At 61.5% G+C, this 57550-nt stretch carries 54 protein-coding genes and 1 pseudogene (2 of these 55 only partly in view); 20 read left to right on the top strand and 35 right to left on the bottom strand.

All coding sequences use genetic code 11. The features are described from left to right. The 5 genes and pseudogenes from QEZ49_RS08550 to QEZ49_RS08530 form a co-directional block, all read right to left on the bottom strand. On the bottom strand, positions 1-26 hold the 5' end (the start) of the coding sequence (locus QEZ49_RS08550) for a hypothetical protein (protein WP_280385982.1). Its footprint begins 355 nt before the window's first position; only the first 26 of its 381 coding nucleotides appear in the window; its start codon is at positions 24-26; its stop codon lies off the left edge, out of view. Beyond that, a complete protein-coding gene (locus QEZ49_RS08545) occupies positions 23-430 on the bottom strand; it encodes a hypothetical protein (protein WP_280385980.1) in 408 nt (135 codons plus the stop codon). Before QEZ49_RS08545 ends, QEZ49_RS08550 begins: the two co-directional genes overlap by 4 nt. Before the next feature lie 343 nt (positions 431-773). After that, positions 774-1172: pseudogene (locus tag QEZ49_RS08540) on the bottom strand (GGDEF domain-containing protein). Then, positions 1172-1366: a hypothetical protein gene (locus QEZ49_RS08535; RefSeq protein WP_280385979.1), complete on the bottom strand. Its 195-nt coding sequence runs from the start codon at positions 1364-1366 to the stop codon at positions 1172-1174. The pseudogene QEZ49_RS08540 and the gene QEZ49_RS08535 overlap by 1 nt, the downstream one beginning before the upstream one ends. A 7-nt stretch (positions 1367-1373) precedes the next feature. Next, entirely contained in the window at positions 1374-2591 is a 1218-nt protein-coding gene (locus QEZ49_RS08530; RefSeq protein WP_280385977.1) for a PAS domain-containing protein, read from the bottom strand. A gap of 50 nt (positions 2592-2641) precedes the next feature. Here QEZ49_RS08530 and QEZ49_RS08525 point away from each other — a divergent pair, with 50 nt between their 5' ends. Continuing rightward, complete coding sequence (locus QEZ49_RS08525) at positions 2642-2794, top strand: hypothetical protein (protein ID WP_280385975.1); 153 nt, start codon at positions 2642-2644, stop codon at positions 2792-2794. Between the two features lie 264 nt (positions 2795-3058). Here the strand turns inward: QEZ49_RS08525 and QEZ49_RS08520 are convergent, their stop codons facing one another. Beyond that, the gene (locus QEZ49_RS08520; protein ID WP_280385974.1) at positions 3059-3598 is read right to left on the bottom strand and encodes a single-stranded DNA-binding protein; all 540 of its coding nucleotides are present in this window, start codon (positions 3596-3598) and stop codon (positions 3059-3061) included. Positions 3599-4001: 403 nt separating this feature from the next. Next, a complete protein-coding gene (locus QEZ49_RS08515) occupies positions 4002-6023 on the bottom strand; it encodes a pentapeptide repeat-containing protein (protein WP_280385972.1) in 2022 nt (673 codons plus the stop codon). 326 nt (positions 6024-6349) lie between these two features. Here QEZ49_RS08515 and QEZ49_RS08510 point away from each other — a divergent pair, with 326 nt between their 5' ends. After that, the gene (locus QEZ49_RS08510; RefSeq protein WP_083509569.1) at positions 6350-6808 is read left to right on the top strand and encodes a YkgJ family cysteine cluster protein; all 459 of its coding nucleotides are present in this window, start codon (positions 6350-6352) and stop codon (positions 6806-6808) included. Positions 6809-6908: 100 nt separating this feature from the next. On the opposite strand, the gene QEZ49_RS08505 is transcribed toward QEZ49_RS08510, so the two are convergent. Further along, positions 6909-8198 (bottom strand): FAD-dependent oxidoreductase, encoded by a 1290-nt coding sequence (locus tag QEZ49_RS08505; protein WP_280385968.1) that lies wholly within the window; start codon positions 8196-8198, stop codon positions 6909-6911. Between the two features lie 153 nt (positions 8199-8351). Between QEZ49_RS08505 and QEZ49_RS08500 the strand changes: the two genes are divergently transcribed. After that, positions 8352-9002: a pyridoxamine 5'-phosphate oxidase family protein gene (locus tag QEZ49_RS08500; protein WP_280385966.1), complete on the top strand. Its 651-nt coding sequence runs from the start codon at positions 8352-8354 to the stop codon at positions 9000-9002. 78 nt (positions 9003-9080) lie between these two features. On the opposite strand, the gene QEZ49_RS08495 is transcribed toward QEZ49_RS08500, so the two are convergent. Continuing rightward, the gene (locus tag QEZ49_RS08495) at positions 9081-9599 is read right to left on the bottom strand and encodes a DUF6790 family protein (protein ID WP_280385964.1); all 519 of its coding nucleotides are present in this window, start codon (positions 9597-9599) and stop codon (positions 9081-9083) included. A gap of 178 nt (positions 9600-9777) precedes the next feature. Between QEZ49_RS08495 and QEZ49_RS08490 the strand changes: the two genes are divergently transcribed. From QEZ49_RS08490 to QEZ49_RS08470, 5 genes are all read left to right on the top strand, one after another. Beyond that, positions 9778-10086: a DUF1289 domain-containing protein gene (locus QEZ49_RS08490; protein WP_280385962.1), complete on the top strand. Its 309-nt coding sequence runs from the start codon at positions 9778-9780 to the stop codon at positions 10084-10086. Between the two features lie 171 nt (positions 10087-10257). Beyond that, positions 10258-13302, top strand: coding sequence for an excinuclease ABC subunit UvrA (gene uvrA / locus QEZ49_RS08485; RefSeq protein ID WP_280385959.1), 3045 nt, complete (start codon positions 10258-10260; stop codon positions 13300-13302). Between the two features lie 419 nt (positions 13303-13721). Continuing rightward, a complete protein-coding gene (locus QEZ49_RS08480; RefSeq protein ID WP_280385957.1) occupies positions 13722-14237 on the top strand; it encodes a hypothetical protein in 516 nt (171 codons plus the stop codon). 211 nt (positions 14238-14448) lie between these two features. After that, entirely contained in the window at positions 14449-15000 is a 552-nt protein-coding gene (locus tag QEZ49_RS08475) for a TIGR00645 family protein (RefSeq protein WP_280385955.1), read from the top strand. A 246-nt stretch (positions 15001-15246) separates the two neighbouring features. After that, positions 15247-15375, top strand: a complete 129-nt coding sequence (locus QEZ49_RS08470) for a hypothetical protein (protein ID WP_276510020.1) — start codon at positions 15247-15249, stop codon at positions 15373-15375. A gap of 187 nt (positions 15376-15562) precedes the next feature. Here QEZ49_RS08470 and QEZ49_RS08465 read toward each other — a convergent pair whose 3' ends face one another. Continuing rightward, positions 15563-15988 (bottom strand): hypothetical protein, encoded by a 426-nt coding sequence (locus QEZ49_RS08465; protein ID WP_280385951.1) that lies wholly within the window; start codon positions 15986-15988, stop codon positions 15563-15565. Between the two features lie 221 nt (positions 15989-16209). On the opposite strand from QEZ49_RS08465, the gene QEZ49_RS08460 reads away from it, so the two are divergent. Next, positions 16210-17334, top strand: coding sequence for a hypothetical protein (locus QEZ49_RS08460; RefSeq protein ID WP_280385950.1), 1125 nt, complete (start codon positions 16210-16212; stop codon positions 17332-17334). Positions 17335-17485: 151 nt separating this feature from the next. Here QEZ49_RS08460 and QEZ49_RS08455 read toward each other — a convergent pair whose 3' ends face one another. The 4 genes from QEZ49_RS08455 to QEZ49_RS08440 form a co-directional block, all read right to left on the bottom strand. Beyond that, positions 17486-17803 carry a L,D-transpeptidase gene (locus QEZ49_RS08455; RefSeq protein WP_280385948.1) on the bottom strand — a complete coding sequence of 106 codons (318 nt, stop codon included), beginning with the start codon at positions 17801-17803 and terminating at the stop codon, positions 17486-17488. Continuing rightward, positions 17800-18192, bottom strand: coding sequence for a hypothetical protein (locus QEZ49_RS08450; protein ID WP_280385946.1), 393 nt, complete (start codon positions 18190-18192; stop codon positions 17800-17802). The genes QEZ49_RS08455 and QEZ49_RS08450 overlap by 4 nt, the downstream gene beginning before the upstream one ends. A 207-nt stretch (positions 18193-18399) precedes the next feature. Then, positions 18400-18927 carry a MaoC family dehydratase gene (locus tag QEZ49_RS08445; protein WP_348534799.1) on the bottom strand — a complete coding sequence of 176 codons (528 nt, stop codon included), beginning with the start codon at positions 18925-18927 and terminating at the stop codon, positions 18400-18402. A gap of 54 nt (positions 18928-18981) precedes the next feature. Further along, entirely contained in the window at positions 18982-19515 is a 534-nt protein-coding gene (locus tag QEZ49_RS08440) for a hypothetical protein (protein WP_280385944.1), read from the bottom strand. A gap of 61 nt (positions 19516-19576) precedes the next feature. Between QEZ49_RS08440 and QEZ49_RS08435 the strand changes: the two genes are divergently transcribed. The 5 genes from QEZ49_RS08435 (at position 19577) to QEZ49_RS08415 (ending at position 24944) form a co-directional block, all read left to right on the top strand. Beyond that, positions 19577-20842, top strand: a complete 1266-nt coding sequence (locus QEZ49_RS08435; protein ID WP_280385942.1) for a tlde1 domain-containing protein — start codon at positions 19577-19579, stop codon at positions 20840-20842. A gap of 305 nt (positions 20843-21147) precedes the next feature. Beyond that, positions 21148-21384: a hypothetical protein gene (locus QEZ49_RS08430; RefSeq protein ID WP_280385940.1), complete on the top strand. Its 237-nt coding sequence runs from the start codon at positions 21148-21150 to the stop codon at positions 21382-21384. Positions 21385-21762: 378 nt separating this feature from the next. After that, the gene (locus tag QEZ49_RS08425) at positions 21763-22437 is read left to right on the top strand and encodes an outer membrane beta-barrel protein (RefSeq protein ID WP_280385938.1); all 675 of its coding nucleotides are present in this window, start codon (positions 21763-21765) and stop codon (positions 22435-22437) included. Positions 22438-22709: 272 nt separating this feature from the next. Next, positions 22710-23015, top strand: coding sequence for a hypothetical protein (locus QEZ49_RS08420; protein WP_068461070.1), 306 nt, complete (start codon positions 22710-22712; stop codon positions 23013-23015). A gap of 297 nt (positions 23016-23312) precedes the next feature. Continuing rightward, on the top strand, positions 23313-24944 hold the full coding sequence (locus QEZ49_RS08415; RefSeq protein WP_280385936.1) for a peptide chain release factor 3: 1632 nt from the start codon (positions 23313-23315) through the stop codon (positions 24942-24944). A gap of 55 nt (positions 24945-24999) precedes the next feature. Here the strand turns inward: QEZ49_RS08415 and QEZ49_RS08410 are convergent, their stop codons facing one another. Then, the gene (locus QEZ49_RS08410; protein ID WP_280385934.1) at positions 25000-25833 is read right to left on the bottom strand and encodes an LssY C-terminal domain-containing protein; all 834 of its coding nucleotides are present in this window, start codon (positions 25831-25833) and stop codon (positions 25000-25002) included. 232 nt (positions 25834-26065) lie between these two features. Here QEZ49_RS08410 and QEZ49_RS08405 point away from each other — a divergent pair, with 232 nt between their 5' ends. Together QEZ49_RS08405 and QEZ49_RS08400 are read left to right on the top strand one after the other, a co-directional pair. Then, positions 26066-26842: a DUF72 domain-containing protein gene (locus QEZ49_RS08405; RefSeq protein WP_280385932.1), complete on the top strand. Its 777-nt coding sequence runs from the start codon at positions 26066-26068 to the stop codon at positions 26840-26842. A 57-nt stretch (positions 26843-26899) separates the two neighbouring features. Then, on the top strand, positions 26900-27712 hold the full coding sequence (locus QEZ49_RS08400; RefSeq protein WP_280385930.1) for a DUF72 domain-containing protein: 813 nt from the start codon (positions 26900-26902) through the stop codon (positions 27710-27712). 65 nt (positions 27713-27777) lie between these two features. Here the strand turns inward: QEZ49_RS08400 and QEZ49_RS08395 are convergent, their stop codons facing one another. Beyond that, complete coding sequence (locus QEZ49_RS08395; protein WP_280385928.1) at positions 27778-27921, bottom strand: hypothetical protein; 144 nt, start codon at positions 27919-27921, stop codon at positions 27778-27780. Between the two features lie 4 nt (positions 27922-27925). Here QEZ49_RS08395 and QEZ49_RS08390 point away from each other — a divergent pair, with 4 nt between their 5' ends. Continuing rightward, positions 27926-28234 (top strand): DUF3175 domain-containing protein, encoded by a 309-nt coding sequence (locus tag QEZ49_RS08390; protein WP_280386016.1) that lies wholly within the window; start codon positions 27926-27928, stop codon positions 28232-28234. Positions 28235-28341: 107 nt separating this feature from the next. Here QEZ49_RS08390 and QEZ49_RS08385 read toward each other — a convergent pair whose 3' ends face one another. From QEZ49_RS08385 to QEZ49_RS08325, 13 genes are all read right to left on the bottom strand, one after another. Further along, entirely contained in the window at positions 28342-29919 is a 1578-nt protein-coding gene (locus QEZ49_RS08385) for a peptidoglycan DD-metalloendopeptidase family protein (protein ID WP_280385926.1), read from the bottom strand. 323 nt (positions 29920-30242) lie between these two features. Further along, positions 30243-31010: a 5'/3'-nucleotidase SurE gene (gene surE, locus QEZ49_RS08380; RefSeq protein ID WP_280385925.1), complete on the bottom strand. Its 768-nt coding sequence runs from the start codon at positions 31008-31010 to the stop codon at positions 30243-30245. 1 nt (position 31011) lies between these two features. After that, positions 31012-32301, bottom strand: coding sequence for a serine--tRNA ligase (gene serS / locus QEZ49_RS08375; RefSeq protein WP_280385923.1), 1290 nt, complete (start codon positions 32299-32301; stop codon positions 31012-31014). 637 nt (positions 32302-32938) lie between these two features. After that, positions 32939-33760: a twin-arginine translocase subunit TatC gene (gene tatC / locus QEZ49_RS08370; protein WP_280385921.1), complete on the bottom strand. Its 822-nt coding sequence runs from the start codon at positions 33758-33760 to the stop codon at positions 32939-32941. Further along, the gene (gene tatB, locus QEZ49_RS08365; RefSeq protein ID WP_280385919.1) at positions 33757-34170 is read right to left on the bottom strand and encodes a Sec-independent protein translocase protein TatB; all 414 of its coding nucleotides are present in this window, start codon (positions 34168-34170) and stop codon (positions 33757-33759) included. The genes tatC and tatB overlap by 4 nt, the downstream gene beginning before the upstream one ends. An 80-nt stretch (positions 34171-34250) precedes the next feature. Further along, positions 34251-34484 carry a twin-arginine translocase TatA/TatE family subunit gene (tatA, locus tag QEZ49_RS08360; protein ID WP_068461046.1) on the bottom strand — a complete coding sequence of 78 codons (234 nt, stop codon included), beginning with the start codon at positions 34482-34484 and terminating at the stop codon, positions 34251-34253. A 166-nt stretch (positions 34485-34650) separates the two neighbouring features. Then, on the bottom strand, positions 34651-35820 hold the full coding sequence (locus QEZ49_RS08355; protein WP_280385916.1) for an ABC transporter ATP-binding protein: 1170 nt from the start codon (positions 35818-35820) through the stop codon (positions 34651-34653). A 77-nt stretch (positions 35821-35897) separates the two neighbouring features. Then, positions 35898-36770, bottom strand: a complete 873-nt coding sequence (gene scpB / locus QEZ49_RS08350) for an SMC-Scp complex subunit ScpB (RefSeq protein WP_280385914.1) — start codon at positions 36768-36770, stop codon at positions 35898-35900. 27 nt (positions 36771-36797) lie between these two features. Then, on the bottom strand, positions 36798-37652 hold the full coding sequence (locus QEZ49_RS08345; protein ID WP_280385912.1) for a ScpA family protein: 855 nt from the start codon (positions 37650-37652) through the stop codon (positions 36798-36800). 75 nt (positions 37653-37727) lie between these two features. Continuing rightward, on the bottom strand, positions 37728-38759 hold the full coding sequence (nagZ, locus tag QEZ49_RS08340) for a beta-N-acetylhexosaminidase (protein ID WP_280385910.1): 1032 nt from the start codon (positions 38757-38759) through the stop codon (positions 37728-37730). A gap of 80 nt (positions 38760-38839) precedes the next feature. Further along, positions 38840-40930, bottom strand: coding sequence for an SPOR domain-containing protein (locus QEZ49_RS08335; protein WP_280385908.1), 2091 nt, complete (start codon positions 40928-40930; stop codon positions 38840-38842). A gap of 49 nt (positions 40931-40979) precedes the next feature. Then, positions 40980-42794, bottom strand: a complete 1815-nt coding sequence (argS, locus tag QEZ49_RS08330) for an arginine--tRNA ligase (RefSeq protein WP_280385906.1) — start codon at positions 42792-42794, stop codon at positions 40980-40982. Positions 42795-42841: 47 nt separating this feature from the next. After that, positions 42842-44068 (bottom strand): deoxyguanosinetriphosphate triphosphohydrolase, encoded by a 1227-nt coding sequence (locus QEZ49_RS08325; protein ID WP_280385904.1) that lies wholly within the window; start codon positions 44066-44068, stop codon positions 42842-42844. A 333-nt stretch (positions 44069-44401) separates the two neighbouring features. On the opposite strand from QEZ49_RS08325, the gene QEZ49_RS08320 reads away from it, so the two are divergent. From QEZ49_RS08320 to QEZ49_RS08310, 3 genes are all read left to right on the top strand, one after another. Next, on the top strand, positions 44402-44731 hold the full coding sequence (locus QEZ49_RS08320) for an iron-sulfur cluster assembly accessory protein (protein ID WP_280385902.1): 330 nt from the start codon (positions 44402-44404) through the stop codon (positions 44729-44731). 139 nt (positions 44732-44870) lie between these two features. After that, positions 44871-45653 (top strand): exodeoxyribonuclease III, encoded by a 783-nt coding sequence (gene xth, locus QEZ49_RS08315; RefSeq protein WP_280385901.1) that lies wholly within the window; start codon positions 44871-44873, stop codon positions 45651-45653. A 458-nt stretch (positions 45654-46111) separates the two neighbouring features. Further along, the gene (locus QEZ49_RS08310) at positions 46112-46546 is read left to right on the top strand and encodes a hypothetical protein (RefSeq protein WP_280385899.1); all 435 of its coding nucleotides are present in this window, start codon (positions 46112-46114) and stop codon (positions 46544-46546) included. Positions 46547-46714: 168 nt separating this feature from the next. Here the strand turns inward: QEZ49_RS08310 and QEZ49_RS08305 are convergent, their stop codons facing one another. The 6 genes from QEZ49_RS08305 to QEZ49_RS08280 all read right to left on the bottom strand — a co-directional run. Continuing rightward, positions 46715-47026: a hypothetical protein gene (locus QEZ49_RS08305; protein WP_068461032.1), complete on the bottom strand. Its 312-nt coding sequence runs from the start codon at positions 47024-47026 to the stop codon at positions 46715-46717. A 453-nt stretch (positions 47027-47479) separates the two neighbouring features. Continuing rightward, positions 47480-48625, bottom strand: a complete 1146-nt coding sequence (locus QEZ49_RS08300; protein WP_280385897.1) for a tetratricopeptide repeat protein — start codon at positions 48623-48625, stop codon at positions 47480-47482. Further along, on the bottom strand, positions 48612-50336 hold the full coding sequence (gene ilvD / locus QEZ49_RS08295; protein WP_280385896.1) for a dihydroxy-acid dehydratase: 1725 nt from the start codon (positions 50334-50336) through the stop codon (positions 48612-48614). Before ilvD ends, QEZ49_RS08300 begins: the two co-directional genes overlap by 14 nt. Positions 50337-50855: 519 nt before the next feature. Further along, the gene (locus QEZ49_RS08290) at positions 50856-53669 is read right to left on the bottom strand and encodes a valine--tRNA ligase (protein ID WP_280385894.1); all 2814 of its coding nucleotides are present in this window, start codon (positions 53667-53669) and stop codon (positions 50856-50858) included. 241 nt (positions 53670-53910) lie between these two features. Beyond that, complete coding sequence (locus QEZ49_RS08285) at positions 53911-55878, bottom strand: DUF2497 domain-containing protein (RefSeq protein WP_280385893.1); 1968 nt, start codon at positions 55876-55878, stop codon at positions 53911-53913. Between the two features lie 280 nt (positions 55879-56158). Then, positions 56159-57550: the 3' portion of a TolC family outer membrane protein gene (locus QEZ49_RS08280; protein WP_280385891.1), read on the bottom strand. The gene runs 81 nt beyond the window's last position; 1392 of the gene's 1473 nt are visible here — the last part of the coding sequence; the start codon falls outside the window, past its right edge; the stop codon is at positions 56159-56161.

Genomic DNA, 57550 nt, shown 5'->3' with positions numbered 1-57550 from the left:
GGCGGCATCGGACGCACCCACTTCACGCCGTGTAGATCTGCAACCTTGCGCGCCCACGATAACCCGGCCGCGAACGGTAGACGATTTCAATGCGGTCAATCACACGCTCGCCACCGACAAGATCGATCGGACGCGTGCGGTCGCCTGGACGGCCACGCTGGCGCACGCGGACATCCTGCGGAGCACCACGGTTGAAGAACACCTTGAGGTCGAGAATTTCGACTTCGTTGTCCCGGACTTCGAGCGCGATCTTGCTGAAGAAACCTTCGCGACGGCCAACGCGGATCACATCGCGGTCGACGCCGAAGCCGACAGCCTGCTCACCCAGCAGTTCCCAGGTCTTCCTGCGTGACCGCAGGAACAGGCGGGCCGCGATCCGGGCCGGGGCGATTGGGGCCAGCTCCCGGCGGACCATGGCGGCCGCGATCACCACCGCGATCCGCCAATCGCGCGGGTTGAGCCGAAACTGCGCCAATCAGGGTAACGGTTGTCAGTAAGGCGACGACGGGCGTCAGTAGAGCTCGCCAAAGCATGTAAGTTCCCTAAGTTGTGTGCCGACGAATGTCGGGTGGTAACGCCGCCATGTGCGAAAGATGATCGGCGGAATTGTGGTAGCGCCTTCAACATGAACGAAGGCTGCAAGCCAAGTCAAAGCCGCCAGCCAAATGCGCAAGTTTCTGCGTGTCAGATGCGACAGAAAAAGGCGAAGTTGCGGCGGATCAAGTTTTCACGGCCGGGGTCGGCTGGTGACACGCGAATGATGGCAGGCGGAGCTACACGGCCTGAGCTGACGAGAAAACGGCGCGGTTACGGCCACCGTTTTTGGCACCATAAAGCGCCTGATCCGCAATCATCAGCAACTCGTCCAGTGAGTTCGCTCCGGCGGCACCGGTCGTCATTCCGATGCTCACGGTCACCGAAACTTGCTGGCCGTCTTCAAGCTAGAACGGGTCTTTTTGCACGAGGTGCAGGATGCGGTGGGCAACCTGATGCGCCTGCTCAACCGCACAGCCCGGCAGCAGAACCGCAAACTCCTCACCGCCCAGACGCCCGATCAGATCGTGCTGCTTCAGACAGGCTTGCGCGCGTTTGGCAGCGTAGACCAGAACGCAATCGCCTCCAGCGTGGCCGTAGGTATCGTTGATAGATTTGAAGTGATCGATATCGAGCATCAGCATGCTACCTGATCGGCCGCTCCAGCATTGAGAAATGCCGATGCACGATCGATGACTGCCCTGCGCGTCAGAACCTGCGTGAGATGATCTACCGTTGCGATCTGCACCAGCTCATCGGCCAGCTTCTCGCGCTGCTCCGCCAACAGATACGCGTCGTGCACATCGGTGCTGGCGCCGAGCCAACGGATCACCTTGCCATCATCGATCGCGGATCGGCAGGGCCATCACCCGCAGCCAGCGGTATTCAGCCTCTGAATGATGCCGGAAGCGGTAGTCGATGTCATATGGCTCGCCCGAACGCAGCGCCGCGTCCCAGACATCTGACACCGTTGGCCAATGGTCCGGGAACACCAGCTCTTTCCACGTCTCTTCTACGATGTTCTCAGGCGCAATCCCGGTAAACTCGCTCCACCGTTTCGAAAAGTAGTCGTGCGCACCATCCGCAGCACAGCTCCAGACGATCTGCGGCAGGGCTTCTGTCAGCGTTTGAAAACGGAACCGGCTTTCGGCAAGCGCGGATACTGTCTCCATCTGATTGGTGACATCGATGACAACACCAAGCATGCGCGTGACATCGCCGTAGCCATCAATCGATGGCTTGGCGGACGTAATGACCCAGCGCATTTGGCCGTCGCGGCCTACCACGCGGTATTTGTTTTTATAGGATGAACGCGTGACGATTGCGTGCTCGAACGCCGCCTGCACCCTCTCTCGATCATCCGGATGGATGGCGTCAAAAAACAGGCTGTCATCGATGCCGTTTTTGCAATCCTCCTCCGAGAGGCCATAGGCGCGCGCAACATTCACATCCGCGGTGCTCAGGCCCGATGCCACATCAAGTGTCCACACGCCGACCATTCCCGATCCATCAAGGGCCGGGCGCAACCGCTCTTCGGAATCCGACAAGTCGTGAATGCGCTGGATGTGGTCAGTTACGTCACACACCATGCCGAGCGCGCCGAGAAACCCGTTTGCGGAATCAAGCACCGGCATGAAGTCCAGATGGAACCATTTCAGTTGCTCCTCGCCGTCCGGCGCCGGGGTGCGGATAGGTTCATCGCGCAGCGCCGTCGTTTCGCCCAGTTGTGCTCTGGCGAGGATCAATTTCCAGAGGGGCGCGTAATCGGGCAGAACTTCTGCAACCGGGCGACCATTGAAACTGCCCGCCGCCGCCTTGATTGCGAAAAGCTGCCGGGCAGCGTCATTGGCGATAACTATTCCTTCGCGCCCCACAAGCAGCAGCATGGGATTGGGCGCGCATACCGACATCCGTAGAACAGCAAGCAGCGCGGGATCCCAGTCGCACAGAGGCGCCAATCCAACCCGGGCCCAGTCCAATTCGGACTGAGCATGGAGCCAACACTCAACCTGATCGGCCGTTGGTCCGATGAATTCTTCCCGTTCCAACTCTGTCATCGTGCCTACCGACGCAGCACACTGCGATTATCCCTATTGCTGATATTCATATGACTGACTTTGCCGTGGCGGAATTTCAGATCCGTTCAGGACGCGGTCAAAAACAGTTTAAAAGTTCAGCCGTGAACGACGATCTGTGGGCTTGGGGCGACCGGAAGAAAATGCTGTTTTATGGGCAGGATGCCCCTGACGCAGGTCCCTGACACAGGCCGGGCCAGAAACTTTCAGCGCTATTGCTCAAAGGGGCGCGATCAAAGCAGAGAATTTCATGCAATTGCCGCCAGCACGCAGGACAGCAGCGGCGCTCCGATGTCAGCTAACGATGATCGCGGCGGATGCGCTATTCGGATTGCTCGATGCGTGCGAGATGCTGTCGGCCCAATGGCAGCCGCAACGTTGCCGCATAACGACATCAGCCCCGATGGCAACCATCGGGGCTCACCCTATGCCCTCAGCGTCAGGCCCAATCAGAACGGAATTTCGTCGTCGAGCTGACGGTCGAAGCTGGGGCTGCTGTTGCCGCCACCACTGCCACCGCCGCTGCTACGCGAACCGGACGAGCGCGAGCTTTCTCCGCCGTAACCGCCACCGCCGCCGAAGCCGCCGCTATCGCCAGCGTAGTCTACCTGACCGCCTTCGGACATACCGCCACCGGCGCGACCATCAAGCATGGTCAGATTGCCATTAAAGCCCTGCAGCACCACTTCGGTCGAGTAGCGGTCCTGCCCGTCCTGACCCTGCCACTTGCGGGTCTGCAACGCGCCTTCAATGAACACCTTGGAGCCCTTGCGCAGATACTGCTCGGCAATCCGGCACAGGTTCTCGTTGAAGATCACCACCGAGTGCCATTCCGTCCGCTCGCGGCGCTCGCCCGAATTGCGATCACGCCACGTCTCGGATGTCGCGATGCGCAGGTTTGCGATTGGCTTGCCGTCCTGCGTGCGGCGGATCTCAGGATCCCTGCCGAGATTGCCGACCAGGATTACCTTGTTGACCGAGCCTGCCATGGTCACTCCTTAGCATTTCTGTTTGCGCGGCCTTTGCCGCTCGCCTTCTGAGGCGTCCGGCACCGGCGGGCTTCGACGCGCCGCTTTGGCAAGGGCGCAGTGAGCCCGGAGGCCGCAATTTGCTTTCCGCTGTCAACAAAACCCGCAATGCCGGGCCCCGGATCCAGACTGAGTCTCACTCGCAACCTAACCACACCAAACCCGCACCGCACGGTGCCGCTTGCAGTTGTCCACGGTAACGTGCGCGCATCCGCGTCTGGGCCAGACCACGTTGCGGCTGGACGGGCACGATCGGCTGGGCGGCGTTGCCTGCGGCAGATAGCACGATCGTAAGGCCGCATGTTCTCAATACGTTCCAGACTAAACCCACGCCACCGATCTGGCAAGAGTTGCATCAACCCATTCAATTCCGTGCGTTTTCGGCGGCCACCGACAGCACCTTCATTGCCCCCGGCGCGGCGTGGGCTGACGCGGGGCAGCTGTTGCCTCGCAGGCGGTCATACAGAAGAACGGCATCCCCCCGGAACTGAGGCGATGCTGCCCGGCGCGCGATGCCCGACGCCACGGCGCCGTCGCTCCAGCGCGTACTGCACATCAGCTTAAGCAGATAGGCGGTGAGATCTTCACGGTATGTAAGAGCAGGCGGCACCGGCGTCGCGCCGACCCAGCTCTGCCACCGTTGGTGATCGACTGTGCCGCTCCAGGCCCCACTGCCACCGCTGATCTGAGCCCAGAGCTCCTTGGCACGCACCCCGGCATCGGACCCTGAAATCGCCAGCAAACTGGCCTTCAGCGCCGCCAGGTCGGCCTCATTGGGCGCGCGCACCACAAGCTCGGAAAGATCCGTCAGCCCGGTGCCATCCCAGAGCGGCGTCGACGACATCCAGACCTGCGTGCCACGCAGATCGCCACCGGTGACGCGCATCCCGGCCATATCGGCGCCGATGAGCTTCGCCCGCATGAGGCTGGCCGCCTCAAGGTTGGCGTCTCGCAGTGCTGCGCCTTCAAGCTGGGCGAAATTCAGGATTACGCCCTGCATCGACGCGCTGGAAAAATCCGCCAGTTGCAACCGCGCGCCGGTCAGATCCGCACCTTGCAGCGACGCATTGAGGAAATTGGCGCCCTGCGCCTGCACGCCACCGGTCAGTTCGGCCTTGTCGAGCTGCGCGTTGACCAGACTGGCGCCGCTCAGCACAGCGTTGCCGAGGTCAGCTCCTTCGAGCTCGGCGTCGTTCAGCTTGGCGGCCGATAGATCGATGCCCCAAAGCCGTGCGCCCTTCAGCCTGGCGCGACTGAGATCGACCCCGCGCGCGGAAACACACCGGGCCGCATCACGGCTATCGCTCAGCATCAGCGCGTCCGGTTCGGCGCAGCCAAGTGAAGCGTTCTCAAGGTTGGCGCCGATCAGGCTGGCACCATCAAGCCGCGCGCCGGTCAGATCCACACCGGCAAGATCGGTGCGGTCCAGTTTGGCATGGCGCAGATCCCGGCCGCGCAGCCGCAGCGTTTTGCTGCCCTCGCCGCCCAGCAACTCGGAATCAGTCACCACCAGATTGCGGTGGAACATGCCCAGGATGGCATCGTCGCCGACCAGTGCCGGTATCGTCAAACCGCTGTGTTGCAGCTTGCCGTCGCCCGGCAGTGCCGCCCACGCCGTCAACTTGCGGCCGATCGTATCCAGCCGCTCGCCCGGCACCGTCGCCGCGAAATATGACAGATACAGCACCGTGCCCAGCACCACCGCCGTCGCCGCAACGCTGAGGGGATGCGTGATCGTCGAACGCCAGAACGCCTGGAAGAACGACGTTTCGGCCCGCATCAGAAAAACACCAATCAGCAGCACGACCACGATATCGAGCGTTAGGAAGACGCGTGTGATCCAGGTTGTCGCCACATCGTGGTAGGGCAGAAACGCCACCTGCATATAGAGCAGCAGCACCAGCGGCAGGATGATGATGGTGAGCCACGACATGATGTTGAGGAAGCCGCTCATCAGCGCCGACCTGTGCGGCCCGGCGATGCTTTGCACGAAAAAGAAATTATGCAGCTCCAGCCGCAGCGGATGGGTGCGCTTGCCGGAAATCTCCAGGAAGCTGATCGCGCGGTCGAACTCCAGCGCCTTGCGGGCCAGCAGCACAAGCTGAGCCAGAATGCCGATGTGGAACAGCACCAGCACCACGGGGGCGAACTGAAAGAACTGTTTGAGCTGGATGTTGACCTGAAGGATCGGCAGTTGCACCGGCGTTTCAGTCAGCAGCGCTTCATGTGTCACACCGGCGACGGCAATCATGAGGTAGGTCATGATGGCCAGGAATATCAGCCAGCCGGTGTGTGAGGTGTCGCTGGAATTGTTGACGGCCTCTAGCAGGCTATAGGGATTTACAGGCGTATCCGCATCTGCAGAACGCTCAGCCGCATCCGCCATCTTCAAACCCCACTCAAAATACTGATTTCGATGTCACCGCAGCTGAGCCTCTCAGCAGCACCAACATCGCAAATCGCAAAAACACTCAATCATCCGGCCACCCAACACGACCACTGCCGAATGATACAAAGAGCCGAATGTCACAAAGAAGCGCGCAACCACATAGTCCGCATGATCGGGTGCGCGTCGGGTACCGGCCTCCGGCCACCGAAGCGCATGCGAACTACGCAAACCTTATGGGAAAAAGTGTGACATCCGCCGCAGAGCATGTCCCCACCTGTGGCCAAAGCCCTTATGCCTCTTGCTCTTTCCCCACGGCGCGTTGCATGAGTCAAGAAGGACAAGGCGTTATCAGACTGCTGCTGACGCTGTATCGGCCCGATGGTGGCCGAATCACCGCAGGAGAACACCGCGCTGTGAGCACCCAATACAATTGTCAGAAGTGTCCCGGCTACTGCTGCTCCTATCCGCTGATCCCGTTGGAGAAGCGTGACGTTGAGCGCCTCGCCCGTCACTACGACATGAGCTTCGACGACGCCCGGGAAGCGTTCACGAAGGAAGCGCATGGCCGCAAGTACGCCATGCGCCGCAAGAAAGATGACATCTACGGTCGCATCTGCCGCTTCTTCGACACCGACAAGCGCAGCTGCACGGTCTATGAAGCCCGCCCTGGCGTGTGCCGTTCGTTCCCCGGCGAGGGGCGCTGCGGCTACTATGACTTCCTGAAGTTCGAGCGCCGCGCGCAGGACGACGAAGAATTCGTCGCGCTCACCAACCACGGCTGAGTGCTTCCGGAAAAGTGGGATCCGGTTTTCCGATAAGAAGCACGTAGCGAAAGAACCGCTTCCGGAAAAAGTCGGAACCGGTTTTCCGGCAAGCCCGGCATCACTGACTGCGGGCTGTCCCTTCCCGGACAGCCCGTGCAGGCGCCCGTGCCGGCGATTGAATGTGCTCCGGGCGGATACCCACGCCGATGATCCGCGCCGGTATGCGTTGCAGCCATGGCGTGCGATCAATCAGGCGCATCATGCGTGGAACGCTCAGTGGTTGCGCCGCCCCCAGCACCGGCTGAATGATACGGTTTTGCGCCAGAACCTGCAGCCGCTGCGTCACCCGTGTCGGGAACATGCGTCGGCGCTGAACCTTGGCCAGTTCGTAGGTTTTCAGCGTGCCGTCGGCCAGCGGACGCCACAGGATATTTGCCGCCGCCACCGCATCCTGAATGGCCAGGTTGATGCCCACGCCGCCCATCGGCGACATGGCGTGCGCGGCATCGCCAATGCACAGCAGCCCCGGGCGGAACCAGGTGCTGAGACGATCGATCCGGACGCTGAGCAACTTCACGTCGTCCCAGTTACGCAGCTCATCAACGCGGTCAGCCAGAAACGGCAGATTGTCAGCTACGATTTTGCGGAATGCTTCGATGCCGCCATCACGGATGGCGTCGGAGGCGCCCTTCGGGATCACGTAAGCGATCTGGTAATAGTCGCCCCGATCGATCACCGCGAAGAAGCTGCCAGCGTTGAAACGGCCGGAGGTCTGCGGCTCGTCCGGCCGCCGTGACAGGCGCAGCCAGAAAACGTCGATCGGCGCGCCGATATCCTGCACCTCGAACCCCGCTTGCCGCCGGACTACCGAATGGCGGCCATCGCAGCCGACGGTCAGCGTAGCGCGGACAGTCAACGGTCCGTCCCGCGTCATAGCTTTTACGCCAGCAACGCGTCCGTTGTCTTCGATGAGGTCCGTCGCCTCCGCCTGCATGATGAGGCGGAAATTCGGATAGGCCGCTGCCTTCGATGCCAGGAAGTTCAAAAAATCCCACTGCGGCATGAAGGCAATGAAACCATAGCGCGGGCCCAGAAAGCTGAAGTCTGCAAACTTTATAGGTGTCTCGCCGATCATTGCCCCAAGCTTTGCAAGCTGGCTGTGCGGCAGGCGCAATAGCTCATCGAGCAGACCAAGTTCATCCATCAGCCGCAGCGTCGAGGGGTGGATCGTGTCACCGCGGAAATCGCGCAGGAAGTCGGCGTGCTTCTCCAGCACCGTCACATCGACACCGGCTCGCGCCAGCAGAAACCCCAGCATCATGCCCGCCGGTCCACCGCCAACGATGCAGCAGGTCGTTGAAATCTCCCGCGCCGATACCACCTGCTCGCCCATGCTCTGCGTTTCCATCGGTCTCGCTCCTCAGACTGAATAACGCATGCCGGAGAAAAGCTGCCGGGCGGTTACGGCGCGCACCGCATAAGGGCGCGATTGTGCATCCGGTTGCAACCCGTTCGTGCGCTGCGTAATACTTGAGCAAAAAAATCATTGGGAGGACGCATCTTGAGCCAACTCTATGGCCCGTCGCACAGGCGACTGCACGATCAATTCGGAACCGGCCGGCTTGCAAACAGACTGGAAGAGCTGTCCCACGCCGAGTTCGACGATGCTGATCGCGAGTTTATCTCCCACGCGCCGATGTTTTTTCTGAGCACCGTCGATACGCTTGGACGCCCGACCGTATCCTATAAGGGCGGCGCGCCCGGCTTTGTGCGCATAACCGGCGCCAGTGAGCTTCTGTTCCCTTCCTACGACGGCAACGGCATGTTCCTGTCGGTCGGCAACATCGCCGCCACCGCCAACATCGGCATGCTGTTCATCGATTTCGAGAACCCGCGCCGTTTGCGGCTGCAAGGCGTCGCGCGGATAGCTGAGATTGATGCGCAGAGCGCCGATTATCCCGGAGCGCAGCTGCTGATCTCCGTTCAAATCGAGCGGATTTTCGTCAACTGCGGGCGTTACATCCATCGCACCCGCGAGCGATTGTCCGCGCATGTGCCCGACGGGAACGGTCAGCAGCCATTCCCGATCTGGAAGAGGCTGGATCTGATGGAGGGCGCGCTTTCCGATGCCGATCAGCAGAAAGCCGACGCGGCGGGCGGCATCGTTCCAATCACGTGCTATCGCGGCGAGGATGAACCACCGGCGCTTTAGACCGTGATCGTTTCGGACGCCTAGCAGGCCGAAGCGTGTTTCATCGGTCTCAAACAGCTTGCAGCATCGCTTTGGATCCTACCGGTCCGAAGCGACGCCGCGTTGATCGGTGGCGCGCTTGAACCACAGCAGCGCGAAGCCGATGACCGGCAGCAAGATATCCGAATAGAGCATGATCCCGGCATTGCCCGGCGCCATATTGCCGGTCGCGATGATCGACTTCACATGCTCCGCCGCTGCACCCCACTGGAACATCGCCGGGCCCAGAATGGCGGCCAGCCGCACCATGCAGTTGCCCTTGAACGCCAGCAGGCCGACGGCAGCGAAGCCAAGACTTGCATACCCCACCTCGGCCTGAAACGGACTGTCCGCCCAGCCGATATAGACCGGCGCCAGATAGCCGAAGAAGACGTGGAACACGAAGTTGTAGAAGTAGGCGATCGCGATCGTGAACAGGATGAAATAGGCCAGCAGTTCTTCCGCCAGGGTGGCCCGCGTGAGCTCCTTGCGAAGCGCGACGATCAGGCCGGTGATAAGCCCCAGAACCAGAAACGTCAGCGTGAAATTGGATAGTGCAAAGTGGATCAGTTCGGCCATGAACAGGTGCCCCGCTTGGTCCATGGCACATTAGTCGGGGCCGGCTAAAGTCCTATGAATGACCTTCAAGTGAAATGGCCTTCAGGCGCGGGCGCACGGCTGAAAATTTAACATACCGGACGGCACTGCCAGCCCCGCCATTCCCATACGGACGCCCGATGCCTATGTGTCATCCCGCATGAAGATCCCCTCCCCCTGCATCAGTGTCTGCAAGTTCAAGAACGCTGGCCATTGCGTCGGCTGCGGCATGACCAAAAAGCAGAAGAAAAAGTTCAAGCGCCTTGAGGGCAGGAAGAAGAAGCTGCGCTTTATCGAGGCGCTGCGCATCCAGCAGCAGGAGGTGGGGCTGAAGGCCAACTGGGAGCGGGCTTACCGGCGGCGCTGCCGGAAAAAGGGCGTCGACTGCCCCCTCGACCGTGCCGAAGCGCCTGCCAGCCCGGAATTGCCACTCCCGCCCCCCGTCCCTGCCGCCGCCCCCGTAGCTTAGGCAACAGCCCCGGAATGTGGGCTTATGCGCGCGCCAGCCAGCCCAGCCCGCTTGTGGGCTTTCGCGCCTTGCGCCGACCCACTATCTATGGCCCATCTTAGCCACCCACCGTGCGCCCAGACGCGCCGGGTGGCCTTCTGCTGCCTCCTTGGCCCCGGATAGAAATTCTCCATGGCAAAAGCCCCCAAGTCGCCCATCGCTACCCCCTCGCTGATGAAAACCATCCATGTTCGGGGCGCGCGCGAACACAACCTGAAGAACGTCGATCTGGAGATCCCGCGCGACGCGCTGGTTGTGTTCACGGGGCTATCGGGATCGGGCAAGTCGTCACTTGCGTTCGACACCATCTATGCCGAGGGCCAGCGCCGCTACGTCGAGAGCCTTTCTGCCTACGCGCGCCAATTCCTGGAGATGATGCAGAAACCGGATGTTGACCACATCGACGGCCTTTCGCCCGCCATCTCCATCGAGCAGAAGACAACGTCGAAGAACCCGCGTTCGACCGTTGGCACGGTTACCGAGATCTATGACTATCTACGCCTGCTGTTTGCGCGCGTCGGCGTGCCCTATTCGCCTGCAACCGGCCTGCCGATCGAAAGCCAGACCGTTTCGCAGATGGTCGATCGCGTACTGGCGATGCCAGAGGGCACGCGGCTTTATCTGATGGCGCCCATCGCGCGCGGCCGCAAAGGCGAGTTCAAGAAAGAACTGGCCGAACTGCAAAAGAAGGGCTTCCAGCGCGTCAAGATCGACGGCACGTTCTACGAGATCGACGAAGCACCCAAGCTCGACAAGAAGTTCAAGCACGATATCGATGTCGTGATCGATCGCCTCGTTGTGCGCGCGGACATCGCCAAACGCCTTGCCGATAGCTTCGAAACGGCGCTGAACATTTCCGACGAGCAAATCGCGTTCGCGGAATTCGCGGATAAGCCGCTGGATGAATCCGAAACCAAAGGCGCGAACAAAAACAAAAATGAGACGCACGAACGCGTGACGTTTTCGGCGCGTTTTGCCTGCCCCGTTTCCGGCTTCACCATCGATGAGATTGAGCCGCGACTGTTCTCGTTCAACGCACCAGCCGGCGCATGCCCAACCTGTGATGGCCTTGGCACCGAACTACAGTTCGAGCCTGATCTTGTCGTGCCGAACGCCGATCTGTCACTGTCGCAGGGTGCGATCGTTCCCTGGGCCAAAACGGGTTCGTCGTCGCCCTACTACGAGCAAACGCTGGAGAGCCTTGCCGCGCACTTCGATGTTTCCATGGACACGCCGTGGAACAAGCTACCCAAACACGTGCAACTGGCCATGTTCTATGGCACCGGCGACGACGACGTGACCTTCACCTATTTCGATGGCACACGGAATTACAACACCGTGAAGCCGTTCGAAGGCATTATCAGCAACATCGAGCGGCGCTGGCGTGAAACCGAAAGCGACTGGGTGCGCGAGGAGCTGGAGCGTTATCAGGGCTCGCACCCGTGCGAAACATGCGGCGGCTATCGCCTGAAGCCGCAGGCGCTGGCCATCAAGATCGACGAAATGCACATCGGTGAAGTCACCAACATGTCGATCAAGACGGCAAACGAGTGGTTTGCCGAACTGCCGAAAAAGCTCACCAAACAACAGAACGAAATCGCCACGCGCATCCTGAAGGAAATCCGCGAGCGGCTGCAGTTCCTCAACGATGTGGGCCTTGAGTATCTCACGCTGTCGCGCTCGTCGGGCACGCTGTCAGGCGGCGAAAGCCAGCGCATCCGTCTTGCCTCGCAGATCGGCTCCGGCCTGACCGGCGTGCTTTATGTGCTGGACGAGCCGTCTATCGGCCTGCACCAGCGCGACAACGATCGTCTGCTTGCCACGCTGAAGCATCTGCGCGACATCGGCAACACCGTGATCGTTGTCGAGCATGACGAAGATGCGATCCACGCTGCCGATTATGTCGTCGACATCGGTCCCGGCGCGGGTGTTCACGGCGGCCGCATCGTATCGCAGGGCACTCCCGCTGAGATCATGGCCGATCCGGATAGCCTGACCGGACAGTATCTTTCCAACGTGCGGATGGTGCCACTGCCCAAGAAGCGCCGTGCGCCCCAGAAGGGCAAATCGCTCAAGATCGTTGGCGCAACCGAGAACAACCTGCAGGATGTCAGCGTCGACATACCGCTTGGCCTGCTCACCTGCGTTACCGGTGTTTCCGGCTCGGGCAAGTCCTCGCTAATCATCGACACGCTTTACGCCGCCGCTGCGCGCAAGCTCAACAACGCGCGCATTCAAGCTGGCGCGCACAAGCGCATTGAGGGGCTGGATCAGCTCGACAAGGTCATCGACATCGACCAGTCGCCCATCGGCCGCACGCCGCGCTCCAACCCGGCAACGTATACCGGTGCATTCACGCCAATCCGCGACTGGTTTGCGGGGCTGCCGGAAGCCAAGGCACGCGGTTATGGCCCGGGTCGCTTCTCGTTCAACGTCAAGGGCGGCCGCTGTGAAGCCTGCCAGGGCGATGGCGTCATCAAGATCGAGATGCACTTCCTGCCGGATGTCTACGTCACCTGCGACGTCTGCAAGGGCAAGCGCTACAATCGCGAAACGCTGGAGATCACCTATCGCGAGAAGTCGATCGCCGACGTACTCGACATGACGGTTGAAGAAGGCGCCAAGTTCTTTTCGGCCGTGCCACCTATTCGCGACAAGATGGAAACGCTGGCGCGCGTGGGGCTCGGCTACATCAAGATTGGTCAGCAGGCGACGACGCTGTCGGGCGGCGAAGCTCAGCGCATCAAGCTGTCGAAGGAACTGTCGCGCCGCGCTACCGGGCGCACGCTTTACATCCTCGACGAGCCGACGACGGGACTGCATTTCCACGACGTCGCCAAGCTGCTTGAAGTGCTGCACGAGCTGGCCGACGCGGGCAACACGGTGGTTGTCATCGAGCACAATCTTGAAGTGATCAAAACCGCCGACTGGGTGATCGACATGGGCCCGCAAGGTGGCGATGGCGGCGGCACGGTGGTGGCTGAAGGAACGCCGGAGGACATTGTCGCGACAAAGGCAAGCTTCACCGGCCAATATCTGAAGCCAGTTATGGCGCGCAAGCCTGCGCCCGTAAATGCACGCTCAAGCCAAAGTGCTGCGCAGCCGGCCGCCGATCAGGTCTCAACCGGAGCAACCGCAGGCTCCAGCAAAAAACCAAAACGTCACGCAGCTGAATAACGCCCACACGTCGGCTCCGACAGCCTTGCAGGCACTAGCCGTTGCTGTGCGTTCAGGCGGACGCGAGAGCTAAACAAGGATTGCAAGGATTGGTGCGAAACCAAAACTCTGCATAGAAACATTCCGCCATCGTGCGGTCTGTCATGAATCCGTCATCATGCGCGCAGACCGCTTGATCACTGTCCCCCGCATACGACGTTTGCTAAATTCGCATAGTCGGAATTAGGAAACGTTCTAAGTCTTCGTCCGATCTGGATCAGGAAACACGCGCGATTTTCAGCATGCCGGTGCATTTTACCCTTTGCGCACTGGCGCAAATCCATCGTGGCAAATGATTGCCGTTTAATATTCTTGCTGCGAAACATCATCCGAGCTACCTGTTACGTAATCATCAGGTTGCACCTTAGAAACAATCCCGATTGGTGCGACGCGTGATGAATCCGCGGGACTTACGCATTGGATTCGCTGCCGTGTCATTCGAGGAAGACTGCTCCATCGCAGAACATGCCATACGCGCCTGGGCTGCTGGAGACGTTCAGCGCGTTCTAAACGTCATGCATCCGGACATCATCTTTCTAGTCAATGTCGACGGCATTCGGGTTCCGTGGGCAGCCAGCAGTTACGGCCGTGAAGACGTTGAATTCCGCATCACGCTTGTGCTGACGACGTTTTGGATCGAACGGTTCGCCCTCAGACGGATTGTTTCTGGACCTGATTTCAGCACCGCGTCGGTACATGGCGTTTATCGCCACAAGAATACTGGCGAAGTTCTGGATGTCATGCTGCGCTTCAATTTCTGGACGGCAAACAACATGCTGACCCGAATTGAAGAGTTTGTTGATGGCCCCTATCTCGAAGCCTACGATCGTTTTGTACGGCACATTCAGATGCTGGCAAACAGCGACCACGATAGCGGCATAGCGCCGTTCAAATAAATGTGAACGCCGCGCTTCTCTGGCTCCGCAACCAAATTGCAGCAAGTGAAGCCGCTCAAATAGGCCGTAGCCTTTCCGATCAAATGCCCTTTGCTGCGGCATTTGCCGCGTGACGGTTTAGCCGCCGCGCGTTGTCTCATTCCGCACTGTCCGTCTCCTGTGATATGGGCCGTCACCTATCATCGAACAGCAACGGACAGGCGCAACCCATATGGCTCGCGACGCGAACCCGTCACCCACTTCCCTGCTCGCTTCCCTGATCTTCGGCTCACGTTGGCTCCAGGTTCCACTGTATCTGGGCCTCATCATCGCCCAGGCCGTCTATGTGTTCCTGTTCCTCAAGGAACTGGCGCATCTGGTTCTGCACGCGACATCGTTCGGCGAGCAGCAGATCATGCTGATCGTGCTTGGCCTGATCGATGTCGTGATGATCTCCAACCTGCTCGTCATGGTGATCGTCGGTGGCTATGAGACCTTCGTCTCGCGCCTGAAGCTGGACGGTCATCCCGATCAACCCGAATGGCTCGACCACGTGAACGCCAGCGTTCTGAAGATCAAGCTGGCGATGGCCATCATCGGCATCTCGTCGATTCATCTTCTCAAGACGTTCATTGAAGCTGGCAATCTGGGATCCGATGGCGCCAAGCTCACTGAAGCTGGCGTGATGTGGCAGACCATCATCCACATCGTGTTTATCCTGTCGGCGGTCGGCATCGCCTACGTCGACCGGCTCGGCCGCGAAATCCCTGCCGAACAGCACTGAGGGCTCAACTCAAGGCCGCTAGGGGCGCAAATTAAGCCCTATGTTGGCCGATTGTTGCTCTGGGCCGAGCGCCATGCAGCCCGATGAGGCTGTTCGTTAACGGGCAGCAGCAGCAAAACCGCCGGTTTCAGGACCGGCGGCAATTATGGGGCTGACAACCGGCCCGGCGGGAGGCTATGAGGCTGGCGGGAAATCCGCGCCCGACGGCGCTTCTGACCAACCCGTTCAAACCTATTGGAGAGACCCATGCCCACGATGTCGGATTCGCGCCGCAAGCAGATCCAGGCCCGCCAGCGCAAGGCTGAGAACGCTAAGAAGCGTGAAGCCAAGATTGCCAAGAAAGAGCGCAACCAGGCGGAAGCCGCTGCGAACTAAAACATGGGCGGTTTGAACCGCCTGTGCCCTCTACACAAACGGCGGCGCTCTCGATGAGCGCCGCCGTTGTCGTATCGATCATTTGAACCGGAGGCCTATCGCATGTGCGTCCGGTTCATTGACGTGTTTTACGTTCCGTCCCGGTGCGCCCCGCATCACGCGGTCGGGGCACGAGCGTCGCGATGGATTATTGAACCGTAGCGTTCTTATCGACCTTCGGAAGATCCTTTGCTTCCTCCTCGGTCAGCTTAATCACGACGCGTTCATCAGTTGCGCTGCCGATCTGGTTTGCGCCCAACTTGACGCGTGTCTCGCCCAATCCAAGGAAGCCACCGATATCGGCGTAGATGTCTTCGCCGTTCACCAGCGCCACCTCGCCAAGACGCTTGCCGTCGATTGAGAATAGCGGGCGGCCAACCCAATCAACGGTCGGCATCACAGTGGCATTCACTGCGCCGCGATTGACATCGACATCAAGTTCAACGCCACCACTTGGCGCCTGCACCTTTACGCCGGGCGTATTCACCTTCACGTCCGCCAGCTTCATTTCTGCCAACGCGCCAGTTGCAGTACCCGCAATAAGGATGGCGGCGAGAGTTGTGCGGCTGATCATGATCGTCCTCCGTTGTGTTACGGAGCAAAAACGCGGCTCGTCCGTGTGCGTTCCGCAATTTCCTTAACTTATTTAACGCGGCGCGGTGCCGCACAAGCATCAACAGCAACACCATCACTACGCTGAGTTTCGCTACAAACGCAGCCCAATGACGCGGAGATGACAATATCTTAAGGAAGCTGCGACTGGAAAATTTCACGCAACTCGCGTAACCAGACACAATGAAACCGGCATCAATTTCCGCAGCGCTCATCCTTGCGCTTACCGCTTCGGCGTCCGGGCATTTCCCTGGCGCTGGTAGCTTCTCACCCGTTTCCTCCGCCCACGCACAACGTCTGCCAGCCAAACTCACACGCGAGCAGGCGCATGCCGTTGCTGCCTATGACGCGGCATTGGCAGACTTCAAACGGGTGTTGGCTGAGCGTCGGAGCCAGATCGATGCCAACGCCAAACTGGCCAACCGGCCGGGACAGGAAGTGTATCTGGCGCGCGTCAAGGTGATGAGCACCTATAAGGATCTCACCGATGCGATACCGGAGCGTATTGGACCGCCCAATCGCTTCGATGTGCCGCCAGCGTATTTCGACAAGGAGATCGAGCCGCTGATTGAAGAGTACGCTGCACTCTTCAAGAACATGCAGGCACCGCCGAAGTTTGCACAGGCATCAAACACTCCGTTCAAGGACGTGTATGACATCGGCCGCGCCATCGGTCTGGCCCAAGGCCTCGACAAGAAAACAGCCGACGCTGCAGGGCGCATCAGCCTTGGTATCTTCTTCGCCGAAACCAACGGCAATCAGAACATCGGCAATGGCCGCTCCAAGACTTACAAGGGCAGTCTGCAAACCGGTCCGAAAGAAAATACGAACGGCAAGCGCAAGTGGAACGGCCTGAAGGAGCGGATCGCGAAAGTTGCCCCTGACGTCGCCAAGCGTGACGCAAAGGAGGCTGCGCGCGCACGCGGCATCGACGAGCGCTACAATCACTGGGTCGCCGTGCGTAACGGGCTGATGAACGCGCACGCAGACCTGTTTGCGCAGCTACCGGAAATAACCAAGGTGCTGCCCAACGAAATCGATCAGATGAAGTTTTTCCAGCTCATCCAGATCGTGCCGACACCCACACGGGCCGCGCTTAGCTCCGGCGATTTCATGAACTACCGCATCACCAGTCCGCGCGTGATGGGCTATCTGCGCAACAACTCAATGTTTGCATTCGGCAAGAAGGAGCGCGCCAAGACCTCGGCCACCTACCGCGAGATCCTCGACGCGATGTGGCTGTTCGAAAGCAAGTTCAAGAAGGCGCAGGCCAAGTATGCGGAGCTGAAGTCCGGTCAGGAAAGCTGAGCGGGAGCCGCTTGGACGGACGGTGGGACGGCGGCTAATCGGACCGCCGACAGTTGCTAGAATGCAAAAGCGGGCGCCCTGTGAGGGGGCGCGCCGTTTCTCTATGCCGATAAACAGATCTCAACCGGTGCCCGGCGGCCCGTTATCCGGATCAGTTCGCCCAGCTTTCGACGGCCTGACGCGGCAGCTCGTTGCTCTGCATGTTGCGCAAACGCGGACCACCAAGCGAGCGGCTACCACGGCGGGTTGCGACCGGTGTCTGCGAGATCTCTTCTGACCGGAAGCGTTCCCACGTTACCGTGACGCGTGTTCCGCGGGGAACGCGCGGATAGAGATCCAGCACGTCCTTGTTGTACATGCGGATGCAGCCCTTGGACGCCGCCGTGCCGATGGTCCAAGGGGCATCGGTGCCGTGAATGCGATAAAAGCTCGAACCGAGATAAAGCGCGCGCACGCCCAGCGGATTCATCGGATGACCGCCCGGAACCCAGCTTGGCAGGCGCGGATCCTTCCTTCAGCATTGAAGGCGTAGGCCGCCAGGGCCGGATTTTCGCGCTTCTCCGTGACCGTGGTCACGCCCTGCCAGCGATCTTCCTCACGTGGCGTAGCTACAGGATAGCTGATGGCCTTGCCGCGCTCGTGGATGAAATACAGGTTGCGGTCAGTGAAGCTGACGATGATCTGGCCGGGCGTATATTTCTCGTCAAACGAGACCACACGACGGCCGCTGCCATCGGTCTTGCGCTCACCGTCCCAATCCCAAAGCAACTGCGCCGTCGCCGGCTGAATTGCGCCGAACAGTCCGGCCCATACAGTTGCCAAACCCCACAGCAAAGCTGGCACTGCAAACGTCCGCATCATTGAATCGCCCTGAATGAAAACCCTCAGGCTAGCCTGCCGCAATACTGTGGCAGGACAAGGGTCATCTGATCTTCATCCCCAACGAAGCGGGCTGGCCATTTTTCCGCAAGAGCGAAGCTGCTTCGCGGGTGCAACCGGCGAGCCGGTGTCGCAATCGCGACACATTTATTCCGCCGCTGTCGATAAGTCGCGCGGCGACAGGCGCTACGTAACACCATGACATACCGTATTTTTTTGCTTTTTACGCAGCGTGGCCAGATTACACGGCGGGTCCGGACACACCGTCCGGCCTGCGCGGCACCACCAACCGGGAAACCATGATCTGCACGGTCTCGCCGCGCTGATTTTCGGTTTCCGATCGCACCTGATCACCATGCCCCGATGCGGCTTCGTGCGCGATGGCTTGATTTCCACGATTTCGCTGGTCACCCGCAGCACGTCACCGGGTCGGGTCGCCAGCGGCCAGGTGATGTCGCCGCCGCCGCCAATGACGCCACCTGCGATCGGCGCGCCACCCTCGACCAGCAGCCGCATCGTGACCGAGGCCGTATGCCATCCGCTGGCCGCCAACCCGCCGAACAGCGAATCCTTGGCCGCGGTTTCATCGAGATGGAAAGGTTGCGGATCAAATTCAGCCGCGAAGCGCTTGATAGCTTCGGCCGTCATCTCATGGCTTCCGCTTTCAAAGCGTTGCCCGACGGCGAAATCCTCAAGGTAAAGCTTCGCGACCATTGTTTTTGTGCCGGATGCGTAACCGGCTCCTTCTTGCCTGAAATCCGGTGCGGTTCAGGTCGGGAGGACCGAGCGGAGCTGGTCTTCAAACTGCTTGATGGCGGTGAGCGCACGCTCCTTCACAGCCTGGGCGCGCGGGCTGGAATCGCTGGCTGCAAAGCCTTCAATCGCGCTCTGGGCGTTATTGACGATACGCGTGGCCGAATTCCACGGATTGAGCTCACGCAGCGTCATGGCCTGCAGAAGCTGAGTCAGAATAACGCCGGTAGCCAGCACCATACCGTTGAGTTCGGCATTCTCTTGCGTCAGGCGCTCGATGGCAGCGTTGATGTCTTCTTTGTTGGTGTCTTGCGACATGGATGTCTCCGAGCGAGTGAGGATTTCAGGATCGCCTATAGCACGGCAAGGTAAATGAACGACCTTTATGGGCTGTCGTGCGTTTGCGACCAATAGCGCCGCGATGCGACAGCCGGAACGGGCGCCACCGCCATGCGCCTGACAAACATCAGCGGTTTTTTGCCCCAACTTGCTTGCTGCAATCCGACGACCCGCCAAATACCTGAACGATAGGGGCAAAATCGGCGCCATGGTATTGCCCCGACTCTCGGAGTACGAAATTGTCTGCGGTCGTGAATCGGGGTTGGACTGCGTGCAGAAAACAACAGCACAACTTGGCTTTAGAGCATGGGGCATTGCCGCCGCGATGCTCGTGCTGACGGCTGTGCCTGCTGTGGCGCAGATACCCGATTTTTCCGGCTCTATCAGCACTAGTGGCGCCAACCTGACGCCTGAGCCGCCGCCCCCTTCCGCTGCAGCGGCGCAACTCGCCGATATTTTCAGCCAGGTGGGCGACGAAATCTATGAAGAGTGCATCTTTGAGTTGTCGCCGGAACAACTTGGAGTGCAGCACCAGCTTATCAGCGCGTACATCGAGCAAGGCGCCCCCAGTGCGCTGGCCCGCCAACTCGCCGTCAAACAGATCACCCCGCCGCAGCTGACATCCAGATGCCAGCAGATCAGATCCCTGCCGCGCGGCACGATTGACGAGGACGGCACGATCGTTGAGGCCTCGCTGCCTGCCGACCCTGCTCCGGAAGCAGCACCCTGGGACACAACCCTGAAGGTTGAAGTGAAGCCGCCGCCGGCCAAATCGAAGGTCGCCGGGCGGGACACCAAGGCAGGGAAGCAGAGCGGATCGCGCGCAGAAACGCCCGCTTCCGAAACCGTGCTCGCGGCGCTGAAAGATCGCAAGATGCTGCCGATGTGGGACTGCTCGTCGAACGTCGACTATGTCACCATCAGCCTGAACGGCTTCCGGCGCAAACTTTCGGGCGGCGAAATCTGCAAGCCTTTCCAGGATGTCGTGCGTGAAGTGCCGACATCAGCGGGCAACTTCAAACTTGGCTACACAATCCGCACTGGCCGGCTTTTCGTGATCTCCGACAATGCCGCCATCGACGGTCGTACGATCACGTGGGCGCTTTCCGGCCGCGACGTCTGCCGCAACAACCCCGATCCGGAGTGTCTGGCCGCCAGGGCTGTCGGGCCGCTGCCACCCGGCGAATACTCATTCGCGTCCGACAAAGCCCGCCGTATCAACTGGGGGCCTAAAACAAAGCGCAACGTCGCCGGCATCTGGCTGCGCAAACTCTGGAACCAGGACCAGTATACGCCGCAGCAGAAGAAGGCCATTTTAGCTCGCGGCAACATTGCCATCCATGTGCGGCTCAAGGGCGAAATGTCTGAAGCGTGCATCGGCATGGAGCCGAAAGGCTGGTCCTATGTTGCATCGCTGATCAAGGATGGACGCGCGACGGGCGTGAACGTCTACATCGATGAACCACACACGCAGGTTGCTGAAGCGCCACCCGTTATCGAAGGATCGTCCTTCTCGCTCACGTCGCTGTTCAAGTGACGAAGCAGCGAGTTGCCATGACACCCGAGCAATGCCGCGACCATCCGCCTGCCACGCCTACCCCGTAGGGTAGCTACCATCGCCAACCAGACTTGACCTAGGTTTGGCAGCGGCATCCTGATGCATGCCCACCCGAAAAATATTGATGCATTATAGCGTCTTAATACCTGCTGAGATGTACCCTTGATGAGGGATACCAGCTTTGTAACCGCCCCGGCTGCCGGATGCAGACAATCGGGCCATCGCACTTCAACAGACATTAGTGTTCGCCGTTTAGTTGGAAGTGAGCCCATCAGAGCGTGCCGATGACAGACTTGCTCGAAACATCAGACAGCCGAAAAGCCGGCACCTCCACAGGCGACAAGCTTGCGCGCATTGGCAAATCCGTTCCGCCCAGCACGGCCGTAACGGTGGGCACGATTGTGATCTTTGCCATCGCCGTCGCGATTATTTCAGCTTTCGGCGTGAAGCGCAGTGATCCGCGCACCCCGGCTTCCCACCCGAGCCAGGTAATCAATCCGGCAAACAGCAACGCCGGTTAAACCCAGGCTTTGCGCCCGCACGCGCTGATGCTGAATTCGGCATCGAGCCCGCGCGCAAAATCGATCTAGTTCTTTATTTAAAAGGCATTTCTGCCTTACCGCGCAGTATCGTGCGGATGCGCTGACGCGCATCCCCGACGTACTGGCGCACGCGCCAACAGGCAGCACTGTGACGCCACGAACAGTGGCAAGCGCCTTTTTACAGAAGCGATAATCCGCGCCAATTCGAGCCAAAGTTATTCATCTGCTGTGAAAAAAGCCGGTGCCTGTGTGCACAACCGCGGCCCGGTAACATTCGAGCCCCGCTCCGTCATGTTAGCCCTGCGTCTCGTTGCGTAGCCCGCGTATGAGGGGAACAAAAATTGAGCGAGGGAGTACGTGGCTTTGAAGAAGTTTTATCTTGCCGCCGCTGCAATGGCGGCCATCGTTACCGCGACGCCGTCTGAGGCGCAGGTACGCAATCCATGGAACGGTATGTATGTCGGTCTGCACGGTGGCTATGGCTGGCAGGATCTGAAAGGCACTTTCAATAACGCGACAAGCCTCTCGGCGCTCGATCTCAACGGCGGCATCATCGGTGGTCAGATTGGTTACAACTGGCAGAGTGACCAGTTCCTTCTGGGCCTCGAATTGGATGCATCCACGCTCGCGAACGGTGGCAGCACGATCAACATCCCGGCAATCCCGGCGACGTTGTCCGGCGACATGTCCCACATCGCCAGCGTCCGCGCGCGCCTCGGCTGGGCCATCAACAACTGGCTTCTGTTCGGCACCATCGGCTGGGGCTACGGCGAATACAAGTTCACGCAGAACGTGCCTGCACTCGCCTTCCAGGATCGCGTGCGCATGCACGACAACGGCCTGACGTATGGTGGCGGCATTGAGTGGATGCCATTCTACGGAGTTTCTCTGCGCGCTGAATATCTGCGCTATGACATCGGCGCGACACGGCATATTCCGCCGGCGTTCCCTGGCGTTCTGCCAGGCGATCGCGTTGGCTTCGACAACATCGATGTTGCCCGCGCCGCGCTCAACATCAAGCTGAGCAACTAAGTTTGACGACGGATGAGGCGCGGCGAACGGCATCACGTGATGCCGCTCCCGCCCCCTTCCGGCGACCATTTATTTACTGAAACCATCAGCTTCCGCAGCGGGCCAGCCCGGCCTCTGCAGGTGCAATAGAGCTGACGAAAACGCAGTAAAAACAGCGATTAGCGCGAAGGATTTGCCACCTTCCGGCCAATAAAATTACGCATTATTCATGCCCAATCTGCGGTTGTGGTGTGATAGCTTTGGCGCACCATCGCAAAAGGGCGACAAACAAAATGATCAAAAACGCATCTCTGGCAGCGATCGCCCTGGCGGTCATTGTTTCTGTTCCCGCAGCTTCCGTCCAGGCCGCCGATTACAAGTGCGCCGACGCAAAAATCAATACGGCTCTCAATGACGCCGACATCTCCATTTCCAAGCGCGAAAACGTGATCGCGGAAATGAAGAAGGAAATTAAAGACACCGGCGGCTCGACCCCGCAGCACGACAAGGCCATCACGCACTTCGAGGAGAAGCTCTCGAAGGTGAAGGAAAAGCGCGAGGCGCTGATGAAGGAATGCAAGGGCGAGGCTGCACCCTGATCTGAAGCCAGCCTGTAGATTCAAAGGCGCTGCTCGGCTCCTCCAGCAGCGCCTTTTCTGTTTTTGGAGCTTGCTCGCCCGGCTCCCAACCGCCAACCTGAACGCGGGGCAATGCACAAGGCCCATCGGCGCCGTGCTGTTGCCGTTCCCAAATGGCATTTTTTGGCGCTAAAGCTGCCCGGTTCAATAACGCGGCTTCCGCGGGCATCGACCTCGCGTTTGAACGGTGCTAAGGGGCTGGCTAAATCCTTCCCTCCCTGCGCCCCGGTGCGCAACCAATTGCAGGCGGCAGCCCCTATGTCCGACGAACCCGCGCCCGTCCCTTCTGCACCGGCCAACAGTCCGGCCGGGAAGCTTGCCGCTGAAATACGCCGCCGGCGCACCTTCGCCATCATCGCCCACCCCGACGCCGGTAAAACGACGTTGACCGAAAAACTGCTGCTGTTCGGCGGCGCTATTCAGCTTGCCGGTCAGGTGAAGGCCAAGAAGGACGGACGCAACACGCGCTCGGACTGGATGGCCATCGAGAAGTCGCGCGGCATTTCCGTCGTCACCTCGGTGATGACGTTCGAATACGCGGATTCCGTTTTCAACCTGCTCGACACACCGGGCCATGAAGACTTCGCCGACCAGACCTATCGTACGCTGACGGCCGTCGACAGCGCCATCATGGTGATCGACGCGGCCAAGGGTATTGAATCGCGTACGCGCAAACTGTTCGAAGTTTGCCGCCTGCGGGACATTCCCATCATCACGCTCATCAACAAGATGGACCGCGAAGCGCGCGAGCCGCTGGAACTGCTGGACGAGATCGAGCAGGTGCTCGCGCTCGATACCGCGCCAATGGTGTGGCCGGTTGGTATGGGTCGCAACTTCCGCGGCACGTATGACCTGCAGAAGGATCGCTTCCGGCGCGTCGATGAAAATCCTGAAGGTGAAACTGTTTCAGGGCCCGACGACCCGATTTTCGACACCCTTCTCGATCCGGTCGACCTTGCGAAATGGCGCGAGGAAATCGAGCTGGTGCGCGATGCCTGTGGCAACTTTGATCTGAAGGCATTCCGCGAAGGCACGTTGACGCCGGTGTACTTCGGCAGTGCGCTGAGGAATTTCGGCGTGCGCGATATTCTGGATGCGCTGATCGCCTACGCGCCGCCGCCGCTCAGCCGTCCCGCCGCCGCCCGTACGATCGAAGCCACCGAACCCGCCATGACCGGCGTGATCTTCAAGATCCAGGCCAACATGGATCCGAACCACCGCGATCGCATGGCGTTCATGCGGCTGTGCTCGGGGAAGCTGACGCGCGGCATGAAGGTGAAACATGTTCGCTCGGATAAAACGATGGCACTTACCGCGCCGCAGTTTTTCTTTGCGCAGGATCGCTCGCTCGCCGAGGAAGCCTTCGCGGGCGACGTCGTCGGTATTCCCAATCGCGGCACGCTACGCATCGGCGATGCGCTGACCGAGGGCGAAAACGTGCAGTTCCTCGGCATTCCGTCATTTGCGCCGGAAATCCTGCGCCGCATCCGGCTTGAGGACGCGATCCGCGCCAGAAAGCTGAAGGACGCGCTGACCGAAATGGCGGAAGAAGGCGTAGTGCACCTGTTCACGCCAGTGGATGGCACGCCGCCGATCGTTGGCGTGATCGGCGCGCTGCAGCTCGACGTGCTGGGTGATCGCCTGATCCATGAATACGGTTTGCCGATCGCCTTCGAAACCGCTCCTTGCACAGTAGCCCGTTGGATCGAAGCGCCCGATCGCGCCAAGCTCACTGCATTCATCGAGGCCAACCGCCCCGCAATGGCGACCGACGCCGATGGCGACTACGTTTATCTTGCGCCTTCCGAGTTCAGCCTGAACTGGGTGGCTGAACGAAATCCAGACCTGGTCTTCAAGGATGTAAAGTCGGTGATGCAAGGGCCGGCATAGGCATCAGGAGGCTCCAAGCGCGCGGTGGAGCAGGTTCAGCAAGCGACGCATCACATCACGGCAACACCGCGCCTTTACCCAACGCCGCCACAGCAACATCGCCATCGGTAACGTAATGATTGACGTGGTGCTCGCTGACACTGTCGCCCGCGCGTACTGAAACAATCTCGCCGATGCAGTCGGCGGCCTTCAGCTCACCCATGATGTAGTCGCGTTCAGCGTTGGTATCTGAATCTGTCGCGTGGGTGATCTGGAACGTCATGCGCGTCAAACCAAAGCCGGTGTCGCGCGTGCCCGCACCAACCCACGACAGGCGCGCGCCCTTCGGCGGCACCTCCTGATTGAGCCAGAAGCGCGCCGACTGCACCTCGTCATCGTTCGGCATCACCCGCGCCCAGAAGCGCACGTGGTGACGTTTGCGTGGGCTATCATCGATGGCCTTCTGGAACCCGATATCCTGTCCGCGCCCGAACAGAAACAGCGTCGAAAACGGCGCGGTGGGATAAGGCCGGTTCACCACGAACGCCTTCACCATGCGCACGGAAGAAGCGAAGTTAAGTTTGTCAGCTTCGACCCAGCCGATGGCAGCAAAGGCCGCCTTCAATTCATCTTCGGTGCCATAGAGCGCCACGTTGACGGGATCGGCCGGCAGGCCATCGGCGGCGACGGTAAAACTTGGCACATGGCGCAGCTGCGAGAATTTCAGCGCCATGCGGACCGCATATGGCAACACCACATAGGCGGCGATTGCATATGTGAACGCGAGCGCGATGGCCACCGGCATGCGCTTGTCGGCGAAATCGAACACGACAAACACGATGAGCCAGATGCTGACGGCGCCAATCGAAAAAATGGCGATACGCTGTAGCGTTCGGATAAAAAATCGCAACTCGGCCCCCGCTCGCCCGTGAAGATGGTCGGCCTGCTCAGGCCGACATGTCACCAGCGCGATGGCTAGCATGAGCGCACGTAACGGCGGGTTAGCGGAGCGGTGTTTCCCGGAGCAGGCCCAAACCGGTTAACGGTTAGCAACCATTGCGCCGCCGATCGTGAAGGCAAAATTATCGGCGCGTTAGCATCGACGTCCTCTGATATGAGATCTTCAAGGGCAAGCTGAACGCATGGACGAAATCCGGCGAGCGATCCGCATCGGTTGTGCTGGTTGGGCGCTGCGCAGCGAACATCAGCAGCATTTCCCGACGGCAGAAACAGGCACGCACCTGCAGCGCTACGCCGTCCGCTTCAACGCGGTGGAAATAAACTCGTCATTCTATCGGCCGCACCGGGCCAGCACCTATGCGCGATGGAGCGCCAGCGTGCCGGATACATTTGCGTTCGCCGTGAAGATGCCGCGAGCCATTTCGCATGTAAGACGGCTGCGCAACTGCACTGAGGAACTCGACAGCTTCCTCGGGGAAGTTGCGGCGCTCGGGCCGAAGCTTGGTGTGCTGCTACTGCAGCTGCCGCCCAGCCTCGCAATGTCATCGGCCGACGCCGATGCATTCTTTGCACTGCTGCGCGAGCGCTATCACGGTCCGCTTGCCTGCGAGCCGCGCCATGGAAGCTGGTTCGACGCGGACAGTGACGCGCTGTTGCGGGCTTTCGCGGTCGCGCGCGTTGCCGCCGATCCGGCAAAAATTCTCGACGGATCACGGCCGGGCGGCGATCCAGCCCTCTGCTATTATCGCCTGCACGGCAGCCCGCGCATGTATTACTCCAGTTATTCCGACGCATGGCTGAACACGCTGGCTGCCGACATAACCCGCAGGGAAAATGCAGGGTGCAGCGTCTGGTGCATCTTCGATAATACGACCGTCGGTGCCGCAACCGCCAACGCGATGGCGCTTCAGAAGCAGCTGGCGACAAACGTCTGCGAGGCCATCGACGAAACCGCTTGACCCTGCCTGACCCGGACGGCACCGTCAGAATGTGCCAAAACGCAGGGCGAAAAGCAGATGACAACGGCCAAGCACGGCATCATTCGCGCAGGCATGGGCGGCTGGACGTTCGAGCCCTGGCGCGGCACGTTCTATCCGGAGAAGCTGGCACACGCACGCGAGCTGAGTTACGCAGCGGAGCATGTTCCAACCATCGAAGTGAACGGCACGTTCTATCGCACGCAAACCCCAAAAACGTTTGCCAAGTGGGCCAGCGAAACACCCGATGGCTTCGTGTTTGCGCTCAAAGGGCCGCGCTATGCCGTAAACCGGCGCGTGCTGGCGGAGGCGGGCGACAGCATTCAGCGCTTCATTGAGTCCGGTCCGCTGGAGCTGGGCGACAAGCTCGGACCGCTGTTGTGGCAGTTTGCGCCGACGAAGAAGTTCGATGCTGATGACTTCGGCGCGTTCCTCAATCTGCTGCCGCCATCCGTTGATGGCGTGAAGCTTCGCCATGTTCTCGAAGTGCGCCATGAGAGCTTCTGCACTCCGGACTTCATCGCCCTTGCACGCCAGCACGCCATGCCGGTGGTGTTTGCCGAGCATGCAAGCTATCCGGCCATTGCCGATATCACGGGCGATTTTGTCTATGCACGTCTGCAGAAGGGCAGCGACGCCGAGAAGGCCTGCTATGCGCCCAAGGCGCTCGACCGCTGGACGGAACGGCTGAAAACATGGTCGGCAGGCGGAGTGCCGGACGATCTTCCGCGCGTCGATGACAAACACAAAACGCCAAAGAAACCGCGCGACGTGTTCGTCTACTTCATTCACGAAGGAAAGATTCGCGCCCCGCAGGCTGCGATGGCCATCATGCAGCGCTTGCAAGGTTAGGTGCGCAGCCACCTGTTAAGCGGAACTTCCTCAGCATGAGGAGCGTTGCAGCCTCGGAGAGGCAATTAGCAACGCGGAGTTAAAATGGTGTTTGGCAGACGGCGAGCGGTTGCGGTGAGGCGCGCATTGTCAGTCCGTTCATCATCGATCCGCAATGCTTTTGGCACGAAAGCCCGGTGCTGCTCCCCCATCGCCAGATCAGGTTTCATGCCGATGTCCTCCCCCGATCACAAATCAGCGCAATGGTCAGACAACGTCACCAAACGCAGCAATGCCATGACGCTGGAGCGGGACGTCTTCAAGCTCGATGATCCTGCCGAAATCGCTGCATCGCTCAAACGTTCGGCCGAGCGCAGCCGACGCCGCAAATCTGAACCATATCGCTCTGCGATGTCGATGCTGACGTTTTACATCAATCGCGCTGGCAGCAAGCTGTCGGACGAACGGCGCGATGTTCTGGAGCGGGCCAAGGATGAGTTGCGCAAGCTCTATGGCCGCGAGTTGGCTCGAAACGCAAATTAGATCGCCCTGCACGCGGCTTACACAGCCCAACACTGCCGCCATCAATCGTCACAACAAAAAAGCCGGGCAATGACGCCCGGCTTTTTCTATTGAACAGACTGTGTGCCTCAGCGGGATGCGACACGCTCCAGGAACGGCACCGGATCAACCGGTTTCGAACCCTGACGCAGCTCGAAATGCACCTGCGGCTGATCGACGGAACCGGTGCGCCCTGCGGTGGCGATGACCTGACCGCGCTGCACCTTGTCGCCACGCTTCACCATCAGCTGATCGTTGTGTGCATAGGCTGTCACCCAACCGTTATCGTGACGCAGCAGGATGAGGTTACCATAACCCTTCAGCTCAGCGCCGGCATAGGCGACCGTGCCGGATTCAGCAGCGTGCACCGATGTTCCCAGCGGCACCGACAGATTGATGCCGTCGTTGTGCGTGCCGTCAGCCCGCTGGCCGAAGCCGGTGATGATCCGGCCATGCACCGGCCAACGCAGCTTGTCACTGCCCGATGCAACGGCCGGCTTACCGGCAGCCACATCATTGGTGTTGCGCGTGGCAACCTGCGTGTACTGGCTGCCCTGCCCGAGGCTCGTCGATTGCGAACCACCAGAACCGTTCAGCATCGTCGGTTGCGAAGAGTTACCGCCTGCGGCGGGCGTGTACTGCGTCGTCTGCGGCGGAGGCGTCACAGCGACATGCTGCATCGGCGCGCCGTTCGAATTTGCTGTCGCCATGCCACCGGACGTCGGCACGCGGAGCACGGTGCCCGCCTTGATGCCGCGCGCATCGGTGATGCCGTTTGCACGCTGCAGCTCACCGACCGGCACGCCGTACATGCGCGACACGGCGTAGAGCGAGTCGCCCGGACGCATCGTGTAGACGCCGTTATAGCGGCTGTCGGCATCCGCCACAGGCGGCGGTGGCGGCGGCTGAATGCTGGCGGTCTGCGTCGGCGGCGAAGAAGGCTGCGGTGCATACCGGGTGCCTACGGAAGCCATGCCCCCGGACGTGCCCTGCGGCAGGTAAAGGCGCTGGCCAACCTGCAGGTTGGTGTTTGTCAGGCTGTTGATCTGCATGAGCTCAGCGACCGACACGTTATAGCGGCGCGACAGGCCATAGAGCGTGTCGCCGGGCTGCACGTCGATCGTGTCGCCGGGGCTTGCCATTGATGGCGTCGGCTGCGGATCATAACGGTTTGTCGACGCGGTCGAGGACGGCGCAACCGTGCCGTAACGTCCGCTGTCGGTATAGGAATTGTAGTTGCTGGCAGGCTTATCCGGCGAACGCCCGTAGGTGTTCGTATTCGTGCTGGTGCTGCTGCGACCATAGGAATTGGCGCCGTCGTAGCGCGTATCTGCGGCCGCATAATTCGTGCCCTGACGGCCGCCGGAGTAAGCGGTCGAAGAAGGCGTAGCGTCAGGCAAATTCTGCGATGCGACCCGGTCATCACCATAGCTGCGCGGCGCACTGTAGCCGCCGCTGCCGTAGCCGTCGTTACCCAGATAGTTGGGATCGCGCCGACCCGAGGATGATGAAGATGAGGAGGTGACCTGCTGAGAGTCGCTGAAACCGAAGCTCGAAAAATCTGAGCCCACCGAGGCGCTGCAGCCAGCGGAAACCGATGCCAGCATCAGAACTGCTGCACGGCCAGCCGGATGAATAGCCGTCGCCCTACCGTTTTTAAAACGCATAAAACGCATCATGATTACGCACCTTTACTGCCAATCATCCATTAACCCTTAAGCGGTTAACGGAGCATTAACGGTGCGCAGCAGGTGCTGCGAAAACCGCTCCATGGCAGAGAAAAATCGACAGCGCTGGCGTGCGCGCGCATTCACCCGCCGTGGAGCAAAAGTAGCCCTGCAATGTGCATTGTTGAGGACGTCGCGGCGTCTGGAAAGCGGCGACGCGGTGACAATCGCAGCCGGTGTGACGCGCTATCGGAGCGTGCCGCAGAATGCCCCGACAGCGAAATTACGCGCCGTTATCCAACGGTTAGCAGCGCTGAATGACTTCAAGCGTTGAACGCACCGGCTAACACTTTTCGTGTTGCATCGTCCGTCCGATTGAGACTGAGCGGTGTCACTGAAATGCGGTTGGCATCGATCGCCGCCAAGTCGCTGCCTTCAACAACGCTGGACGGCGGGCGCTGGAAGTTGAACCAGTAGTACGGCATGCCCCACGGGTCGGCGCGCTCATCAATCTTCAGCGAAGCCTGATCGCGACGGCCCTGCCGCGTGATCTCAACGCCCGCCACGGCTTCCGGCGGGCAGTCGGGATAGTTGACGTTCAGCACCACATCGGCGGGCGACTGCATTTTCAGCAGACGCGTCAGCAAGCCCGGCCCGTGCGTCAGCGGCGTATCCCAATAGACGTTACGCCCGCGCTCGAGCGATCCGCCGACCTGGCTCATGGCGATGGAGCGGATGCCAAGCATCGCGCCCTCGCTGGCGGCGGCGATGGTGCCGGAATAGGCGACGTCCTCGGCCAGATTGGAGCCGTGGTTGATGCCGGACAGAATGAGATCTGGCGGCTGGTCGATGAGGAAGTGGCGCACCGCCATCAACACGCAGTCGGTGGGCGTACCGCGCAGCATGAAGCCGCGCTCGTTCACCTGACGCACCCGCAGCGGCTCATGCAGCGTCATCGAATGGGAGGCGCCGGACTGGTTCTTCTCCGGCGCGACGACCCACACATCGGACGAAATTTCTTCGGCCAGACGGCGCAGCACCTCGATGCCGTCCGAGCCGTAACCGTCGTCGTTCGTTACCAGAATGCGCACGTCACTGAACCTTCTCGATACGCTCAAGACCGCCCATGTAGGGCCGCAGCACTTCCGGAACGAGGATCGACCCGTCGGCCTGCTGGTAGTTTTCCATCACCGCGATCAGAGTGCGGCCAACCGCAAGGCCCGAGCCGTTCAGCGTGTGAACGAAGCGCGTATCCTTGGCGCTCTTGGGGCGATAGCGCGCATTCATGCGGCGGCCCTGGAAATCGCCGCACACCGAGCACGACGAAATCTCGCGGTAGGTGTTTTCACCCGGCAGCCACACCTCGATGTCGTAGGTCTTGCGCGAGGCAAAACCCATGTCGCCCGTGCACAGCAGCATGGTGCGGAACGGCAGGCCAAGGCGCTTCAGCACCTCCTCGGCGCAGGCGGTCATGCGCTCGTGCTCGTCCAGCGCCTGCTCCGCCGTGGTGATCGAGACCAGCTCGACCTTCGTGAACTGGTGCTGGCGGATCATGCCGCGCGTGTCGCGTCCGGCCGATCCGGCTTCAGAACGGAAGCACGGCGTCTGCGCGGTGAGACGCATCGGCAGCGCGTCTTCGTCGAGAATTTCCTCGCGCACCAGATTGGTCAGCGAGACTTCGGCGGTGGGGATGAGCCAGAAGCCATTTTCGGTGCGGAACAGATCTTCGGAGAACTTCGGCAACTGCGCCGTGCCATAGGCAGCGTCATCGCGCACCAGTAGCGGCACGATGTGTTCCGTGTAGCCGTTTGCCCCTGTTTGCAGATCGAGCATGAAGGCGCCCAGCGCCCGCTCCAGCCGCGCCAGCGCGCCGCGCAGCACCACGAAGCGCGCACCCGAAAGCTTGGCCGCGCGCTCAAAATCCATCAGGCCGAGGCGTTCACCCAGTTCGAAATGTTGCAGCGGCTTGTCGATGCCGGCCAACGCAGGCGGCTCACCGACGCGGCGCACTTCTACGTTGTCTTTCTCGTCCTTGCCCTCGGGCACGTCATCAAGCGGCAGGTTGGGAATGACAGACAGCGCATCGCGCAGCTTGCCGTCGAGCACGCGCTCTTCTTCCTCGCCCGAGGTCAGAAACTCTTTCAGCGTGGCAACTTCCGCCATCAGCGCGCTGGCCGTGGCTTCATCCTTGGAGGCCTTGGCCTTGCCGATTTCCTTGGACGCAGCGTTGCGGCGCGCCTGCGCCTCCTGAAGCTTGGTGATGTGCCAGCGGCGTGCTTCGTCCAGCGCGATCAGCTCGGCCGACTGGGCGCCAAGCCCGCGCCGGGCCAGACCAGCGTCGAACGCTTCAGGATTGTCACGGATCCACTTGATGTCGAACACGGGCTGCCTCTGCTCGCTAGAGCGTGATCGCTTATCTTCGAATCGCGATGCCGCTCCAGTCCTTTTGATGAGACCGATGATTCACGCTTCGGACTGATAGGGCCCGAAGCGATCATGGTCTAGCGACGCACAATTAAACGTCATCCCGGCGTAGGCCGGGATCCACGACACCTCGAAAAGCGGTGCGGTGGCCTGCGTAGTGCCGGCGACCGTCGGCATGACGACAGAATGTCGGCGCGTTGAACTAGGGCAGAATGTACGGTCATGCGTCCGGCCAGACACCCGCGGTTCGACGCGTCGTCGAATAACGCAGGGTATAGTGGGGGCGGATAGGATGGTCCAGCCGCGATCAGGTCGCGCATGATGCATGCAAGAAGCGCAAGTCTGGTCAATGCACGTTGCAGTTTTTAATAAAACGAGCAGCGATGGCTGGATGGGATCGGTCTACAGACAGGCCAACGGGCAGACGCACATGCGGAATCTGACGTGGTTCGGAGTGACGGTGGGGGGCGGACATGCGGGGCTGCGCGCGCCAATCCGCGCTGGCGGCCGGCTGCGCGGAGCGCAGTCGCTTAGCGCAACAAACAACTGCGGCCAGCTCTCCGAAGGAGAGTCGCCGAGCGCCAGAAAAAGCCTACTACGATGCGGCCTGCGCCTGCTTACGCTGCGTCCGCTCCACCGCCCAGATTGACAATTCGTACAGACCCATCGTCGGCACCATCATGGCCAGCATGCTGAACGGATCGGGCGGCGAAAGCACCGCAGCCGCTGCGGTGATGCCGAGGATGGCATAACGGCGGCCCTTCTTCAGCGTTTCGGCCGTGACCAGACCGGCCCGCGCCGCCAGCGTCAGCACCACCGGAAGCTGGAAGCAGACGCCGAAACCGATAATCAGCGTCATGATGAGCGACAGATATTCCGATACGCGCGCCTGCAGGTGGATCTCAACCGGACCGCCCGTCTGTTGCATCGACAGGAAGAAGCTCATCGCCATCGGCATGACGAGGAAATAGACGATCATCGCGCCGAGCAGGAACAGGATCGGCGTCGCAATCAGATAAGGGATGAACGCGCGGCGCTCGTTCTTGTAGAGGCCCGGCGCGATGAACTTGTAGACCTGATTGGCGATGATCGGGAACGAGATGCACATGGCGCCGAACAGCGCCAGCTTCATCTGGGTGAACAGAAATTCCTGCGGCGCCGTGTAGATCATTTCGATCGGTTCGGTGCCACCGTGCGCCCACTGATAGGGCAGCACCAGCAGGTTATAGATCTGCTTGGCGAAGGCGAAACAGACGGCAAATGCAATGCCGACGCCGATCAGCGAATAGATCAGACGCTGGCGCAGCTCGACCAGATGCTCCATCAACGGAGCCTTGGAAGCGTCGATCTCCTCCTGCCCGGCGCGTTGCGCCTGGGCCTGAGCTGCGGCAGCCGCCTGTGTCACTTCGCTGGTCATGCAGCCCCCCGGCCGGCTCCGCCATCGGCGTCACCGCCAGCCGAAGATTGTGCACCATCCGAACTCAAGGCCGGGCGGGACGCGGTCGGCGCAGCGGAGACCGAAGCACCTGTTCCGACGCCGTTCGCGACCTTGTCTACGGACTGCAGTTCCTGATCGATGGCGCGCGAGCCAGCCTGCATGGTGGCGCGCACCTCGTTGGCGACGCTGTCAAACTCACGCTTCAGATCGCCCAATTCCGCATCGCGCACGGCTTCATCGAAATGGCGCCGGAACTCTGCCGCCTGCTGACGCATCAAACCCAGGTACTTGCCGATCGTACGCAACAGGATCGGCAGATCCTTGGGGCCGACCACGATCAGCGCCACAACGGCCAGAATCAACAGCTTGCTGGATGTCAGATCGAACATGCGTCGTTCCGATTATCGGCGCGCCCACGGGCCGGCGCAGTATACGCCGGTGCCAAAACTCGTCAGCGTCGCTAGCGCGCTCAACCGGTCTTGGTTGAATCGCGCTCGGCTACACCAAGAGGACGCTGATCGATGACGCGCGGATCGGCCTTGGCCTCGCTGCGTTCGCCCTCTTCCTCTTCGGAGAGGCCCTTCTTGAAGTTCTTAATGCCCTTCGCGACATCCCCCATGATGGAGGAAATGCGTCCGCTGCCGCCGAAGACGAGCACTGCGACAAGCGCAAGAATGAGCAAATGCCAACCGCTCAGGCCCATTGTCGTCCGCTCCTACTCTGTTTGCGTCTCTGATCCGCGAAGACTACCGCGTCAACGCATCGGTTCATTGGCACAGATTGCCGCGCCTCATTTGGTATCGCAGAAAGCGGATGCGACCGCAAGGGCGCGAACCCATGCCGAACCTTGCTAAGACCTTACAAAAACATCACTTTTGTAGTTCTGCTGCGAAAACAAGGGCTCGCTCGGGGTCAACCTGAGCGCGGACATCCTGTCCCTGCCGGAACCCGGCACTTTCGCGCACCCGCACTTTCAGCGGCTGATCAAAACCTTCAATGCCCACTTCGAGCCGCACGACATCACCCAGGAACTTCGCATCGAGGACGCGGCCGGACAGCCCTTCGCCATTTTCCGACAGGCGAATGTCGCGTTCGCGGATGCCAATCGTGACCGCTTCGCGCGCCTGCAGCCCCGGCGGCGGCGCAAGTTTTCCGATCGGCGTATCGATCTTACCGTCAGCGCCGACGCGATAGGCGACCTCGTTGATCTCGGAAAACAGCCGCGCAACAAACAGATCCGCAGGTTGATGATACAGCGCTTCGGCCTGCCCCTGCTGGATCAGGCGCCCCGCCCGCATCACCACAATACGATCGCCGATGCGCATCGCTTCTTCGGGGTTGTGCGTCACAACCATCGCCGTGGCGCCCGTCTCGCGCAGCAGCGACAGCGTTTCCTCCTGCATGGCGTCGCGCAACTGCACGTCCAGCCCCGAGAACGGCTCGTCCATCAGCATCACGGCCGGACGGGGAACCAGCGCGCGCGCCAAGGCCACCCGCTGCTGCTGCCCGCCGGAAAGCACGTGCGGATATTCGTCCGCCATGTGCTCCAGCCCGACGCGCTTCAATGCCGCCAGCGCCTCGCGCTTGGCTTCAGCGCGCGGCAGCGACTTCAGACCGAACGCGACGTTGCCCGCAATCGTCAGGTGCGGAAACAGCGCGAAGTCCTGGAACATCAGCCCGACGCTGCGCTTCTCAGGCACGACAAAGCTGGAGGGCCCCGCAACCTCATGGCCATTGATGAGCACACGGCCGCCGGTCGGGCGCTCGATGCCAGCCGCAATCCGCAGCAGCGTTGTCTTGCCACATCCCGACGGCCCTAGCAGACAGACGACCTCACCGCGATCGATCTCCAGCGAAACGCCCGCCAGCGCCTGCGTTGTGCCGAAGTTGCGACGCACGTCCTCAAAGGTGAGGCAGGCAGAAAACGCCGCGGCGGCGCGCCCTTTCCCTGCATCCCTGGCACCGGCAGCTGCTCCCGCAGTGGAGCGCCCCGCAACATCGGGGGCATCGGAGTGAGAGGCTGTTTGCGATGACGACAAGGCTCAATTCCACGGTACACGGCCAGCGCGGCATGGCTCCGGCGAACAGAATTTAGCGACGAACACCGTTGCCGCCGCTACGGCTTATCGGCCTCGTCATCGTCAGGCAACCCGTCAGACGCAGGCGCATCCGATGAAGCGGCGGCATCGGCTTCTGCATCGTCATCCTCTTCGGATTCGATTTCGTCAGCCTCTGCGTCTTCCTCATCGATGGCGTCGAGCGGCAGTTCATCAGGCATCAGGGCAGCAATATCGGTCGGCTCGGGCACGGTGAAGTCCGGCGGCAGATTGCCATCGAGCAGGCCGGAAGCGCGCAGTTCCGCAAGGCCGGGCAGATCCTTGATGCTGTCGAGGCTGAAGTGCTCAAGGAAGCTGTCGCTGGTCCCGTAGGTGACAGGACGCCCCGGCGCACGGCGGCGACCACGCAAACGCACCCAGCCGGTTTCGAGCAGAATATCCAGCGTGCCCGCCGAAGTCGTCACACCACGGATTTCTTCGATCTCGGCGCGTGTCACCGGCTGGTGATAGGCGATGATGGAAAGCGTCTCCAGCGCGGCCTTGGAAAGCCTGCGCTCCTGCGTGGCGAAACGCTCCAGCAGATAGGAAAGATCAGAAGCGGTGCGGAACGCCCACTTGCCCGCGACCTTGACCAGATTGACGCCGCGACCGGCATAGAACGCGCGCAGCTCTTCCAGCAGCGCGGCGACGTCCTCGCCCTCCGGCAGATGGTTCGCCAGCCGCGCAATATCGAGCGGCTCCGATGCAGCGAACAGCACCGCCTCGACGATGCGCAGCTTCTCGCGATGATCGGCAAACGGCAACGCGGCAACGTTTGGCGAGCGCGGCGCTTCGTCGTCCGCAACACCGTCGCCGACGTCACTCGCACCGTGATCGCGGCCCGATGGCACCAGGCTTAAACGTGGCGGCTCCATGCGCTTTTCTTTCGTCATTGGCCCGATACGCCCACGCTGATCCTGTTATCCAACCCGCTGCCAGTCGCCATGCGATGCTGCATCGTCGCCATCGGTACGGCGCATGTAAATCGGCGCAAACGGGCCGTCCTGGCGCAATTCGATACGCCCTTCCCGCGCCAGTTCCAGTGTGGCCCCAAACGAACTTGCAACCACAGCCTTGCCGTTCTCATGGTTGGGTACGAGCTGCGTCAGGCAACGTTCAAACGCCAGCCACTCCGTGGTTGAAGGCGCGGCGCCCAACATGCGTTCAAGCCGCACGCGCGCATCCTTGATCGACCAGACCGGCCGCAGCTTGACCACATGCCCGACCTTGATCGTACGGCGACGCTGATCGGCATAAGCGTGCAGCAGATCGTAAATCTTCGCGGTGAATTGCGTTTCGCGCACCGTGCGCGTGCCCTCGGGCATGCCGCGTCCAAACACATCGCGACCAAGCCGCGTGCGCGTCATCAGCTGCGCGCCAGCCTCACGCATTGCCTCAAGCCGCATCAGGCGGAACGACAGCCGTCGCGCCAGTTCTTCAGCGCTCGTTGTTTCGCCCTGCTCTTTTTCGCGAGGCAGCAGCAGGCGCGATTTAAGATAGGTGAGCCATGCGGCCATGACGAGATAATCGGCCGCCAGTTCGAGCCGCAGTTTCTGCGCCTCTCCGATGAAGCTGAGATATTGATCGGCCAGCGCCAGAACGGAGATTTTCGCCAGATCGACCTTCTGCGTGCGGGCCAGCGCGAGCAGCAGATCCAGCGGGCCCTCATAGCCCGCGACATCGACGATGAGCGCATCTTCCTCGTCGGGACGAACCTCCACATCGGGCTCGTTCCATGATGGCGTCGCGTCGGTTTCCTGCGGCTCGGCGTCCATGCCTTCGACAGCTGCCTTTCAATCAATGCGGGTTCAAGAACCGCCCTTCTCTTTCACGACCATATGGGGTCGAGCTTAGACTGATTCAGCACCCATTGCTGCAAGGCCGAGAACACGGGCCAATTGCGCCTCTGCCGCTAGGCGATCGAACGCGTCAGAACGCCGGGTAATGGCGATGGAAGCGTCGAAACGGGCCTTTGCCCGGCCTTCCAGCCCGCCTGCGCCTTCAGCGGCTGCGATCATCTCGGCCAGATCGCCGTTGCAATGGAGCGCCAGATCGGAACCCGCTGCCATCACCGCTTCGGAACGCGCGCGCATCGGCCCGGTCAGCGCATGCATCGAAAGATCGTCGCTCATCAGAAGGCCATCGAAACCGATCGCGCCGCGGATGATCTCACCGATGACGGTCGGCGATGTGCTAGCGGGAGCCTGCGCATCGATGTCGGAAAACACCACATGTGCGCTCATTGCCGACGGCAGATGCGCCAGCGCCTTGAACGGCGCGAAATCGCTGCGCTCCAGATCGGCGCGGGGCGTATCGACGACCGGCAATGCAAGATGGCTATCCGCCGTAGCCCGACCATGGCCCGGAATGTGCTTGATGACAGGAACAACGCCGCCCGCCATGAAACCATCTGCAACGGCACCCGCCAGCGCCACGACCTGCTCGACGCTGCGGCCATAGGCGCGATCGCCGATAATGTCGTGCGCGCCTTCAACAGGCAGATCCAGCACCGGCGCGCAGTCCATGTTGATGCCCAGATCCATCAGATCAGCAGCCAGCAGGCGCGTTGCCTCACACGCGGCGGCAAGCGCGGCATCCCGATCCTGTTGGTACAGCAGGCCATAGGCGGATGCGGGAGGCAGGGCGCGCCCAAGCGGCGGCCGCAGACGCTGCACGCGTCCCCCCTCCTGATCGATCAACACCAGCAGATCGTCGCCGCCGATTGCGGTGCGCACATCGGAGACCAGCGCGCGGATCTGCTCATGATCAGCCAGATTGCGGCTGAAAAGGATGAACCCGGCCGGCCGCGCATCGCGCAGAAAGGCGGCTTCGTCGCTCGACAACTGTGTGCCGGCGACACCGACGATAAGAGCGGTGTGCATCACCTATCCGAAGCAAATTTCAGAGAAAACCGAACTAGCATCACAGCTCCAGAGCGTCGAGACACGCTCTGGCAAGCTGCTTAGTAAGCGGTAACCCAGCAATCGTTATAGCCGGACGCCTTGAGTTGGATGCAAAGCTCGTTGGCCTGGTTTTTCGAGCCAGGAGGCCCGACCAGCAGGCGGTGATAAGCGCCCTTCCCGGCCAGAGTAGTCTCCCGCACGTCAGGCGTCTTGTTGGCCAGCACCGGGCCGTATTGCTGCTGCATGTCGGCAAACTTGCGCAGGGCATCGAGACGGCTTGAACCGGACGCAGGTACCGAGCTCAGCACCACCACATAGCCATTGGCGCCGGATGGAGCGCGCGGGGCGCTGGTGACCGGCGGCGCCGCAGCTACAGTCTGACGCCGGGGCGGAGCGGGCTCTTCTTCCTCGACGCTGGCGGTCGTGGCCGGAATGACGCGAGTGGACTTCACGTTCACCGTCGGGCGCGCAGGCGGCGTATGGACCTGCGGCTCCGGCTGCCGGGGCATCTGCGCAGTCGGCGAATTGCCGGTGCCGAATGCGTCCACGACCATCATACCCGGAACGGAAACCGGTGTATCCGGCACATCGTCAGCGGGTGGCATGATCGAACCATCACGGCCGACCACAAGTGTCGAAACCTTGCGCGTTCCGTTGCCCTGATCGGATCTGTGGAGGCCACCATCGCCGCCTTCAACCTGCTCCAGACGGCCAAGAACCTTGCTATCCGTATGCGAGAACTGGCGCCCGCCCGGATCCTCGGGCCGCTCTTTCGCAGGGGTATCGTCGCTGGCAATCACCGGTGGTGCGCCGTTATCAACCGGCCCGCCGACAACGGCCTGATAGGCCTGAGCCAATCCGTAACCGAGCCCGATCGCTACAACCAGCGCACCGGCGATGCGCATCGCCCAGCTGGCGCGCCGAGGCTCTTCAACCTCATAGCCATTCAGATCATCGGCAGCGTTGTAGGTGGCAGGCTCCAAAGCGCCACCGTGCTGCTGATCGTAACCGGCATAGCCGCCCTGATGATCGAAGCCCTGCGGATCAGCGGCCGTATCGCCATAACCGGCAGCGCCGGACATGCCCCAGTCGGTCTGCAGCGGATCACCGTAAGGATCGGCGACGGCACCGTTGCTGAGCGCATAATCGCCACCCGCCGTTGCCGCATAGTCGGCCGCGACGCCGGGATAAGCCGACGCTAGATGGTTCTGGTTTTGATTTTGACCGAACGCGTCCAGCGATGGGCGCTGCTGCTGGGCCGGTGGCCACTGATCGTAGCTTGGCGCATGCTGATAGGCGGGCGCGGGCGGCTCCAGCCCGGCGCCATACTGGCCAGCGTCCCTTCCGTAACCGTCGCCACCACGGGCGCCGAGGTCAGCGTTGGGCAAATTATACGCAGGAGGCTGTGGCTGGCGGCCCGGCTGAGACGGCTGCACCGAGGCTGGCTGCGCGTACTGCGGTTGTGCGGGTGCCGCACGTCCGTTCTGCTGCTGCGGCGGAACCTGTTCACGTGGCTGGGCATACTGCGGCGGCTGTGCCTGCGGCGGCTGCGTGCGCGGGAAATTATTGAAGTCGTGCACCGGCTGCTGGGCCGCGCGGGCGCTGTCGAGGCTGCTCAGACCTTGCCGGTTGACGGGCGGCTGAGCTGACTGAGGCTGCGCCTGCCGGGGCGGCGCATACTGCGGTGGCTGAGTCTGCGGCTGCTGGCGATGTGTCGGCGCAGGCTGCGGCGCGCGCGGGGCCTGCTGCTGATGCTGTGCGTATTGCGGCTGAGCGGGCGCAGCCGGCGCCTGTCGCTGGACAGGCTGCTGATGGTGCTGCTGCGGCTGGGCCGGCTGATACTGCGGCGGCTGCGCGGGATGCTGATCCTGCGGATAGTGATAGCCCTGCTGCCCGCCATAGGAAGGCGCGGCCTGCTGGTCGGCATATCCCGAATGCGGATCGGCATAGGGCTGATGCTGCGGCGGATATCCAGCCGCACCATACTGTTGCTGATCGTAGACCGGGGCCTGCCCCCTGCCACCCTGCCCCTGGGGAGCGTGTCCCTGTGGGGCCTGTGGAGCGGGACGTCCCTGCGCACGCGGATCGGCCTCACCGGGCGGATGGCGCGGCGGCCAGCCTTGGTTTGCGGCACCTTGTGAGCGAGACATCCTGTGATCCCCTCGAAGCTCTAATCCAGCCTCTTCATCGAATCGGAGTCTAGCGCATAGATTCCGGGGCCTCGACGCCAAGCACTGAAAGTCCCGAGGATATCACCTGCTGGACAGCGGCGATCATCGCTAAGCGGGCCGCAGTCATAACCCCGTCTTCTGGTTGAATAAATCTCAAATGTGGCGAATCGTTGCCTCGGGTCCACTGGCCGTGGAGCGCCGATGCGACATCGTAAAGATAGAAAGCCAGCCGGTGTGGCTCCTCTGCACGGGCCGCGCCCGCGATCAGACGGGGGAACTGAGCCAGCTTCTTGATGAGGTCCAGCTCGCCCGCATCGGTCAGCCCGGAAAGATCGGCCTCCCATACCTTGGCGCTGCGTGGCGCCAGATCCGGGAACACATTCTGAGCATTACGGAACGCCGATGCTGCCCGCGCGTGCGCATACTGCACGTAGAACACCGGATTGTCCTTCGACTGCTCGGTCACCTTCGCGAAGTCGAAGTCGAGCTGCTCCAGCTCCTTGCGATAGAGCATCATGAACCGGACCGGATCGCGGCCAACTTCATCCACCACGTCGCGCAGGGTGACGAAGGTGCCCGCCCGCTTCGACATCTTGTAGGGCTCGCCGTTCTTGAACAGCTTGACCAGGTTAACGACCTTGATCGCCAGATCGGTGGAACCGCCCGACGACTGCCAGGACTTCAGCTTGCCCTTGGCGTCGCGCTCGACGGTGCCACCCGCGAAGGCCGCCACTACCGCCAGCATGCGCGGAATGTAGCCGATGTGATCGGCGCCAAACACGTTGACCAGATGGCGATAGCCGCGCTGAAGCTTGTCGTAGTGATAGGCCACATCGCCGGCAAAATAGGTGTAGCTGCCGTCGGACTTCATCAGCGCGCGGTCTTCGTCGTCGCCGAACTGGGTGGAGCGGAACAGCGTCTGCTCGCGGTCTTCCCACTCGTCATCCTCATGGCCCTTCGGGCGTGGCAGCCGGCCTTCGTAAATCAGATCCTTGGCGCGCAGGGCCGCAATCGCTTCCGCCACCTTGTCGGTGCCGGACTGCGTCAGCGACGCTTCCGAGAAAAACACATCGTGCCGGATGTTGAGGGCGGCGAGATCATCCCGGATCATCGGCATGATCTGCTCGATGGCGAACGTGCGCACCACCGGCAGCCAGTTCTGCTCCGGCATATTCAGCAGCGACTGGCCGTGTTCCTTCGCCAGCGCCTCGCCCACGGGCTTCAAATATTCACCCGGATACAGCCCTTCCGGAATGGCGCCAATATCTTCGCCCAGCGCCTCGCGGTAGCGCAGGAACACCGAGCGCGCCAGCACATCCACCTGACCGCCGGCGTCATTCACATAGTATTCGCGCGTGACGTCATAGCCGACGAACGCCAGCAGGTTTGCCAGCGCATCGCCGAACACCGCGCCACGGCAATGGCCGACGTGCATCGGCCCGGTCGGATTGGCGGAAACGTATTCGACGTTGACGCGCTGCCCCTTGCCCTGCTCCGAACGGCCATAGGCAGCGCCCGCATTCAGGATCTCGCGCACCAGCCGCTGCCAGACGCCGGGCTGCAGCGTGATGTTGATGAAGCCCGGCCCTGCCACCGAAACGGAGGCGATGTCTTCGTCCTGCTCCAGCTTGGCCTGCAGCTTTTCAGCGATGTCGCGCGGCTTCATGCGCGCCGGCTTGGCCAGCACCATCGCCGCGTTGGTCGAAAGATCGCCGTGGGTCGGGTCGCGCGGCGTTTCCACGTCGAAGCCGGTCGCGGGCAGGTCGGCGGGCAGTTGCCCCTCGGCCTTGAGCGCTTCAAGTGCGGCCGCTACGCGGCTTTCGATCTGAGCGAATACGTCCACGGCGGCAGCCCCTGGCACTGAAATTGATTGGTGGGAAGTCGGCCCGCCTAACGCAAAACCGGGGTGGCGTCAAACAGCTCCCGGTGGGCCTCCATGGCATAACGGTCTGTCATACCGGCAACGAAATCGGCGATCAAACGCGCCCGGCGGCGGCCTTCGAGCCGTTGTGACACCGCGTGCCAGTCCTCGCCCATCGCCGCAGGGTCGCTCATATAGCGCGCAAAAAGCTCGGCCACGATCAATTCCGCACCGCGCATGGCCCGCATGACTTTCTCGTGCCGATAAACGCGCGCGAACAGGAAGCGCTTCAGGTTGGCGATATCATCGGCCAGCGCGGGCGAAAAGCCGACCACGGGTTCGGCGCTGGCACGGATCGCGTCCGGGCTCTGCGGCGCCAACGCCGTCAGCCGCGCCCTCGTTTCCGTAACCAGATCGGCGATCATCACCGTAATCAGCCGCCGCGTCAGCTCATAGGTGATGCGCCCGGCATCGACCTGTCCGCCGGTGCGCAGATGCGCAACCGCTGGCCCGGAAAGCGGCTGCCCGGCCAGATCATCAATGGTGATGAGATGCGCCCTCAGGCCGTCGTCGATGTCGTGCGAAACATAAGCGATGTCGTCGGCCAGCGCCGCAACCTGCGCTTCAGCCGAAGGCCAAGAGTTGAGATCGAGCCCGCGCCACGCCTCCACCTGCCGCACAACTTTGCGCACGGCGCTGGCGTCATCGACCGGGCCGTTATGCTTGGCGAGGCCTTCTAGCGCTTCCCACGTCAGGTTCAGGCCGTCGAACTGCGCGTACTTACGTTCCAGCGACGTCACCACACGCAGGCTCTGCGCGTTGTGATCGAAGCCACCGAAATCCGCCATCGCGGCATCCAGCGCCCGCTCGCCCGCATGTCCGAACGGCGTATGGCCCAAATCGTGCGCCAGCGCGATGGCCTCGGCCAGATCCTCATCCAGCCGCAGTTGCCGCGCCACTGTCCGCGCAATTTGCGCGACTTCAAGCGAATGCGTCAGCCGGGTGCGGTAATGATCGCCCTCGTGGAACAGGAACACCTGCGTCTTGTGTGTCAGGCGGCGGAAGGCAGTGGAATGGAGTATCCGGTCGCGGTCGCGCTGGAACGGGCTGCGGGTGGTGCATTCGCGCTCGGCGTGTACGCGTCCCCGACTGGGCACCGCGTCGGCGGCATAGGCGGCCGGTGCCCGCGCGCCGGGTGACAGGTCCGCCCCGAAGCCCGGGGCTCCACTTTGACGTTGTAGCTGCGTTTCGGTCATGGATTCTGGCAAACCGGTTCTGCCGCTGGCCACATCTTAAACCGCATAAGCCGCCCCCGCTCCCAATATCCCGCCACCCGAATTCCGGCCGCAGGCGATCCCCAGGCGATCCGACGGCCCCGAAAGCTCCGCTGGGCCGGTCATCAGACCCTGTAATAATGGGCCTGTTTCGCGCCGGCATTTGCCAGATTTGGTTTTCGGCCGCTTCACTCTTATCTTGCATAGAGTTAGATTCCCGGCTGGGGCAAGCTTGCACACCGTCGCGCAGCGACCTGCACAAGCCCAGCGCCGGGTTCCAACATGGGTTAAACCGCAGGTCACCTGAGAAGCACGATGAGCGATTCCGTTATCGTCACAGACCGCGCCGCCAAGCGCATTGCCGAGATCCTCGCCGACGAAGCGGCCGCCAAGGCGTTCCGCATCAGCGTCGAAGGCGGTGGCTGTTCCGGCTTCCAGTACAAGTTCGATCTGGTGCCCGGCGCAGCGGACGACGACTTGGTGCTGGAGCGTGAAGGCGCCAAGGTGGTGATCGATCAGGTTTCGCTGGGCTTTCTCTCCGGCTCGGAGATCGATTTCGTCGACGACCTGATGGGCGCATTTTTCCGCGTCAACAATCCCCACGCGACGGCATCGTGCGGCTGCGGCACCAGCTTCTCAATCTAGCGGCCTTCTCCATCCAACGACAGGGCAACCGGTTCGAAGCATTGGCGACGTGACATCGGCCGCTCGCACATCGTGACTGATTGCGCGTTCGTGCGGCCTTGCTGGCGCCCCGTCCGATTCTCCGCTACGGCTTGCCTCCATGAAAGTCACCACCTGGAACATCAACGGCGTCAAGGCACGCCTTGAATCAGCACTCGCTTATCTGCGGCAGGAATCGCCCGACGTCATCTGTCTGCAGGAGATCAAATCGCAGACCGAGGCATTTCCCGCGACAGCATTTGAAGAGCTGGGATACCAGTGCGCTATACATGGCCAGAAGGGCTTCAACGGCGTCGCAATTCTCTCCAAGCTGCCGCTTGAGGAAGTGCGCACGGGTTTGCCGGGCAACGACGACGACATGCAATCGCGCTTCATTGAGGCGGTGATTTCGGTGCCGTCCGGCATCGTCAAGGTTGCATCGATCTACGCGCCGAACGGCAATCCCGTCGCGACGGAGAAATTTCCCTACAAGCTCGGATGGCTGGAGCGCCTGCACACGCATTTTCGCAACCTGCTGGCCGAGGAAATTCCGTTCGTCATGGCGGGTGATTACAACATCATTCCCGAGCCGATGGATGCCAAGCGCCCCGCCGCCTGGACATCGGACGCGCTGTTTCAGCCAGAATCGCGCGCCGCATATCGGCGTATGCTGAGCGACGGCCTGACCGATGCCGTCCGCCTGTGCCATCCGGGACCGGGCGTTTACACGTTCTGGGACTACCAGGCCGGCGCATTCCAGAAAGACGACGGCATCCGCATCGACCATCTGCTGTTGTCACCGCAAGCGACCGATCGCCTGCGCGCTGCGGGCGTCGATCGATTCACGCGCGGCTGGGAAAAACCGTCCGATCACGTTCCGGCATGGGTTGAGCTGGACGTTTAAATTTTCCAGCTCAACGGCTGTCACATTTGCGTTATGCGACCGCCAGCCTTGTGCGGTGCGGCATGGACAAGCGCCAAATTATCTGCCTGCGGATCGTTTGTTGAGATGGTCCGCGCGCGCAATCTGCGAACGGATCACCAAGTTCGTCGATGCATTTTTTATGCGCCCAAACTCAATAATTTAGGCACGCGCACGAAATCGTCAGACGCAAGAGCGCATCAGCAACGATTACCGGCACCCCTTCTGAGCAATGTTTTGTCGTCTGATTGCGGGCACTTGCCGGGTTAAAAATGGCATTCGCGTTTCGCGGGTGCGCAATGCAGCCGACCGTTGCCGTTCAGCGACTTGTTACGTTTCTAAGCCAATGTCTGGGCCGGAAACGGTTGATTGCTCTCGATCGAGAGGTTTCAATCAGTCCAGCCATTGTTGGACACACACCTATCGCGCAGGGTCCGGTCATGAACAATCTCAACATCCTCAATCGTGCGGCGCGCAGCACTGTGGTGCTGTCGCTGGCTGCCCTCCCCGTCCTCGGTTTCGTCGGTGCAAGCTCCGCCGAGCCTTCCGCTGCAGCCGCCAGCCTTTCCGGCTCGTGGAGCGGCGGCGGCTGGGTCTCGTTCTCGAACGGGTCCAAGGAAAAGGCCCGCTGCCACGCAAGCTATTCCGGCGGTGGCGCCGCCTACACCGTCACGGCAACGTGCGCCACGGCATCCGGCAAGGCATCACAAACCGCCAAGGTGTATCGCGTCAGCGGCAGCTCGTATAAGGGCAGCTTCTACAATCGTGATTACAACGTGCGCGGATCGATCCGCGTGCACGTCAACGGCAAGAGCCAGAGCGTCAGCCTTTCCGGCGACGGCACGTCGGCTCAGCTCAACCCGAAGCGCCGCTGATCGTCAGAATATTCGTCAGACACAAAAGGCCGGACATGCTCAACCGCATGGACCGGCCTTTTGCTGTTTGGCCACCGGTAGTCGTCGCTGAAACCGCAACGGCTTCGCCTGATCCGTGCAGCCACTCCCCGAGCGCTTTCATAGAAAAACGCCCGGGGAGCGCCCCCCTCAAACATCGTGCTTGGCGTAGGGTGAAACCTGCAGCGTGCTGACCGCCGAGCCGCTCCAGCGCTCCACCCGCTCCGGCAGGAACACATAGCTGTGCAGCTTGAAGATCATGCCGCGCTTCATCACGGTATGCTCGCCGGTGTAGATCGCATTCACCGGCAGGTAATAGGCGCACGAAAACTTCGCGAGCGCCTTGTTGACACTGTTAGCGGCGATCTCTTCGTTTTCGCCCTTGGTCTGCTGCATCAGGAAGTCGACCGAGTGGCTCATCTCATTGCAGAAGAAGCCACGCACGCGTTCTGATGGATACATGGGCGCAGCATTGGACGCCGGCACAATCGCGGCCGCGCAGCAGAGAGCCAAAACAGCGGATTTTGCAGAGAGCTGCCGCCAAGAGCGGCGCAGAGCAGCAGAGCCAGTCATGCACACCTCCAAGGTCCATCGGCGCGCTCAGCGCGCCTAAATCCGCCTTGGACGTGATCCCCGTAGTGAGATTCTTATGCTGGTTGTTAATGGTGAAGGTAGGAGCATTTGAAATGCTGCTCAAGTAACAATCACAGATATTCTTTGCACAAAACTACTGCACGTGCGCCAAAAACAATCAAACGCTCGTAAGATCTGCATTTCAGGGTGCCATTCCGTCGCAATATGCAGCCAAAGCTGTGACAGACTGGCGCAAATGCCCAACAATCGGGCCTTTCAATATCCCCAGAAAAACGAATTGGTCGCAGCCTACGCAGGTCAATCGCACGAATAATGGGGCGTTCAGCGGGCCGTTGCAGCTCCGGAAACGCTCGCGCTGGCGCCGACATCGTGCGCATCGACCGACTTTGCCCCGGCCTCAAGCATACCGCCAGCCGAAGCACCCATGAAGGTGGCCCCACTGCCTGGCGGTGTGACGGCAGCCGGCAAAGCAGCGGGCACGGCCGGTGGCGTCGAAGCCGAAACAGTGCCGGTCGTGGCAGGCGGCTGAACAACCGCGGTAGCCGGTTGATCCGCTGAAAGCTGCTCCTGCTGCGCCTCCATGTCGAACACGACCATTTCGCCGTTGCCGCACGCCCGCGTCGGCTGGACGTTCAGCAGCCCGAGGCCGATGTCATCGCGCATGTCGGGCTTGCGGCCGTAGCGTGTGCGCCAGTCAGCAACGAGGCCGGTGGCCTGACGGCGCACGCCGTTGGGCGCGCCGCAATAGATGTTCTGGTAGATGTCCTCAATCCAGAGCCGCTCATAGGTCGGCGCACTTGAAACCGCGACCGAGATCAGCGCCAGCGCGCGAACTGGATCGGCCTTCATGTATTTGCCGCGCCAAAGCATGTCGGCCAGATAGGCCTGCGCGCCCGGATGCCCCTTCTGGCTCAGCACCGAAAGCCAGTGCCGCGCATAGGGAACGTCGCTCTCGATCACATCACCATGCAGATAAAGCTTGGCGAGTTCGAACTGCGCATCCTCATCGCGAAAGAACTGCGCGGCCTCGCGCAGATATTCCATCGCGATCTTCGGATTGGCCTTGAGATTGGCTTCCGGCAGGCCCGTCAGCAGATATCCGGCAATCCGCGTCATCGCCTTCGCGACATAGGGCGCGCGGCGGTCGTCGTCAGGATCGACGTCGGTGTGTTCTTCAGCGATCTTCAGATAGAGTTCGTAGGCTTTCGCGTGATCGGTACGCGAGCCGTTATTGTCGGCGTAGATGCGCGCCAGATAATACGGCGCCAGAAACATGTTCGATTGTGCCGCGTGCTGTAACGCATCGACGGCCATCTCGTAATAGCCGCCTTGAAACGCGCCGATGCCCTGGTCGAGGGCATCCTGCGGCGAAGTATATTTCGCTGGAGCCGCCCAGGCGCCAATGGCGCCCAGGCAAAGCATTGCTCCGGTCAGCAGTGTGCAAACGGTTCGATCAAATGTCCGCATAGCAGATCACTTCCGCTTTTCCGCCGGCATGGGTTACAGCCCCCTGATACGCAGGCCCGACCAATTCGGCATATTTGCGAATTGCGCCGGTTTGATAGGCATTCGGTGGCACCTTCCAGTTTTTCCTGCGCTCTTCCAGCTCGGCAGGATCGAGTTCGACGTCGAGCGTTCCCGCTTCGGCATCGATAGAGATGATGTCGCCATCCTTCAGCAGGCCGATCGGGCCACCCACGGCAGCCTCCGGACCGACATGGCCGATGCACAGGCCGCGTGTAGCGCCGGAGAAGCGGCCATCGGTGATCAGAGCCACCTTGTCGCCTGCGCCCTGGCCATACAGCGCCGCCGTCGTCGACAGCATTTCGCGCATGCCAGGACCGCCCTTCGGCCCCTCGTAACGGATGACGAGAACTTCGCCTTCCTTGTAGTTGCCAGCATCAACCGCAGCGAACGCATCTTCCTCGCAGTCGAAGCAACGGGCCGGGCCGCGGTACTTCAGCATCTTCAGGCCGGCGACCTTCACGATCGCGCCTTCCGGTGCCAGCGTGCCCTTGAGGCCGACAACGCCGCCGGTGGGGCTGATGGGATTGGAAACCGGATAGACAACGTCCTGGTTGGTGTTGAACGTCACCGACTCGAGGTTCTCAGCCATCGTCTTGCCCGTGACCGTCAAACAGTCGCCGTGCAGAATGCCGCCTTCGAGCAATGCCTTCAGGATCTGCGGCACGCCGCCGATTGCATGCACGTCGTTGGAAACATATTTGCCGCCCGGTTTCAGGTCGGCGATGTAAGGCGTCTTGCGGAAGATCTCGGCAACGTCGAACAGATCGAAGTCGATGCCCACTTCATGCGCCATCGCTGGCAGATGCAGCGCGCCGTTGGTGGAACCGCCCGTTGCCGCAACGATGATCGCAGCATTCTCGAACGCCTTGCGGGTGCAGATGTCACGCGGACGGATGCCCAGCGCCAGACAGCGCATGACCGCTTCGCCGCTCGCGCGCGCATATTGATCGCGGCTTTCATAGGGAGCCGGCGTGCCAGCCGAACCCGGCAGCGCAAGGCCGATGGCTTCCGACACACACGCCATCGTGTTGGCGGTGAACTGCGCGCCACACGCACCCGCACTGGGGCACGCGCCGCACTCAAGCTCGTGCAGTTCGTCGTCGGTCAGCTTGCCGACCGAGTGCATGCCGACGCCTTCGAAGACGTCCTGCACGGTCACATCGTGGCCCTTGAACTTGCCCGGCAGAATTGAGCCGCCATACATGAACACTGACGGCACGTTGAGGCGCAGCATCGCCATCATGGTGCCGGGCAGGCTCTTGTCGCAGCCCGCAATGCCAACCAGCGCATCATAGCAATGGCCACGCATCGTCAGCTCGATGGAATCGGCGATCACCTCGCGCGACACCAGCGACGACTTCATGCCCTGGTGGCCCATGGCGATGCCGTCCGTGACGGTGATGGTGCAGAACTCGCGCGGCGTGCCGCCCGCTTCCTTCACGCCGGCCTTGGCCGACTGCGCCTGGCGCTGCAGCGCGATGTTGCAGGGAGCCGCTTCATTCCAGCACGAGACCACGCCCACAAACGGACGGTGAATCTCCTCTTCGCTGAGACCCATTGCGTAATAGTACGAGCGATGCGGCGCGCGCGCCGGACCTTCCGTTACGTGGCGGCTTGGCAGTTTTGATTTGTCGAATTTGTAGTCAGCCATTCGTTTTTTATTCCGTGCACCCAGATAAGAGATTGTTGCAGCACCATTTAATGGAAAAGCTGCAGGACTCAACGAAGGCTGCCCTTGCCGACCAAAAAAGATCCGACTGTTTTGAAAAGCGCGCGCAACGGCAAATGGCACCCTCGCCCCTTGCGCACTTCCCTTGGCTCTCCCTTAGCCTGCAAGCTGGCGCCGTATTGTGGCCCAACAGAGGCAGTCCGCGCCCAATTCGTGGCCGGTTTGCCACATGCGCCAACGGAGCATTAACCTAGTCCATAATGTAGAGCGGTTCTAGGCTGCAACGGCGGCCGGCAATCCGCGATCGACGCGTGAAAGCGCTTTTCGCGGCGAGGTGTGGACGGCAGTCCTCACCCACTCCTCACCCGTTTTTCGGTTCAGAGGCGAATACGTTACAAGGCTGATACCGCTACAGAAAAGCGCGGGGCGAGCGGCAAACGGACCGCCCGCAATCCTTACGCTCCAAATCACTGTGTGCGCCTCAAACCCATGGCGGCTCGATCAGCCGACCTGCTCCAGACGCCGGATCGCGGCCTGCAGGCGCTGGATGGCGTCTTCAAGCTCAGCCTTGCGCTCGCGCGCCTCTTCGATGGCCTCTTCCTTGGCCTTGGCAACGAACTGCGGATTCGAAAGCTTTGCGTCCATCTTGCCGAGGTCGCTTTCAGCCTTCTCGATCTCGCGCTCAAGACGCTTCAGCTCCGCAGCGGTGTCGATAACGCCACCCAGCGGCAAAGCAGCGGTTGTATCACCTGCGACGATCACCGCGGCACCCTTCGGCGCAGCGTCAGGGAAGCTGATGCCATCAAGGCGCGCCAGACGGCTGATGGTTTCCTCATGCCGCTTTGCGCGCGCGACCAGTTCAGCCGAAGCGCCCGGCAGCACCAGCGGCAGCTTCGCGCCGGCCGGAACGTTCATCTCCGTACGCAGCGAACGGATCTCGGAGATGAGCCGCACCACCCAGCCGATTTCTTCATCCACTTCAGCATCGATCAAACCGGAGAATGTCGGCCAGCGGCTGAGCGCCAGAACGCTCTCGCGGCGCTCGCCGTGTTCCACCGCGTGGGCCCAAAGCTCCTCGGTGATGTACGGCATAAACGGATGCAGCAGCTTCAGGATCTGATCCAGTGTCCAGGCAACGGTGGCGCGCGTTTCTGCGACCGCCCGTTCATCGTCACCGGCAAGGATCGGCTTGATCAGCTCCAGATACCAGTCGCAGAACACGCCCCACACAAACTCATAGGCCGCGCCCGCTGCTTCGTTGAAGCGATAGGCTTCAAGGGCTTCGGTAACTTCGCGCACCGCGCGCTCGGTCTCGCCCGCGATCCAGCGGTTCACCGGCTCCTTGATCGTCGTCGGGTCAAAGTCGCGGCGGCGCACGCACTCGTTCATCTCGGCAAAGCGCGCCGCGTTCCAGAGCTTGGTTGCGAAGTTGCGATAGCCTTCAACGCGGTTCGCCGCCAGCTTGATGTCACGCCCCTGCGCCGCCATCGCCGTCAGCGTGAAGCGCAGCGCGTCGGCGCCGTAGGTGTCGATCAACACCAGCGGGTCCATCACGTTGCCCTTCGACTTCGACATCTTCTGCCCCTTCTCGTCGCGAACGAGGGCGTGGATGTAGATGTCGCGGAACGGCACTTCCTCCATGAAGTGCATGCCCATCATCATCATCCGGGCGACCCAGAAGAAGATGATGTCGAAGCCCGTCACCAGCACGTTGGTGGGATAATAGCGCTTCAGCTCGGTCGTATCGTCGGGCCAGCCGAGCGTCGAGAACGGCCACAGCGCCGACGAAAACCACGTGTCGAGCACGTCTTCATCGCGCTTCAGCGGCGTCGGTGCACCGAAGTGCGCATCGGCGAGATTCTGCGCGTGCGCTTCATCCTCGGCGACGAACACCTTGCCGTCCGGCGCATACCAGGCCGGGATCTGATGCCCCCACCACAGCTGGCGCGAGATGCACCACGGCTGGATGTTTCGCATCCACTCGAAGTAGGTTTTTTCCCAGTTCTTGGGCACGAAATTGGCCTTGCCGCTCTCGATCATCGCGATCGCGGGCTTGGCCAGCACTTCGGCGTTGACGTACCACTGGTCGGTCAGCCACGGCTCAATGACAACGCCGGAGCGGTCACCGTGCGGAACGGTGTGCGATGTCGGCTCGATCTTCTCCAGCAGACCCTGCGCGGCGAAATCCGCAACGATGCGCTTGCGCGCCTCGAAGCGATCGAGCCCGCGATATTCGGCCGGCGCCACTTCGTTGATGCGCGCGCGATCATCCAGAACGTTGATCTGCTCCAGCCCGTGACGCTTGCCGACTTCAAAGTCGTTGAAGTCGTGCGCAGGCGTGATCTTCACCGCGCCGGTGCCCTTTTCAGGGTCGGAATGTTCATCGCCGACGATCGGAATTTCGCGATCGACGATCGGCAGCCGCACCTTCGCGCCCGCCTTCAGCAGCGGTGCATAGCGCGCATCGTCGGGATGCACGGCGACGCCGGTGTCGCCCAGCATCGTCTCGGGGCGCGTCGTCGCCACGACGATGTAATCGCGCGTCTCGAATGCGGTCGGCTTGCCGTCGTCATCAAACGCGGTCGGATGCTGATAGGTGTGGCCGTCCGCCAGCGGATAGCGGAAGTGATACATCTGGCCGGACGGGTTCTTCGTCAGCGCCTTGCTCAGCGCCTCGCCGTCGAACGGCTTTTCAGCGTCGCCATCCTGCCACTCGAACGCACCGCGCGCATCGACCTGCACCACCTCCAGATCGGAGATCGCGGTCTGGAACTTCGGGTCCCAGTTGACGAGGCGCTTGTCCTTGTAGATCAGCCCTTCGTTGTAGAGCGACACGAAGACCTTCAGCACGGCCTTCGACAGCCCTTCGTCCATGGTGAAACGCTCGCGCGACCAGTCGCACGAAGCACCAAGACGCTTGAGCTGATTGAGGATGGTGGAGCCGCTCTCCTCCTTCCATTCCCAGACCTTCTCGACGAACTTCTCGCGCCCGATCTCGCGACGGCCCGGCTCCTGCCGCTCCATCATCTGGCGCTCAACCACCATCTGCGTGGCGATGCCCGCGTGATCGGTACCGACCTGCCAGAGCACGTCCTTGCCGCGCATGCGCTCGAAGCGGCACAGCACGTCCTGCAGCGTATTGTTGAGCGCATGGCCCATGTGCAGCGAGCCGGTGACGTTCGGCGGCGGAATGACGATGCAGTAGGGCTGCGCCTCGCTGCGTTCGGCACGGCCGGCCTTGAAGGCATCGGCGCGTTCCCATTCAGCGCGGATGCGCGGCTCAATTTCAGCGGGCTTGAAAGTCTTGTCGAGCATGGGGGCGGAAATCTCTAGAGCACAGTCGCTTTTCGTCGAATCGCGGACGACTCTAGCCTTTTGATGAAACCGATGAATTACACCCCGAACTGATAGAGTCCGAAGCAATCATGGTCTAGAGGGCAGGATTTGCGGTCGTACGCCCTCCGTTCCCGCGCTGTCAACGGTGGCACAGTCAAGCCGGGCGACGGCCAGCCTTACGCCCTCCGTCACCAAACCCGGCTAAACTGCGTCAAACGCGTCACTTCTTGTCAGGAGTGCTGCGAGAACCGCTCAACTGCTCGTTCAATTCGCTGCGTAGCGCCTCTTCCACGATGCGCGGCATATTCTCGGCCAGCCATTGGCGCAGCATCGGCCGCAGCAGTTCGGCCGCCGCACGATCCAGCTTCTGCGGCGCGGGTGAACTCGCCAGGAGATGCGGCTCGCTCAACGCTGGAAGGCCGGGCTTTGGCCCATCGACGCCGCCGATAAACGACGCCCCCGAGGTGAGCACCGAAAGCGCGCCGGGCTGCTGCTGAACCAGATCGACCACCGCATCGAGCAATGCGTCGGCTTTAGCCTGCGCGGCGTCGCCAAGGGCGTCGGGGACGACGCTGGCTGCTTGTACGATTGTCGGCGATGCAGGGGCTGGAGCTTGCGCAATGGCAGGCGACGTCGCCTTTACGAAGGGCACCTCGTCCGTGCCAGCGGGTGCCGCTTCATCATCAACCGGCCGCCCCGGCCAACCGCCGCCTTTCGACGTCAGCGGCGGCTGAAACGGCGCCACCTCACGGGGTTGCAGCAAACGCGGGAACGGTGCCACGACCCCGCCGCCAATAGCATTACCGTTGCTCAAGCCATTCAACGGGGCGGCCGTAAGCGGCTGCACTTGCACTACAGGCTCACCGACACGGCCGGATGTGGTCAGCGTCGTATCGGCGGTTGGCGGAGCGGCGGCTGCCGGACGTGCATCGACGCCAAGCTTTGCCACTGCCGACTCGCCCGGCTTTGCCTCGGCGTTGACGCCGTTCGAAAGCGGCGACTGCGCGGGTTCCGGTGATCGCAATGGATCAGCGCCGGTGCCATTCAGCGAGCGGTTGAACGATGGCCGGGGCAGCGTCTGCGGGTGCCCATTGATGCGGCCAGCCAGCGGTTGCCGAGCCGGTGCTTCAGCAATCAGCGGATTATCTTTTTCAGGCTCAGCAATCGGCTTTATCGGGCCAGCGGCGGCAACCAGCGTTTCAACAGCCGGGGAAACCGGCGTTGCAGCCGACGCGACGGCAGCGGCACCAGTCGGCTTGCTGTGGCTTTCGATTGCCACTGACTCGGCAGAGACCGGGGCGACAGAGGCTGGCGTGGGTGCAACAACTGGCGCGGAGACAGCAGTCTGCGGATGCAAATCTGATGGCGCGGCAATGGTTGCAGCCACCTCCCTGACCGGCGCAACCGTAGCATCCGGAGCTTTGGCTGCGTTGCTATCGGCGACGGAGGACGGCTGGCGCGCTGCCACCGCTGACGCAGACGGCATGACTGGCAGTGGCGCTATTCCCGGCACTCCCGCATCACGACTGGTGACGATGGTGCCGAAATCGAAGCCCAGCAGGTCCGGCCGCTCGGACGCCTTGGGCGCGGGCGCAAAGCTCGGAGCCGACGCCACGGGCGCAGACGAACGCTGCGCCTCCGGGAATTCGGGCAGTTGCCGCCCAGCCGGAGCCGGTGCTGGCTCGGCAGGCGATTGTTCTTTTGAATCGGAGGTAAGAGCAGCCCAAGCATCGCCTGGTAGCGATATATCGGCCTTCCCCGGCACGGGGGCAGACGGCGGCGCCGATACTAAGCCGAATGGGTCGAAGGATGGGACTTGGGCCGACGGCATCTCGGGAGCAGCCGGTTCAGGGTGCCGGTCAGCCGAAAGACGCCGCTCCGAATGGGCGGCAGCTACCTTCAGGGCATCGGCCAGGCTGTTGAATGTCGCCGGCACACGTTCGCCAGCGGCGGGCTGTGCATCGAAGGCTACAGTGTTGGACGACAAAGCACCCGACGATACCGGAGCGTGCGACCCTCCGTTCAATCCCGGCGCCGGGAAAGCGTCATCGCTGGCACGTCCAAGAGCCTGAAGCGCATCGGGCTCCGGGTCGAGCTCGGCTGCTGGCCGATCGTCCGAAATCATCCTGCGGATGGACGCTAGAATATCGTCCATGCTGGGTTCGCCGGCCTGCTGCGGCTTACTCATGAGGCGCCATCCTCCACACACGCACCCAGAACCGCCCCAAACATCCCCAGGAAGGGAATGTGCGGCTCCCAAGCGCACCCCGGTCGTACAACGGCCGAACCATCCCCTTCAATACGCCTGCACAACCTGGAGAACGGAAAGATCCACCCAAGCGGGAAGAATGCGGCACTCCAGCGGGCAACCGTTGTATTTTGGAGATCTTGGCTAACGGCGATAATGGGCAGCTCTATGGCGGAGCTGCCCAAACCGGATGATCGGAAGTTAGCGTTGGGCCCGAAGCTTACTTGACCGGCGCCCAGCTGGCGTCAGTGCCCGGATCCGCTTCGAACGTCTCCGTGCGGCCATCACCATAGGTGATGCTGAGGCCGATCCACTTGCGGCGGACCTCCTGATAGTTGACGTCCGGGTCGTACACGTAAGCTGCGGCGCCGACCCATTCGGCATCCAGACGGCCCATCGACGACAGCACCGCATAGGCCGCCACCACCAGATTGCGGCGTGTGGTTTCCAGGTTCACCTGCGAGTTCAGGTATTCGAGCTCGGCGTTGAGAACGTCGAGCAGCGTGCGCTGGCCAACCTTCTCTTCCTCGCGCACGCCCTGCAGGGCGACCCGGTTGGATTCCACGGCGACACGATCAGACTCGAGCTGCGCGCGTGCGGCTTCAAGCTGCGACCAGGCAGCAACCACATTCTGGGCCTGCTCGGTACGAACCTGCTGGATCTGCTGCAGCACACCGATGTGGTTCTGCTTGGCCTGACGCACGCGGGCGTAGACTTCGCCACCTTCGTAAATCGGGATGATGGCGCGGCCAACGAGCGAAGTGGATTCCACCTCATCCGTCAGCTTCGACGAACCGAAGCGGTCGTTATAACCGGCCTCAAGCTGAACGGTCGGCAGCAGTTCACCGCGGATCCGCTCGATCTGATACTTGGCGACCTGCTCACGGAACAGTGCTGCCACCACCAGCGGGTCTTCGTGATTGCTGACGGCGATGGCTTCCTGCTGCGTGGGCGGCAAAAGCTCGTTCGGCGGGCCGGGCCAACGCAGTCCGCTCGGCTGATGACCGATGACGAGCTGATAGGCACCGCGGCTGGTGCGCAGGTTGGCGCGCGCAGCATCGAGACGCGAAACGGCATCGGCACGGCGGGCTTCCGCCTGCGCCACGTCGGTGCGTGTCACCTCGCCGACGGAAAAGCGATCCTGCGCCGCGCGCAACTCACGCGACAGCACGTTGACGTTGTTCTCGTTGAGGCGAACAAGCTCCTGATCGCGCACAACATCCATGTAGGCGGTCACCGCCTGCAACAGGACGCTGCGCTCGACATCGCGCAGCACTTCCTTTTCGGCGCGGACGTTGGCTTCCGCCTCGTTGACGGCGTTATAGGTGCGGAATCCGCTGAAAAGCGGCTGTACCGCCTGAATGCCATAGCCACGCGGCTTGGTTACACCGTCAAGCAGCGTGCTCGGACGCTGGTCAGTTCGCTCGATGCCGATGTCGGCGTTGCCCTGGATCGTCGGGCGGTAACCCGACATGGCCCGCGCAACTTCTTCATCTGTCGCCCGCTTGAAAGCCCGCTGTGCATCGAGACGCGGATTGTAAGCGTAGGCGGCAGACAATGCTTCCTTCAGCGATTCAGCGGTGACCGGTGCGCTGAACGTAGTGATTGCGAG

Origin of the sequence: Hyphomicrobium sp. D-2 (assembly GCF_029872155.1) — a bacterium.
Taxonomy (GTDB): Bacteria; Pseudomonadota; Alphaproteobacteria; order Rhizobiales; family Hyphomicrobiaceae; genus Hyphomicrobium_A.
Note: the sequence above shows the minus strand (reverse complement) of the source record. Positions and strands in the feature narration are given on the sequence as shown.

Bases quoted from the DNA above. Each gene is read 5' to 3' on its own strand.
- QEZ49_RS08530 (WP_280385977.1), bottom strand. From the start codon at position 2,591: ATGACAGAGTTGGAACGGGAAGAATTCATCGGACCAACGGCCGATCAG.
- QEZ49_RS08525 (WP_280385975.1), top strand. From the start codon at position 2,642: ATGACTGACTTTGCCGTGGCGGAATTTCAGATCCGTTCAGGACGCGGT.
- QEZ49_RS08520 (WP_280385974.1), bottom strand. From the start codon at position 3,598: ATGGCAGGCTCGGTCAACAAGGTAATCCTGGTCGGCAATCTCGGCAGG.
- QEZ49_RS08515 (WP_280385972.1), bottom strand. From the start codon at position 6,023: ATGGCGGATGCGGCTGAGCGTTCTGCAGATGCGGATACGCCTGTAAAT.
- QEZ49_RS08510 (WP_083509569.1), top strand. From the start codon at position 6,350: ATGAGTCAAGAAGGACAAGGCGTTATCAGACTGCTGCTGACGCTGTAT.
- QEZ49_RS08505 (WP_280385968.1), bottom strand. From the start codon at position 8,198: ATGGAAACGCAGAGCATGGGCGAGCAGGTGGTATCGGCGCGGGAGATT.
- QEZ49_RS08495 (WP_280385964.1), bottom strand. From the start codon at position 9,599: ATGGCCGAACTGATCCACTTTGCACTATCCAATTTCACGCTGACGTTT.
- QEZ49_RS08490 (WP_280385962.1), top strand. From the start codon at position 9,778: ATGAAGATCCCCTCCCCCTGCATCAGTGTCTGCAAGTTCAAGAACGCT.
- uvrA (WP_280385959.1), top strand. From the start codon at position 10,258: ATGGCAAAAGCCCCCAAGTCGCCCATCGCTACCCCCTCGCTGATGAAA.
- QEZ49_RS08475 (WP_280385955.1), top strand. From the start codon at position 14,449: ATGGCTCGCGACGCGAACCCGTCACCCACTTCCCTGCTCGCTTCCCTG.
- QEZ49_RS08470 (WP_276510020.1), top strand. From the start codon at position 15,247: ATGCCCACGATGTCGGATTCGCGCCGCAAGCAGATCCAGGCCCGCCAG.
- QEZ49_RS08465 (WP_280385951.1), bottom strand. From the start codon at position 15,988: ATGATCAGCCGCACAACTCTCGCCGCCATCCTTATTGCGGGTACTGCA.
- QEZ49_RS08460 (WP_280385950.1), top strand. From the start codon at position 16,210: ATGAAACCGGCATCAATTTCCGCAGCGCTCATCCTTGCGCTTACCGCT.
- QEZ49_RS08455 (WP_280385948.1), bottom strand. From the start codon at position 17,803: ATGAATCCGCTGGGCGTGCGCGCGCTTTATCTCGGTTCGAGCTTTTAT.
- QEZ49_RS08450 (WP_280385946.1), bottom strand. From the start codon at position 18,192: ATGCGGACGTTTGCAGTGCCAGCTTTGCTGTGGGGTTTGGCAACTGTA.
- QEZ49_RS08445 (WP_348534799.1), bottom strand. From the start codon at position 18,927: ATGGTCGCGAAGCTTTACCTTGAGGATTTCGCCGTCGGGCAACGCTTT.
- QEZ49_RS08440 (WP_280385944.1), bottom strand. From the start codon at position 19,515: ATGGCGCCGATTTTGCCCCTATCGTTCAGGTATTTGGCGGGTCGTCGG.
- QEZ49_RS08430 (WP_280385940.1), top strand. From the start codon at position 21,148: ATGACAGACTTGCTCGAAACATCAGACAGCCGAAAAGCCGGCACCTCC.
- QEZ49_RS08420 (WP_068461070.1), top strand. From the start codon at position 22,710: ATGATCAAAAACGCATCTCTGGCAGCGATCGCCCTGGCGGTCATTGTT.
- QEZ49_RS08415 (WP_280385936.1), top strand. From the start codon at position 23,313: ATGTCCGACGAACCCGCGCCCGTCCCTTCTGCACCGGCCAACAGTCCG.
- QEZ49_RS08405 (WP_280385932.1), top strand. From the start codon at position 26,066: ATGGACGAAATCCGGCGAGCGATCCGCATCGGTTGTGCTGGTTGGGCG.
- QEZ49_RS08400 (WP_280385930.1), top strand. From the start codon at position 26,900: ATGACAACGGCCAAGCACGGCATCATTCGCGCAGGCATGGGCGGCTGG.
- QEZ49_RS08395 (WP_280385928.1), bottom strand. From the start codon at position 27,921: ATGAAACCTGATCTGGCGATGGGGGAGCAGCACCGGGCTTTCGTGCCA.
- QEZ49_RS08390 (WP_280386016.1), top strand. From the start codon at position 27,926: ATGTCCTCCCCCGATCACAAATCAGCGCAATGGTCAGACAACGTCACC.
- QEZ49_RS08385 (WP_280385926.1), bottom strand. From the start codon at position 29,919: ATGCGTTTTAAAAACGGTAGGGCGACGGCTATTCATCCGGCTGGCCGT.
- tatC (WP_280385921.1), bottom strand. From the start codon at position 33,760: ATGACCAGCGAAGTGACACAGGCGGCTGCCGCAGCTCAGGCCCAGGCG.
- tatB (WP_280385919.1), bottom strand. From the start codon at position 34,170: ATGTTCGATCTGACATCCAGCAAGCTGTTGATTCTGGCCGTTGTGGCG.
- tatA (WP_068461046.1), bottom strand. From the start codon at position 34,484: ATGGGCCTGAGCGGTTGGCATTTGCTCATTCTTGCGCTTGTCGCAGTG.
- scpB (WP_280385914.1), bottom strand. From the start codon at position 36,770: ATGACGAAAGAAAAGCGCATGGAGCCGCCACGTTTAAGCCTGGTGCCA.
- QEZ49_RS08345 (WP_280385912.1), bottom strand. From the start codon at position 37,652: ATGGACGCCGAGCCGCAGGAAACCGACGCGACGCCATCATGGAACGAG.
- nagZ (WP_280385910.1), bottom strand. From the start codon at position 38,759: ATGCACACCGCTCTTATCGTCGGTGTCGCCGGCACACAGTTGTCGAGC.
- QEZ49_RS08335 (WP_280385908.1), bottom strand. From the start codon at position 40,930: ATGTCTCGCTCACAAGGTGCCGCAAACCAAGGCTGGCCGCCGCGCCAT.
- QEZ49_RS08325 (WP_280385904.1), bottom strand. From the start codon at position 44,068: ATGACCGAAACGCAGCTACAACGTCAAAGTGGAGCCCCGGGCTTCGGG.
- QEZ49_RS08320 (WP_280385902.1), top strand. From the start codon at position 44,402: ATGAGCGATTCCGTTATCGTCACAGACCGCGCCGCCAAGCGCATTGCC.
- xth (WP_280385901.1), top strand. From the start codon at position 44,871: ATGAAAGTCACCACCTGGAACATCAACGGCGTCAAGGCACGCCTTGAA.
- QEZ49_RS08310 (WP_280385899.1), top strand. From the start codon at position 46,112: ATGAACAATCTCAACATCCTCAATCGTGCGGCGCGCAGCACTGTGGTG.
- QEZ49_RS08305 (WP_068461032.1), bottom strand. From the start codon at position 47,026: ATGTATCCATCAGAACGCGTGCGTGGCTTCTTCTGCAATGAGATGAGC.
- QEZ49_RS08300 (WP_280385897.1), bottom strand. From the start codon at position 48,625: ATGCGGACATTTGATCGAACCGTTTGCACACTGCTGACCGGAGCAATG.
- ilvD (WP_280385896.1), bottom strand. From the start codon at position 50,336: ATGGCTGACTACAAATTCGACAAATCAAAACTGCCAAGCCGCCACGTA.
- QEZ49_RS08290 (WP_280385894.1), bottom strand. From the start codon at position 53,669: ATGCTCGACAAGACTTTCAAGCCCGCTGAAATTGAGCCGCGCATCCGC.
- QEZ49_RS08285 (WP_280385893.1), bottom strand. From the start codon at position 55,878: ATGAGTAAGCCGCAGCAGGCCGGCGAACCCAGCATGGACGATATTCTA.